Origin of the sequence: Streptomyces triticirhizae (assembly GCF_003696235.1) — a bacterium.
Lineage (GTDB): Bacteria > Actinomycetota > Actinomycetes > Streptomycetales > Streptomycetaceae > Streptomyces > Streptomyces triticirhizae.
Genome location: NZ_RFFJ01000011.1, coordinates 1 through 56235, shown reverse-complemented (window position 1 = coordinate 56235; position 56235 = coordinate 1). Strand labels below are relative to the sequence as shown.

Below are 56235 nucleotides of genomic sequence, written 5' to 3'. Positions count from 1 at the left end.
GCGTGGGCCAGCTGCCGGCGCAGCGACTCCAGGGCGCGCCCGATCCTGGCCGGCTCGCCGAAGCGCGGCACACGCACCGGCTCCCGGGTGTCGCCGCCGGCCAACCGCGTGGCGGCCACGCCGAGTTGGGCGACCGGACGGGTCAGGGAACGGCGGAGCAGCCAGCCGGCGGGCAGCGCGATCAGCAGCAGCGCGCCGGCCAGCAGGGCGGCCGAAGCCCGGTGGCCCGGCGCGGCAGGGCCAGGGACGGGGGCTTGGACGTCCGTGACGACGGTCAGGCCGAGCCCGGCCGCGTCGGCGCCGGAACGGTCGTCGGGCGCGCGGCCGGCGAGGGTCGCGTAGCCGGCGACGGTGACCAGCCCGTCGCGGGGCTCGCCGACCAGGCTGCCGCCGGCGCCGCCGTCCGCCACGGCCGCCGAGGCCAGCTCGGCGGCCTCAGCCGAGCCGGGGTCGCGGCCGGTGGCGGCCACCACCCGGCCGGTCTGGTCGACGAGTTGGACGCGGCGGTCGGCCTCGGGGCCGACGGCGGGCGCGGCGACCGGGGAGAGCGCGGCCAGCAGCCCAGGCCGTTCGGGCGTGCCGACGTGGGCCAGCGCCAACAGCCGGATCTCGCCGTTCCGCGCGCGCACCAGGCGCGGCGGGATCTCGCCGCCCGCCGGGCCCTCGGGCGGTTCGAACGCGGGCAGCGGCTCGCCGTGCGCGACGGCGGGGCGGCCGGAACTGGCCTCGTCCGGCGAGGCGTAGTGGGCGAGCCCGAGCCAGCCCCGGTGGCCGGGCGCGAGCGCGGCGAGGGCGTCGGCCGTGGGCGGCGGCTCGCCGAGGGTGGCGGCGACCCGCCGCAGGTCGGCGACCGACTCGTCGAGGGTGGCGCGGGTGGCGGCCGCCGCGTCCTGGGCCACGCCGTGCTGCGCCTCGCGCTCGGCGCCGGTGACGGGGCCTTCGGGGGAGGCGGGGACGAGCAGCGCGGTGTGGGCGGCGACCACGACCAGCAGCGCGAGCAGCACCAGCAGCGGTGGCCGAAAACCGCCCAGCAGCGGCATGTCGGCGCGCCAGGCGGCGCGGTGGGGACGGTGCTCCGGGCGGCGCGGGGATAACGGCGCGCGCGTTTCGGCGGGCACCGTGGTGGGGGGATTCACGGTGTGGAGGTCCTCTTCGGTGACAGCCGCAGGTGTGGGGGAAGAAGCGGCGACTCTGTTGTCCCAGAAATTGATGAAAAACTCTGGATAGAAGCGTCGAGAAACTGTGCAGGTCTGGTTCGTACCTGCGGCCCCGGTTATGCGGAGCGGGCGCAGCGCACCGAGGCGGATAAACCGTCCCCGGAGGTCCGTTACCCAACTCCTGTACCGGTACGGCGCTACGGGCCGGTCCCGATCCGCGTCCCGGACCGGAATTCGACATGTCGCGGGCGGCGACCGGCGATAGGCTTTGACCTTTCACCCGCCGGGCCGCGGATCGCCAACTCGCCGGTAGGGTCTCGGGGCGGCCGGGAAAGCGCTTGATATCCCGTTCTCTCGCATTGGGGCATTCGGGCTTTCGGGCATTGGCGGGAAGAACTCTCCACACTCTTCCGACATTCCGGCGGCAACCTTCCGGCGGGCGGCGGTCGGGGCCTTGGCCGCCGCCCGCCGGAGGGGTCCTGGCGCGGGTTTCAGAGCCGGAGGATGACCAGCGCGGTGTCGTCCTCGGTGCCCTGGGGCGGCAGCAGCTCGACCAGCAGGGAGTCGGCGAGCGCCTCGGCGGGCTTGGTGCGGTGGCGCTCCAGCGAGGTCGCCAGCCGGGCCAGCCCCTGGTCGATGTCCTCGTCGCGCCGCTCGATCAGGCCGTCGGTGTAGAGCACCAGCACGTCGCCCGACGCGAAGGGAACGGACGCCTCGGCCGGCTCCGCGTGCGTCGGGAGCACGGCCAGCGGCGGGCTGGTGGCCTCGTCGAGGAAGTCCACCCGGCCGGTGCCGCGCGCCAGTGCCGGCGGCAGGTGGCCCGCGCTGGAGTAGACCAGGACGTGGGCCTCCCAGTCGACGAACAGCTTGACCACCGTGGCGGTCTGGGCTCCCGGCACCGAGCGGGCGTAGAGGTCGAGGATGCTCAGGGCCTGCTTCGGGCTCTCCGAGACCCGGGCCACCGCGCTCAGCGCGCTGCGCAGCTGGCCCATCACGCCGGCCGCCTCCAGGCCGTGGCCGACGACGTCGCCCACGGCGAGGGTGATCCGGTCCCCGTCCAGGTCGATGATGTCGTACCAGTCGCCGCAGACGTTCATCGTGGCGCTGGCCGGCCGGTAGCGCACCGCCGCGTCGCGCGGCACCCTCAGGTCGGGCTCGGGAAGCATCGAACGTTGCAGGCTCAGGCCGACCTGGCGCTCCCTGGCGTGCGCCTCCCGGAGTCGCTCGTTGGCGCTCTGCAACTCCCCGGCCCTGGTGAGGAGATCGGACTCCAGGCGGCGGGCGCGGTCCTCGGCCTCCGGGGCGAGGGGCTCTCCCCTGGCCTTGACCAGCTCGGTGACCTCCTCGACCCGGTGCAGGATCAGCCGCACCCGGCCGTCCTCGTCCGGGACGGGGGCGTTGACGATGCTCCAGTACCGCTCGGTGAACTCGCCCGGCTTCTCGGCCGACTCCACGTCGTAGCGCTGGATGGCCATCGGGTCCCGTTCCCCGCTGGCCGCGACCCGCTCCAGCGAGTGCCTCAGGTTGCGGGTGCCGCTGGCCTGCTCGTCCTCCGGGTTGTCGGGGAACACCTCCCAGAAGTGGCGGCCCAGCAGGTCCTCCCACTGCCGCCCGGCGACCTTGAGATAGGCCGCGTTGGCCTCCACGTAGCGCAGTTCGGGAGTCAGGAGGGCGACCGCCGAGGGGTACGCCCGATAGACCGCCGCGTAGTCGATCGTCGACTCCGTCATCTGGTCCACACCTCCCGTCCCGTGGGACCCGGTTTCCGTGGCGCCACCCTAGGGCGAGGGCGGTCGGCCGGCCGACCGCGCCGGTCCCGATCGCGGGCAGGTCACACGGACGGAGTCGGGGCGGGCGCCCGGGTGGAGTGTGACTCAGATCACATCGCGGGGCCGCGCGCTTTCCTCCGTCCAGGTAGTCATAAGGGGTGAGCGGATGAGGGACAACGCGGACGAAAGGCGTGACCATGACCAACGCACCCAAGGGCCCGGCCAGTTACTTCCCGAGCATCGAGAAGACCTACGGACAGCCGATAGCGCACTGGCAGGAGCTGATCAGCGCCTCGCCGCTGACCCGGCACGGGGAGTTGGTCTCCTGGCTGAAGACGGAGCACGGCCTGGGCCACGGCCACGCCAACGCGCTGGTCGCCCACGCCCGCGCGGAGGGGCGGAAGTAGCGCCATGGTGCCTGCGGCCTTCCACGTCCGGCGGCGGTTCGCGGCGGCCGGCCGGGGACTTCGGCGGCTCATCGGTTCCCGTCCGGCCCGCCGCTGGTGGCGGGCCGGACGGGATCACGGGGTCACCCCTCGCGGGGCGTCAGCCCTGCGGGATGGCGTTGAGCGTGTACCATGCCTCGGTGCTCCACAGCGTCTCGCCGTCGGCGGAGCTGAAGGGGCGCGGGGACTGGACGTGGACGACCCGGTCGGGCTGGAGCCCGTCGATGACCAGCGTCACCTCCGTGCCGTCCTCCGAGAGTTCGGCCGAGGTGACCTGGAGGGTCTCCTGGTCCAGCTTGGGCCCGCCGTAGTCGGACGTCGGCTCGTAGCGCCACTGCTCGACCTGGTAGGCCCCGGCCAGCGCGTCGGCCGTCTCCTGGGAGAGCGGCTCGGTGTAGCTGAGCACGAAGCCGTTGGACGTGGCGCGCATCTCGTGGATGTCGAAGACGCTGTTCCCATTGGGCGTCAGCTTCTGGAGTCCGTAGTTGAGCTTGCCCTCCTGGCCCCAGTTGCCGCCGGCGCCCAGGCCACCGATGTACAGGGCGCCGTCCGGACCCAGGCTGACCCGGGTGACGCCGACCTCAAGGCCCTGGGTGTGCCGGAAGAGCGCGCCCTGGTAGGCGCCGTCGACCTGCTCCAGATAGGCCCGCTGGAGGCCGCCGTAGGTGACGTCGGCGATCAGCATCTGGCCGGCGTACGGGCCCTCGTTCAGCGTGAGCGGGGTGCTGGGCGAGTTGCCTATCTCGTTCTGCGGCATCCAGAGCACCGGCTTGGTGACCTCGTTCTCGTCGAACGGGCCGGGCGGGTTCATGTAGTGGTTGAAGAAGCGGTCCTGCTCGATGTGGAGCAGCTTCGACGAGGGCAGCCAGCCGCCCTGGTTGTCGGTGACGAAGATCTCGCCCTCCGGGCCCCAGCCGATGCCGTGCGGGGTGCGCAGGCCGCCGGCGATGTACTCGACCTCGCCGGTCTCCTGGCTGACCCTGATCGTGGTGCCCCGGTTGGGCGCGGGCTGCGGGTCGGTGGTGTTGCCGCCGAGGTCGATGGCGACCGACAGGTTGAGGTAGAAGTAGCCGTCCTCATAGAGCAGTCCGAAGGCGAACTCGTGGAAGTTGCCGCCGTAGGGCCACTCGGCCACCGTCTCGTGGCTGTCGGCGACCTCGTCCCCGTTGTCGTCCACCAGCCTGGTGAGCTGGTGCTTCTCGGAGACATAGAGGGAGCCGTCCACCCACTTGATGCCCATGGGCTCGTTGAGGCCCTCGGCGATCTTGGTGTAGGTGACCTGGTCGGGCGAGGTGGTGCCGGTGACGTTGTCCAGGATGTACGCCTCGCCGGCGACGTTGTCGGTGCCACCCCAGGTGGTGATGGCGAGCCGGTCGTCCGGCAGCCAGTCCATGGCGGAGACCTGGGGCTCGAAGCCCTCGGGTCGCAGGTCGGTCAGGTCGTAGCCGGGGAAGACGGAGTCCAACGGCAGCCCGTCGCCCGGAGAGTCGAGGCCGCCCTCGCACTCCTTCTGTCCGGGCGCGGTGACGCGCACGACGTCCGCGTCGGTGGACAGCACCTCGTTGGGCACGGTGGTGAAGCCCTCGGCGCCCGGTGGCTGCCACTGGAGCGTGAGCTGTTGCTCGGCGGCGTGGTCGAAGTAGTCGATGTGCAGGGCGTGATAGCCGGAGGTGAGGTGGACGCTGCCGTCCTTGGGCTCGGCCGAGTGCAGGCCGTCGTGGTCGATGACCAGCTGGTCGTCGATCAGCAGTCGGGAGCCGTCGTCGCTGATGAGGCGGAAGTTGTAGTCCCCCTCCTCGGGAATGCTGATGTTGGCGATGACCTGGGAGAGGAAGAAGTCGTCCAGCCCGAAGTCATCGGTGGACTGCCAGTCGATGACCGGCATCAGCTTGTCCACGTTGGGGGTCTGACCCGACTTCAGGGTGCAGATCTCCTCCAGCGGTAGCCCCACATCGAAGCTGCGCAGGGTGACCCCCGGCTCCTGTGGCGGGACGTCCGCCGCGATGCTCGGCGCCGCGAGACCGCCGAGCAGAAGCGCGGGGAGCAGCACGCCCACCGCGCGTCTGCGCCTGCTCCGTACCTTCCGTCGATTCACTTGTCCTCCTGCCGTGACGGGTGCTGTGGGGAGGTCACGAGCGCTGTCATGTACTCGCGACTAACCCATCTCGCGGGCAAGGTAGGGACTTTGATCGGTCCTGTCCATAACTTTCGCCTCTCCGAGGACAACTTCGTCCGTTTCCGGGAAAGACGGGGGTGTGCGGGCACGCAGGCGTTCGGGGCGGGCACGGGGTGCCCGGGGCGGGCACGGGGTGGGGCGGGCGTCGATATCGTTTCCTCAGCCGCGTTCAGGGAGTTTCGCCATGGCCGACCATCTCGTCGTCACCACCACCCTCGACAGCCGCGAGGCCGCCGAGGCCATCGGCCGGGCGGCCGTGGCCGCGCGGCTCGCCGCCTGCGCCCAGGTGGACGGGCCGATCACCAGCGTCTACCGGTGGCAGGGCGAGGTCACCTCGGATCAGGAGTGGCGGCTGGTCCTCAAGACCACGGCCGCCCGCTATCCGGAACTCGAAGCCCTGGTCAGGGAGTCGCACGGCTATGAGGTGCCGCAGATCGTGGCCACCGAGATCGCCCGTGGCGGCGCGGACTATCTACGGTGGCTGGAGACGGAGACCACCGACGGCTGACGGCCGGCCGCCGCTCCCGGCCTCACCCGTTCCCGTTCCGTTTCGGTTGGGAAGGTGCACACCGTCGCCGGCCTGGCCGTGCGGGTCACCGCCGCCTCAGAGCAACAAGAGCTGGTGGAGCGCCTGTTGGCGCGGATGGCCGAGATACCGGCCGAGGAGCTGACGGCTGGGCGCGGGGTGCGGTACGGCGGGGCGCGGTTCCGGCTGGACTCCGCGGGCGCGCGCCGGCCCGAGGTGGGCGCTCCGCACGCCGGATGCGACCGGCGCGCGGTGGGCGAGGAGCGCTGGGAGGCCAGGCTTGGCACCACCCTTCGGCTACCGCAAGCCCGGGAACGATGCCTCGCCCTGGCCCTCCACCACGACGAACTCCCCGGCCGGCACCGGACTTCACCGAGACCGTGCGCATCGAGCCGGGCGCGGAACGGGCGGCTGCCGTGGTGCTGGAGCGGCGCGCGCCCGGCCCCGGCGACTCCGGCTGGCTGCTGAGGCGAGGGACCGCCGAAGGCGACGCGGAGGATGGCGCGGCCGGGAGCGCCGACCCGCTCCCGGAGGCGGCATGGCCCACGTGCCCGGTGGCGGAGCTGTGGCGCACGCGCCCCGGCGCGCTGGCCATGCTCGCGCTCCCCGTGGGCTTCCGCGTCACATGGGACGTCGACGACGTCGACGCCATCGTCGCGCCCGACGGCTCGGCACGGGCCGGGGCTCACCTCCCGCTGCGCGAGGGCGGCCTGCTGTCGACGGCCGCGTCGGGCGGCGCCTCGTCGAGCGGCTTGTAGAAGAAGGCGCAGTCCCGCAGCACCCCGCCGGACTCGGCGGCGTACTCCGGCACCGTGCCGTAGTGGGACCAGCCGGTGGCCCGGTAGAGCCGTTCGGCCGGGGTGCCGGCCTCGGTGTCCAGGAGCAACAGCCGCAACCCGGCCGCCCGCGCGGCCCGTTCGGCCGTGGCGAGCAGGGCGCGGCCCAGGCCCCTGCCCTGGGCGTCGGGCCGCACCATCAGCTTCACCACCTCGGCCCGGTGCCGGCCGGCGGGCATGGGCGCTCGGGAGAGCCCGACGGTGCCGAGCACCGTTCCGCCCTCGGCCGCCACCCAGACGGTCAGCTCCCCCTCGGCGACGGCGGCCCGCCGGCCGCGCCACCACCGCTCGGCGGCCGCCGGTTCCAGCGGGCGCAGAAAGCCGAGCGAGACGCTGCCGGCGACCAACTCCACCAGCAACCGCGCCAGTTCGGGCACGACCTCGTCGAAGTCCGCCACGCCCAGCCGGCGGATGGCCACCCCGGCCACCCCGTGCGCGCCGGATGCCCCGTGCGCCCCGTGCGCGCTCTGCGCGCCGCTCGCGATGCTCACACGGTGGGCGGTCATGGCAGCACCACCACCAGCGCGTAGCGCACGGGTTCGGGCCCGGGGCAGCGGAAGCGGGACGTGCCCCAGAGCCGGAAGCGCAGGCAGGCGCCGGCGGCCACCCGGTGCTCGCGCCCGTTGACGGCGATCTCCAGCGCGCCCTCGCGCACCCAGATGTGCTGCTCGACGCCGGGCACCGGCGGCCCGTCGTAGGCGATGTCGGCGCCCGGGGCCAGTTCGACCTCGACCAGCTCGGCCCGCAGCCCCGGGTGCGGCGGGGAGACCGAGCGGCGGACCAGGCCGGCCTCCTCGTCGCGCCAGACCAACTGCCGTTCGACGTCGACCAGTTCGGGCGGCTCGGCCTCGACCTCGGCGAGCAGCCGGGACATGGTCCGCTCGTAGGCCGCGCAGAGCCGGTTCAGCAGGGTGGCCGTGGGGCTGATCTCGGCCCGCTCCAGCCGGGAGAGGGTCGACCGGCTGACGCCCGTGCGGCGCGCCAACTCCTCCAGCGACCAGCCCCGTTCGACCCGCAACGCGGCCAGCCGGCCGGCCAGCCTGGCGTCCATCTCCCGCTCGGCGACGTCTCCCACGCCCTCGTTTCCCATATTCGGGATGCTATCCCATATTCGGGAGCCGCCCGCCACGAGGGTCCGTGCCGGGTCAGGGCAGGGTCAGCACCCGGGGGCCGTCGTTGGTGATCGCGACCGTGTGCTCGACGTGCGCTCCCCGGCTGCCGTCCACGGTGCGCAGCGTCCAGCCGTCGTCGTCCACGCGGTAGGCGTTCCGGCCGCCGGCCATCAGCATCGGCTCGATGGCCAGGGTCAGGCCGTGGCGCAGCGGATAACCCCGGCCGGGGCGGCCCCGGTTGGGCACGGACGGGTCCTCGTGCATCAGCCGCCCGATGCCATGCCCGCCGAAGTCGGTCGGCATCCCCGCCCCCACGGAGGCGGCCACCGCGCCGACGGCGTGGCCGATGTCGCCGAGCCGGTTCCCGGGGACGGCCGCCGCGATGCCGGCGGCCAGGGCCCGCTCGGCCGCCGCCACCAGCGCGAGGTCGGCCGCGCGGGGCGTGCCGACGGCGAAGGTGATCGCCGCGTCGCCGGTCCAGCCGGCCAACTCGGCGCCGCAGTCGACGCCGAGCAGGTCGCCGTCCCGCAGACGGTAGTCGGTGGGGATGCCGTGGACGAGGGCGTCGTTGACGGAGGCGCAGATGACGCCGGGGAACGGCACCGGCGCGAAGGAGGGTTGGTAGCCCAGGAAGGGGGAGCGCGCGCCGGCGCGCTTCAGCACGCGCGCCGCCACCTCGTCCAACTCCCGCAGCGAGACGCCCACCTCCGCCGCCTCCCGCACGGCCGCCAGCGCGCGCCCGACCACCCGCCCGGCCTCGCGCATCGCCTCCAGCGCCGCATCGCTCTTGATCTCCACCATGGGTCCCACCCGTTCGCCTCGCGCCAATTCTTATACCGGTATTTGTATCACGGTCGCGGGCGGGTGTGGGTCGCGGGGGGCTACCATCGCGACATGGTGCGGACTCCCCTGACCCCCTGGGAACGGCAGCGCGGCGAACGGCTCGGCGCGCTGCTGCGCCGGGCGCGCGGCGAGCGCAGCATGGTGGAGATCGCGGCGGCGGCCGGCGTCTCCGCCGAGACGCTGCGCAAGATCGAGACGGGCCGCGCCCCGACCCCGGCGTTCTTCACCATCGCGGCCCTGGCCACGGCGGTTGGCCTCTCCCTGGACCAACTCGCCGCCGAGGCGGCCGACTTCGCCCCCGACGAGGCGGCCTCGCTGGCCGCCGAGGCCACCGCCCGCTCGGCGTAGGCCACGCGCTCGCCGGAGCGAAGGCCGCCATGGATGCGGAGAGGCTCTCCGCCCACCGGCGCCCCTCGCCCTGGGGCGCGACCGGAACACTGGCGGCGCAACGCGAGCGCCGCCTCAAGCGGAGAGCGTCTCCATCGGGCGAGGCCCCTCTCATCAGAGCCAACCCCCGGGCCGCCGACACGGAGAACCTCTCCGACACCCCACCGCCCTCGCCCAAGACGCCGGGCCCCTCACCCACTCACCGCCCCCAAGCGGAGAGGCTCACCGCCGCTCAGCCAGGCGGAGCGCCCTTCCGTTACCCGCACCGCACCGCACCGCACCGCACCGCTGCCCGCGCGAGCGGAGAGCCTCTCCGCCTCGCGCTCAACCGGAGAAACCCTCCGAACGGAGAAACCCTCCGAACGGAGAAGCGCTCCGAACCTCTCAACGGAGAGGCACCCCAAGCGGATTGCCTCTCCGCCCGAGGAACGACCGCCGCCCGGTCACGCGCCGGCCCGCGGGCCGCGCCCGTCCGCCCGGGTCAGTTCGCCGGCCAGGCGCCATGTGCGGCGGCGGGCCGCCTCGCCGCCCATCGAGGTCTGGGTGAGGACCACCTCGGTCGCGCCCGCGTTGCGGTAGCGGCGCACCTCGGCGGCGACCGTCTCCTCGTCGCCGACGACCGCGACCTCGGCCGCCCGTTCCGCGCCGCTCAGTTCGAGGACCCGGCGGTAGGAGGGGATCGACTCGTAGAACGCCAGCTCCCGCGCCGCCACCTCGCGCACCCGGGCCACCTCGGCGGTGACCACGGCCGGCACCAGCGCGACCACCCGGGGCGCGGGCCGCCCGGCCGCCTCGGCCGCCGCCGTGAGCGCCGGCACGACATGCTCGCCGAGCGCCCGGGGCCCGGCGAGGAACGGCAGGGTGCCGTCGGCGAGTTCGCCCGTCACCCGCAGCGCCTGGGGACCCATCGCCGCCACCAGCAGCGGCGGAACGCGTTCCGCGCCCGGCAGGGCGACCGGCAACGGCGGTGCGGCGCTGAGCAGTTCGCCCCGGAAGTCCGCCGTGCCCTCGGTCAGCAGCGCGCGCAGCACGGTCAGAAACTCGGCGAGCAACGCGACGGGCCGCTCATAGGTGATCCCGAACGTTCCCTCCACAAACGGCTTGGCGCCCAGCGCCAGCCCCAGTTGGAAGCGCCCGCCGGCCGCCGCCTGGGCGGTCAGCGCCTGCCCGGCCACCAGCACCGGGTGGCGCCCGAAGATCGGGATCGCCGAGGTGCCGACGGTCAGCCCGGGCACCGCGTGCCCGATCACGGCCGCCAACGCGGCGGCGTCATAGTCGAGTCGTTGCCCCAGCCAGGCCGAGGCCACGCCCGTCTCCCGGGCCTCGCGCGCCTGCGCGACGGCCCCCTCCACGAAGTTCGGCGCCCCGGCGCCCGACAGCACCACCCCAACGTCCATACCACGGGCAACGGCCGCCCCCGCCCGGCCTATTCCCGGTACCGGCCCGCCCCGGGCGGCGCCCCGCCGCAGGACGCCCCCCGAGGGTCACCGGGTCACGCCGGCGCGCCGGTCATGCCGTCGCGGCCGCGAGCACCTCGGCGATGGTCACCCGGGCCCGGTCCCTGGCCGAGGCGATCGCGGCGTGCACCATGGCGAGGCTCAGCAGGTTGTCGTGGCACTCCCCCATCGGCACCCGCCCGGTGCGCAGCGCGGTGACGAACTCGGTCAGCGCGCCCGCTATCCCGCTCCCCGCCGGGGCGTTGGCGGCCGCTTCGGGAGCGTTCCCCGGGTCCGCCAGCTCCACACGCGGCGCGTTCTCGCCGTCCCAGGTCGCGCTGCCGCGCTCGCCGCTGAGCCGCCAGTCGCTGTTCCACGAGGTCTCCAGCCCGTCGCTGCACCAGCTGCCGGTGTAGACGTACCGCGTGTCGCCGGCCATCTCGAAGATGGCGGTGGCGGCGGCGTCGCCCCGGTACCAGCTCCACGCCGGGTTGTACTCGTCGCAGTAGACCGCGACGGGGTCGGCGCCCAGGACGAAGCGGGCGGCGTCGAAGCTGTGGATCGCCATGTCGAGCACCAGCGGGTGCTCCATGGCGTCCCGGAAGCCGCCGAAGCGGGGCGCCTTGAAGAACTCCTGCACGAGGATGCCGAGCCGGCCCAGCCGCTCCGCCTCGGCGCGCAGCGCGTGCAGGTGCCGGTCGTAGCGGCGGCTCTGGCTGACCATGAACAGCTCGCCCGCCTCCTCGGCCGCCCGCACCAGGGCCCGCGCCTCGCCGAGCGTGGCCGCCATCGGCTTCTCGCCCAGCACGGGCAGGCCCCGACCCAACGCCTCCAGGGTGACGGGCAGATGGGCGGCGGGCACGGTCACGTCGAGCACCGCGTCGGCGCCCTCGCCGTCGGCGAGTTCGCCGAGCGAGGCGGCGACCGGCACCTCGCCCAGGCCCGGCACGGCGGCGAGCGAGCGGCGCGCCTGGGCGACGTCGAGGTCCGCCACCCCGGCCAGGGTGACCTCGGGCTCGGCGGCGATCGCGCGCAGCCAGGCGCGCCCCATGCCGCCGGCGCCGACGAGCAGCAGGCGAACGGGCCGGTCGGCGGGCAGCGTGCGGAAGGTGACCGGGGCGGCTTCGGCCCCCGCCGCAGGGGGCTGGCCGGCGCTCATCGGCCGGCCTCGAACCAGCCGGCGGTGGGGCGCTCGTGGATCTGCGGCGCGCGCCGCTCGCGCTCCGGCTGCGCCGCCCAGCGCACGCCGTTGGCCAACACCCGGCGCACGTCCGGGTGGTGGTAGACGGGGTACTCCTGGTCGCCGGGGCTGAAGTAGAAGATCCGGCCGTGGCCCCTGGTGAAGGTGCAGCCGGAGCGGAAGACCTCGCCGCCGCTGAAGGAGCTGATGAAGATCAGCTCCTCGGGCGTCGGGATGTCGAAGTGCTCCCCGTACATCTCCTGTTGGGGGATGTCGATGGGGCTGGGAACGCCCTCGGCGATCGGGTGGGTGGGGGCGACCGTCCAGACCAGTTCGCGGTCCTGGCCGTTGCGCCAGTCCAGGGTGCAGGTGGTGCCCAGCAGGCTGGTGAAGATCTTGGAGAAGTGGCCCGAGTGCAGGACCAACAGGCCCATCCCGGCGAGCACATGGCGCTGGACGCGGCGCACCACCGCGTCGTCCACCCGGTCGTGTGCCGCGTGCCCCCACCAGGTCAGCACGTCGGTGTCGGCCAGCACCTCCTCGGTGAGGCCGTGTTCGGGCTGGTCGAGGGTGGCGGTGCGGATGTGGGCGTCGGCGAGGTGTTCGCCGATGCCGGCGGCTATCGCGCCGTGGATGCCCTCGGGGTAGCGTTCGGCGACGGCTGGCTCGGTCGTCTCGTGGACGTTCTCGTTCCACACCGTGACGCGCAGCGGGCGGCCAGACGTCGCACGGGTCGATCCGGTCATCTCTCGTTCCCCTTATGACAATCAACTCTTAGGGCATGGACGTTATGAACCCTCCCATGACCGACAACGACCGGCTTCGCCCACCCCCGGGAGGGGCGGGCGGGTCGGTCGGTGGCGACCGCGCACCGGCCCCCGTCAACGCGACGGGGGCCGGCGGGAGTTGGTCTGTCGCTACCCCTGGACCAGCCCCTCGGGGAAGGGCTGGTGATCCTCGTAGGCCGCGACGTACTGCCGCGTCCATCGGTAGTAGAGGTCGCCGTGACTGCCGGGCTGGCTCGGGTCCATCGGCTCGATGTCCCGGCTGAGCGAGGCGTCGTAGGCGTCGACGAAGCGGGCGTTGCCCTGTTCGTCCTCGAAGCGCTGCGCTATCCACTCGTTCCACCAGGTCAGCATCGTGACTCGGGGCCGCACCGAGAAGGCGTGGCGCCACTGCTCCCGCATGGTGCGCCCGCCGCGCCGGGCGATCGCGGACGGGTCCGTCATATACGACTTCTGGAGCGCGGCGCACACCGCGACCTGCTCGGGCACGCCGCCGTCCATGCCGACGTTCTGCGGGTACTCCTGGAGGAACGACCACTCGCGCTCGGCCAGTTGCTGTTGCAGCCCCCACATCTTCCGGAGCGTGAAGCGCTCGGCGAGCACGTCGGGCAGGGTGTCGGTGGTCAGCAGCAGCGGCTTGCCCTGGTACTGGACGAAGAGATCCTGCCACTCGCCCGAGGCGTAGAAGCGGTCGTGGGTCGCCAGCCCGGAGGCGGCCGGGTCCGCCGCGTCCGCCCGCGTGCTCACCCAGGGAACGACGAACGGCGTCGCCTCGCCCGAGTCGCGGTGGGCACGCATCGCCTCCAGCAGGACGCGGGTGGGCTGGTAGTAGCTGTCCTCGCTGTCCGCGTCAGGCTGGCCGTTGATGTTGGTGGCGTCGATGGCGATGAAGTCGATCCGCGCCTCGGCCAGTTGCCGGAAGTGGTGCCGCAGCACCCCGGCGTCGTCGCCCCGGTAGTAGCCGCGCTCCGGGCGGCCCCAGTAGTGGAAGGCGTGCAACGGCCCCCACTGCGGGGGCTGCCCGGTGCTGTTGGCGGCGTGCAGGATCTCGGTGTTGTCGTGGATCGGCCTGCCGGGGCCGACGGCCAGGTTGTGCCAGACCGAGTAGCAGATCCCGACGGCGTCGGGGGTGTTGTCCAGGTCGAGGGGGCCGGCGGCGCGCGGGCGCTCGACCTGGAGCGGTTCTCCGTTTCCGCGCCCGGTGGCCTCGGAACCGGAGGCGTTCGCCGCTATGGCGAGGGCGCCGCCGCCGAGAACGGCCCCGGCCGCCGCGCCGATGACGCCCCGGCGGCTCGGGCCTCGGCGCCGGGCGCCGCCCGTGGGGGTGGCGGCGCCGTCGGCGGGTTCGGCGTGCTCGGACGCGAACTGTTCGTCGTGTGGCATGAGGATGCCCTTCTTCGGACTGTGGGGGGTCATGCCGTGCGCTGTTCTGTTTGGTGCTGTGCGTTCGGCCGGCACGCTACTGGAGGCCGCTCGGGCTGTCACGGGTGCGTCAACGGGTCCCCCCACCCCGCGCGTCCCCGCCGGCGGGGACGCGCGCCACGGCCCGGCCGTCGGGGGCCGGTCAGCCCGACGCCCCGCGCTCCACGCAGAACTCGTTGCCCTCCGGGTCGGCCAGCACCACCCAGCCCCGGCCCTCGGGCCCGGTGTGGTCGGCGACCAGGCGCGCCCCCAACTCCCGGGCGCGGGCGACCTCCTCGGCGCGCGTCCGGCCGGTCGGGCGCAGGTCGAGGTGGAGCCGGTTCTTGGCCGCCTTGCCCTCCTCGACCCGCACGAAGAGCAGCCCGGGACCGCCGTCGGGCGCCTCGACCAGCACCTCGTCGTCCCCGGGGGCATCGATGTCCGAGATGGGCCGGCCCAACAACGCGCCCCAGAACCGGGCCAGTTCATAGGGCTCGCCGGAGCAGTCGAAGGTGAGGTGACGGATGGTGGGGTGCACGGTGCCTCTTCCGGGTCGCGGACTCAGTCCCGGACCGGATCGTCGGCCGGCGCCGCACCGTCGAACGATTACCGCCGAAGCGCGCGCGGGCCCGGGCGGCGCGCGGGCGGCGTTCACCGTCGGGGGCGGTGGGCGAAGACCCAACGGTTGCCGGCGAGCGCGTCGTTGGGCTCGGGCCGGGGGCCGCGCCCGTGGCGGCTGGTGAAGGTGAACGGCGTGTGCACCGTGGGCACCCAGCCCCTGGCGGCGAGGTCGCCGGCGGAGTCGGGGCGGGGACCGCCGGCGAAGAGGGCGAGCAGGTCGACCCCGGTGCGCCCGAGGGTGTGGGTGTAGACGGCTCCTGACCTGACCCGGGCCGACTCGACCAGCTTGATCTCGTAGAGCAGCGCGCTGCCCGGGGCGCTCAACCGGTCGACGGTGTCGATGAGTCGACGTTCCGTCGCCGCCGGCAGATAGAGCAGCAGCCCCTCGGCCAGCCAGGCCGTGGGCCGGGCCGGGTCGAACCCCGCGTCCGTGAGCGCCGTCGCCCAACTCCCGGTGAGGTCGGCGGCGAGGGCGTGCCGGGCCGCCCTGGGCTCGGCGGCCGGGGCGGACGGCGGGAGGTCGGCCAGCACCCGTTCCTTGAACGTCAGCACCGGCCGTCGGTCGATCTCGAAGACCGCCAGGCCGTCCGGCCAGACCAGCCGGTAGGCCCGGGTGTCGAGACCGGCCCCCAGCAGCACCAGTTGGCGGATGCCGGAGCGGGCGGCGGCCAGCAGGAAGTCGTCCACCACCCGGGTGCGCAGCCCGAAGTAGCGCCCGAGCCGCCCCCACAGCGGGTCCGCCTCCCCGTCCGGCACCTGCCAGGGCCGCAACGGCCAGTCGGCGCAGGCCGGTTCGGCGCGCACGAAGTGCTCGGCGTAGGGGTCGCTGGCCAGCGCGTCGACCCGGTGGGTCTCGATGGCCCGGGCGGCGGCCACCAGCAGCGCGGTTCTGGCCACGCCCCTGGCGACGCCCGAGGGCGCCACCCCGGTCACTCCTCCTCCGCCGCCGCGCGCCAGGACGGGTCGCGGTGCTCGACGATCCGCGCCCCATAGAACCGGGCCATGAAACGCAACACCTCCGAATACGGCAGGTGCAGGCTGGTGGTGCAGTCGCTGAGCACGGTGATGTCGAACCCCTTCTGGAACGCGGTGCGCGCCGTGGAGTCCACGCACACGTCGGCGAAGAGCCCGGCCATGACCAGCCGGCGCACCCCGCGCGCCCGCAGATGGGCCTCGAACCCCTCGGCCAGGAAGGCGTCGAAGCAGGCCCGCTTGGTGAAGACCCGCTCCCCCGCGCCCGGCGCCACCCCGGTGAACTCCGCCCCCCAGCCGCCCTCCACGCAGCTGGCCGGCCTGCCCTGGGCCAGGTCCCTGCGACGCCAACTCGGGCCCTGGTGCGCCGGATCGCCGAGGAAGCGGACGAAGAGCACCTCCGTTCCGGCGGCCCTGGCCAACGTGACCGCCCGGGCCGCGTTCTCGACCACGGCGCTCAGCGGCGTCGGATCGTCGACGCGACGCTCGGCCGCCACCGAGCCGGCGCAGAAGTCGTTCTGGAGGTCGACCAGCGCCAGCGCCGTTCCCCCGGTCACCGCCCCGGCACCGGGGCGGCCGGGTCCCCGGGCGTCGTGGGCCCGGGCACCGGGTGCGGGCGGAGCGTGTCGAGCAGGGCGTCCACCACCTCCGTCGTGGAGTGGCGCCCGCCCACGTCGGGGGTGCCGACGCCCCGGCCGGCGAGCTGGTCGAGGGCGTCCTCCACGGCGCGCGCCGCGCCCGAACAGCCGGCGTGCCGCTCGGCGATCGCGGCGGCCGCGCGGATGGTGGCCACCGGGTTGACGCTGTCGGTGCCCTCGATGTCGTCGGCCGAGCCGTGCACGGTCTGGTACTCGACCAGGCCCGCGACGTCCGGGTGGAGGTGCGCGTTCTCCGTGAAGTGGTTCTCCTGGCGCCCGGCGCCGAAGCGGTCCAGCAGGACCACGTGCATGATGTCGGCCCACTCGTTGCCGGCGACGATCACGCCGCGCGCCGGGAGGCCGTGGGCGATCAGGTTGCGGTTGACGGTGTCGGGCTGGAACAGCTCGACCGCCACCCCGTGCCGCGCCGACGCCTCGGCGGCCCAGTCCTCCAACGCCCCGTCCAGCAGGTGGTACTTGTAGGCCAGGGTGATCCGCTCCACGGGGCTCTCCGGCCACAGGGCGCGGGCGCGGTGCAGGGCGAAGGCGACGATCGCGTCCGTGGTGTGCCGGCTGAACGTCGTGGCGCGGTGCAGCACGCCCGGCTCGTGCTGGTTCTCGCCGGTGTAGAAGCCCTGTGCCTCGTCCCTGACCAGCAGCAGCGTGGCGTCGCCCGCGCTCAGGGTGTCGACCTTGACCGCGCTCAGTCGCTGACGGACCAGGTACAGCGACTGGGCGTTGATGGCGGTGCGGAAGACGGCCCCGGTGCCGGCGGCGGCCTGCCGCCGACAGAAGTCCTCGTAGTGCGCCGCGTCCTGGCGCGTCAGCTCCCGCATCCGCTCGACACCGCCGCCCTCCCTCCGCAGTGAGGCGTAGGAGTGGTAGGTCCTGGGGGAACGCACGATCCGCACGCGCCTGCCGTGGAGTTGGGCGAGCCGGTCGAGCACGCGTCGGAAGACCGCGGCGACCTCCTCGCCCGTGCCCCGGCCCACCGCGAGGCCGACCACCGCCGTGTGGGTCACCGCCGTCTCCCTTCGTCTCGCCCGGTCACTTCTGATCTTTCTCGGGTGAACGCGGTCCCCCACGCTCAGGCCGTGGCCTTGCCCACCAGGTGGTCGCCGGGGATGCCGGCCTTGTCCGGGGCGTAGTAGTCGCGGATGCCCTCCTCCCAGGCGGCGGCCTCGATGCGGTCCTCGGCCGAGGGGCCGAAGGCGTCGAAGAGGGCGTCGATGTTGGCGCGTTCGAAGCCGATGGCGCTCATCAGCGCCACAAAGGTGGGACGGTCGACCAGCCCCACGCCGTCCGGGTCGCCCAGGGCCGCCAGTGCGCGGGCGAACTCGGCGATGGTGGCGTCGAACCGCCGGGGGTCGAGCACCACCGAGGTGTACTCGTCGAAGTCGATGCGGCCGTCGCCGTCGGCGTCCAACTCGGCGGCCAGGGTGGTCCAGTAGCGTTCGAACGCGGCCCGCAGCGCGTCCTTCTCGGCCTCGCCCGAGCGGGGCGCGGCGGCCACCACCCGGGTGGCCATCAACTCGAAGTCCACCGGCTCCAACACCCCGTTGCCGTCGGCGTCGAGCAGGGTGAAGACGACCCGGACCCGGTTGACCGCTTCTTCGCGCATGAACGTCCCTTCTCATCGATCCTGCCGGCCCGCGCGGCGGCGGGCCGGCGTGGAAGCGGAGGGCGCGACGGCCGCGCACCCCACGCCGCGCCGGGCCACGAGGCCCGGGCGGTGCCCCAACTATTCGCCGACGGGCGGTGGTTGGGCGAGCGGAAGCGGAACGACTCATCCGAACGGGGGAATCGGGCCGCCACGGGGCATGAAGCCGGCCCGCGCGGGCCGGCCGGGTCGGTGGGCGACGGGTCGGCCGGGTCGGTGGGCGGACGTCACCGACCATCCGGACACGGCCGGCCCGTCACCGCACCCGCCCCGGCCCTCCCGTCGCCGCTCCCCCGCCGCCCAGGACCGGCCCACCGGGGCTCGAACGGCACCTTCGGCGGCGGGAGTTCGGCGCGGTCGGGGAGGTGGGCGCCGGGGCGGGCGACGGTGAGGGCGGCGGCCCCGGCGGCGTGTGCGGCGACGGCGGCCAGGGTGGGCGCCGTCAGGGTGGGGAGCGCGGCGCGGTCGAGTGCGCCGGCGTGCGCCAGCGCGTCCAGCGTGGCGCAGAGGAAGGAGTCGCCGGCGCCCACCGTGTCGACGACCGCCGGCGCGTGCGCGGGGCCCGCGCTGACGCGGGCGGCGCGGGTGGCGGCCAACGCGCCCCGGGCCCCCCGGGTGAGGAGCACCAGCGGCACGCCCGCCGCGAGCCAGCGGTCGACGACCCGCTCGGCGGTCTCCCCGGGGAAGAGCCAGGCCAGGTCCTCCTCGCTGGCCTTGACCACGTCGCTGAGCGCCACCCGCCGCTCCACGGCGACCACCGAGTCCGCGCGCCCGCCGAGGAGTTGGGGCCGGACGTTGAGGTCGTAGCTGACGGTGGCGCCGGCCCGCAGCCGGCCCAGCAGGTCGAGCACGGCGCTCGCGCCCGGCTCCCGGGTGGCGGCGATGGAGCCGATGTGCAGATGGGTCGGCGGCGGGTCGGGCGGCGGGCCCGACGGCAGGGTCCAGTCGATGTCGAAGGCGTAGCTCGCCTGCCCCTCGGCGTCCAGGGTCACCGTGGCCGAGGGGGTGCGCACCCGCGCGCCCGCGCTGGCGCTTGCGACCCGCACGCCGGCGCCCGTGAGATGGGCGCGGATGAGCCGGCCCAGCTCGTCGTCCCCGAGCTGGGTGCGCAGCGTGACCCGGTGGCCGAGCCGGGCCAGGCCGTAGGCGACGTTGGCCGGGCTGCCGCCCGGGTGCACCACCTCCGGCCGGCCCGCCGCGCGCACGATGTCCGCCACACACTCCCCGACGACCAGGAACTCGGCTCGGGCGGTGGGCCGTCGCTCAGGCGAAGTCACGGATCACCACCCCGCCGAACGTCGCCGGGCCGCCGACGGTGAAGAGCGCCAGTCCGGTGGCCTCGGGCGCGGGGAACGCGAGCTGGGAGTGGACGTGGCGCCCGTCGTCGACGAACAGCTCGACCGAGGCGCGGTCGACCAGCACCCGCAGGGTCACCTCGCGACGCGCCGGGTCGAACGGGCTCCTGCTCTCCGTCCAGGTGCCGGAGGCGTCCGGGTGGGGCACGCCGCCCCGGTTGAGGAAGGCGTAGTCCCCGTGCACCCCGGCGTCCACGTGCGAGGCGCCGTCCGCCGACCTGCGCAGCTGGAGGCCGAGCGTGGTCAGCCGCTCCCAGCGGACGGTGGTCGTCACCTCGTAGGCCACCCCGGCGAAGTCCAGCGGGAGTTCGCCGTCCACCGCCAGGTCGCCCAGCTCGTGGACGTGGGTCGCGCGGGCGGCCAGGGTGTCGACCGGGCGGGAGAACAGGGCCCAGCCGCCGTCGGCGTCCCGGCCCAGGGTGATCTCCCTGACGACGGAGTCGGTGCCGTTGAACCCGTCGTGCTCCAGGGTCGGGGTGGCGTTGGCGTAGTCCCAGTTGTTGAGCCAGCCCAGCGCGTAGCGGGTGGTGGGATCGACCTGGCCGCCGCCGAGGTCGGCGTGCTTCTCCCAGGTCACGGCCGCGTACCAGTCGAAGCCGTGGTCCAGCCAGCGGGGCTCGTCGGTCTCGGCGGTGAAGGTCGTGCCGTCGAACGAACCGACCCAGTAGGCGTAGGTGTTGGGCAGCCCGACCGGCTTGCCGTTGGCGCTGACGCCCAGCACCCAGCGGGCCTCGCCGTCGGCGGTCTCGATGCGGAACAGGTCGGGGCACTCAAGGACGCCGAGGCCGGTGCGGACGAAGCCGCCCACGTACTCCCAGCTCCTCAGGTCGGCCGAGGTGTAGAAGCCCACCTTGTCGTTCTCGGCGAGGAGTTGGACCCAGCGACCGCGCTCGGCGTCCCAGAGCAGCTTGGGGTCGCGGAAGTCCCGGACGCCCGGGTTGGCCAGCACGGGGTCGGTGCCGTGCGGGGCGAACGAGCGACCGCCGTCGGTGGAGTACCACAGGTACTGGGCCTGGGTGTTGGCGCCCTCGACCGGCTCCATGGTGACCAGCGCGACCACGGCTCCGGCGCCGAAGCCGGCGGTGTTCTCGTGGTCGACCACGGCCGACCCGGACCAGACGTCGCCGTTGGGGGTGGTGTCCTTGGGGATGGCGACGCCCTGGTCGGCGAAGGTGACCAGGTCCGTCGAGGTGGCCAGCCGCCAGGCGGTGCCCTCGGCGCCGGCGCGGTAGTCGGCGTTGTAGAGGTACCAGTAGTGGTAGGCGCCGTCGATCAGCAGCGGGCGTTGCGGGTCGTTCTTCCACTCGTCGGGGACGGTGTGGTGGTAGACGCCACGGTAGGTGACGGCGCTCGGGGCGGTGGCACGCGCGGGGGTGCGCGCCGGAGTGCGTTCCCCGGCGAGGGCGGGCAGCGCCGGCAGCGCGCCCAACGCCGCGCCGGCGCCCGCCAGTCCGAGGAGGGTGCGGCGCCGGACGGCTGACCGGGGAACGGCGCGCCGGCCGGCGGAGCGGTCGGGGGAGGCGTGCGGCGCGTCGGGGTCGTGGCGGTGGGGGGTCATCGGGATCGTCCTCTCCCTGGGTGCCTGGTCACGTACGGGGTCGCGGGCCGGTCACCGGCCGCTGGCCGCGAGGCGGTGGCGGCTCGACGGGTTCCGGCCTGAGCGCCGACCCTCGGTGGCTCAGACCGTATCCCTAACTCGTTAAAGGTCAAGCCCCCGCGCGCCGTTCGCCCGCGCCGCCAGCCCGGCGGAAACCTCCCCGTTCACACCCCTTGACAAGGCGGCGACACACTTCCCATGATGGCCGGCACCTCATCACCTAACAGGAGTTAGGCCAGGGACCCTGGACGACGGTTCCCCAACTCCCTCTCGACAGACCCGCGTTCGACACCTCCATCGCCCCCGACACCACAAGGGACCCCGCATGAGCACCTTCGGCCGCCGAGATCGGTCCGGCCCCTCGCGGCGCGCGCTGCTGCGCTACGGCGCCTCCGGCGCGGCGGCGGCCGGCCTGGTCGCCAGCTGGGAGCGGCTGACCGGCGCCGACATCCCGGGCCGCGACGACGACGCGCTGACCGTGGCCACCCTCGGCTCCTCGGTCGACCCGGCGGCCCAACGCGCGCTGCGCGACGGCTTCCAGGAGCTGCACCCCGAGATCCAGGTCCGGCTGATCGCGGTGCAGGCCACCGACTGGCCGGACTTCTTCGCCAAGATCCTCACCCAGATCGCCGCCGGCACCGCCCCCGACGTGGTCTATGTGGCGACCGAGGGCGTGCAGCTCTTCGCCGAGAACCTGGGTGTCGCGCTGGACGACCGGGTGCGGCGGGACGCGGACGAGCTGCGCGAGTACTTCGCCGACGTGCACCCCTCGCTGGTGGAGTCGATGATGTACGAGGGGAGCCTCTACCAGCTGCCGGTCGAGTTCAACGCGGCCGACATGTACCTCAACACCTCGGTGCTCCGGTCCGCCGGGCTCGCAACGCCCCCGCCGCACTGGGAGCGGGACGACTTCACCGCCCTGCTCACCGAGTTGCGGGCGGCGGGCGGGAGCGGCTTCACGCCCTACTACTGGACCAACCGGCTGTGGGGCGGGGTGGTGCCCTGGCTCTTCGTCAACGACACCAACATCCTGGCGGAGTCCAGGGCGCCGGGCGGCGCGTGGCTGTGGGACGCGTTCTACCCGGGCGAGGCGGCGGCCGGGCGCGGCGGCGGCTACCGCTGGACCACGCCGCAGGCGACCTCGGACCGGGTGGTGGAGGTCTACGAGTACCTCACCGAGCTGATCCAGCGCGGCCTGTGCTCGCGCCCGGAGGGCGGCAGCGGCAACAACCTGGTCGGGGTCTTCTCCACCGGCCGGGTCGGCGTCACCCCGGCGGGCGGCTTCTGGGCCGGCGGGCTGCACGAGGCGGGGATGGACCGCGACGGCTACGACGTGACGTTCTTCCCCCGGTGGCGTGGGCAGCGGCACCAGTTCGGCGGGGCCGGCTACGCGCTGCTGCGCACCTCGAACAAGCCTGATGAGGCTTGGGAGTTCATCAAGTACTCGGTGCGCGGGGAGGTGATGGAGGCGCTCTTCCAGGGCAACCAGACGACGCCGGCGCGCCGTTCGATGCTGAACGCGGAGCGCTACCGGACCACGGGTCCCGCCGGGTGGCGCACGTTCTACGACACCCTCGACGCCTTCCCGGACACGGGGCCGATCCCGGCGCCGCCGCAGGTGACCGAGGTGGAGCTGGCGTTGACCAAGCACACCGGAACCGCGCTGGGCTCGCCCGGCGCGGTGCGGCCCGCGCTGCGGGCGATGCAGAACGACCTGGAGGCGGCCATGGAGCGTGCGTGGTGAGCGAGTTGCGAACGCGCGGGCGCGCACAACGGCGCGCGGCCCGACTGATGGCCGCCGTCTTCCTGGCGCCGACGGTCGTCGGGGTGGTGGTCTTCACGGTGGTGCCCATCGTGGGCTCGGTCCTGTTGAGCCTCTTCCACTGGAACGTGATCGACTCCCCGCGCTGGGCCGGCACCGCCAACTACCGGCAGGTCTTCACCGACTCCACGGTGCTGGTGTCGTTCACCAACACCCTGCTGTTCATGGTGTTGGCGGTGGGCCTCCAGCTCGGCCTGGCCCTCGCGCTGGCGCTGGCCCTGGACGGGAGGCTGCCGCAGTGGCTGCGGGCGGCGTTCCGTTCGGCGTTCTTCTTCCCGCTGGTGCTGTCGGCCGCCTCGATCTCGGTCGTGATGAAGTACCTCTTCAACCAGGACTTCGGGGTGGTCAACTGGGCGCTGGGCCACGTCGGCGTCTCCCCGGTGCCCTGGCTGACCCACGAGCGGTGGGCGATGGTCGCGGTGGTGCTGGTCTACGTCTGGCAGCAGTTCGGCTTCTCGCTGCTGCTCTTCGTCGGCGGGCTCAACAACATCCCGCGCGAGATGCACGAGGCGGCGGCGGTCGACGGCTCGACGGGCTGGCGCAAGCACCTGCACATCACGTTGCCGCTGCTCAGCCCGACGCTGCTGGTCGCGTCCGTGGTCGGCGTCATCAACGCGCTCCAGGTCTTCGAGCAGCCCTATGTGCTGACCGACGGCGGCCCGGGCGACGCCACCAGGACGGTCGTGATGGTGATCTACCAGAGCGCCTTCGAGCAGCTGCGCTTCGGGGAGGCGTCGGCGGTCGGGGTGTTGCTGTTCGCGCTGATCCTCGCCGTGACCGCCCTCCAGTTCCGCCTGAGCCGGCGCCTCGTCCACTACCAGTGAGCACCGACCGGTGAATCCACCCACCAGCCGCGTACGTCCCGTGCGCACCATCATGAGCCGGGGGTCTGACAGATGACCACGACCGTTGCCGAACCCGCCGTTCCCGCCGTGCCCGAGGAGCGGTCCTCGCGCCCTCCCGCGCGCCGCGCGCGCCGCCGCCCACGCGCCGGCCTGGTGGGCCGGGTCGTCGGGCTGACCGTGGTGGCGCTGCTGACGCTGGGGCCGGTGCTGTGGACGGTCTCCACCTCGCTCCGCGCGCCGGCCGAGTCCTTCGACCTGCCGCCCCGACCCGTCCCGCTCGACGCCACCGGGGAGGCGTACGGGCAGGTCTTCGAGCAACTCGACGTGTGGCTGCTGGCGTTCAACAGCACGCTGGTGACCGCGCTGGTGGCCGGCGGCCAGATGGTGACGGCGGCGCTGGCCGGCTACGCCTTCGCCCGGCTCGACTTCCGCTTCAAGGGGCCGCTGTTCGGGCTGGTGTTGGCGACCATGATGGTGCCGGTGCAGGTGACCATCGTGCCGGTCTTCCTGCTGCTCAAGGAGATGTCGCTCACCGACACCCTGCTGGGCCTGATCGTGCCGGCCTGGCCGACCGCGTTCGGCACCTTCCTGATGCGCCAGTACTTCCTGGGGATGCCGCGCGACCTGGGCGAGGCGGCGATGCTCGACGGCGCGGGGCCCTGGCGGATCTTCCGCTCGGTCTACGCGCCGCTGGCCACGCCCGGCCTCGCGATCATCGGGGTGCTGGCCTTCAACTACCACTGGAACGAGTTCTTCCGCCCGCTGATCCTGGAGACCAGCACGGAGAACTTCACCCTGCCGCTGGGGCTGGTCTCCCTCCAGGGCAACCTCGGCACGGGCAGCGTCTCCGTGGTGCTGGCCGGCGTGGTGCTCTCGATGATCCCCGCGGTGCTCGTCTTCGTCGTCGGTCAACGCCCTCTGCGCGAGGGCATCACTTCCGCAGGAGTCAACAGGTGACCCGTCCGCACGATCCGCGCCACCACCTCAGGCCGCCCGCCGGCTGGGCCAACGACCCGAACGGGCCGTTCCGTTGGCGCGGTCGCCACCACCTCTTCTACCAGCACAACCCGGACGGGCCCTGGCACGGGAACATCCACTGGGGGCACGCCTCCAGCGCCGACCTGCTCGACTGGGAGCACCATCCGGTGGCGCTGGCCCCGACGCCGGGCGGGCCGGACGCGGCCGGCTGCTGGTCGGGGTGCGTGGTGGACGACGAGGGGGTGCCGACGGCCGTCTACACCGGCGTGGACGAGCGGCACACGGGCCTGGGCACGATCCTGCTGGCGCGGGCCGCCGAGCCGGACGACCCGCTGCTGCGGGAGTGGAAGCCGTCGCCGCTCCCGGTGCTCGCCGGACCGCCGGAGGGGCTGGACGTGGTGATGTTCCGCGACCCGTTCGTCTTCCGGCACGGCGGGCGGCGCTGGGCGCTGGTGGGCGCCGGGCACGCGGACGGCACGCCCTCGGTGCTGCTGTACGACTGTCAGCGGCTGACGGACTGGCGCTTCGCCGGCGTGCTGCTGGACGGGCGGTCCCCGGGCGCCGGTTCCCTCGCTTCCTCCGGTTCCTCTGCTTCCTTTGGTTCCTCCGGCTCCGGGCCGGCGACCGGGTGGGAGTGCCCGCAGCTCTTCGCGGCGGGCGACGGCGAACGGTGGGTGCTGGTGCTGTCGCTGTGGAACGGCGACCCGCAGTCGGTGGTCTGGCTCTCGGGCACACTGCGGGAGGTGGCGGGGCCGACGGGGCCGGGGCTGGCGTTCCTCCCCGAGGCCGGGGGGCCGGTGGACGGCGGGCGGGACTGCTACGCCCCGGCGGTGCGGGCCGACGCCGACCGGACCCTGCTGTGGGGCTGGTCCTGGGAGGCGCGGGGCGAGAGCGCGGTGGCTGAGGCGGGCTGGGCCGGTCTGTTGACCCTGCCGCGCGAGGTCGGCGTCCACGGGGACGGGACGTTGCGCGTCGTTCCGGCGCGGGAGGTGGAGGCGCTGCGGGCCGGCGAACCGCTGGTCGTCGGGGCGGGCCGGGAGCCGCTGGGCCCGGTGCCGCTGCCGGACGCCTACGAGGTGTCGGTCACGGCCGAACACGCGTCGGTGCGCGTGGAGTTGGCCAGGGACGAACGCGGCGGGGCGTTGGCCCTGCTGCTCGATCCGGGCGCGGGGACCGTCGAGCTGCGCCGCGCCGACTGGCCCAGGGAACGCGGAGGCCGGCCGGCGGACGCGGGTCCGCTGACCCTGTCCGTGCCGCCGGCCGCCTCGTTGACGGTGCGGGTGTGGCGGGACGGCTCGGTGCTGGAGCTGTTCGCGGGCGAGGGGCGCGCGGTGGCGACGGAACGGGTCTATCACCGCCCGGGCGACCGACCGGCGCTGCGGGTTCGGGCGGCGGGTCCCGGCGCCGCCTTCTCGGCGACGGCGTGGGCGCTTCGGGACGCTTCCCCGGCGGTGATCACGGGGGCCAACCGGGGCTGATCAACGCTCCGTTGTCAGTGCGGCATGTCACCATACGCGCATGGATACAAGACGCACTGTGATCGACCCCGGATTGGCCTGGCTCGACGCCTTCTGTGAGCCGGGCTTCCGCGTGACCTTCGCTCACCGGCTGGCCCCCAGGGAGCTGTTGACACGGATGGGCGCCGACCCGGCGACGTTCCGGCGGCGGGACGCGGCGGCGGCCGAGCAGGCGCAGGCGCGGTTGGCCTGGGGGCTCTCGGTGGCGCGGGCCGGGCTCCACGAGGGCTGGGCCTACGCGGTGGAGAGCGCCGGCGTCCACGGCTCCGGGCGGGAGACGCTGCGTCGGGTCTCGTGCGGGACGCGGGCGTTGGTGCTGTCGCGCGCCGCCGACGGCGGCTGGGCGTTCGCCTTCGCCGAGGGGGGCGAGGTGGTGGCGACGCGGGAGTCGGTGTCGGCGGGGCGTGACGCGGGGGCGCTCGGGGACTGGCCGTGGCGGGTGGGGCTGTTGGACGACGAGCCCGTCGCGGGTCAGTGGGCCGGCGCGGGCGCGCGGCTGTTGGCGCTGGCGGAGGGCGCGCTGGGCGCGCGGCTGCCACGGGAGCAGGTGGAGTGGGGCTGGCTGGTCTCGGCCGAGGTGGGGGCCGTCTCCCCGCCGGCGCCGCCGGTGGGCATCGGCCCCGGTGTCTCAGCGCCGGGGCGCGGTCGGCCGCAGGGCGTGGCGGCGGGGCCGGGGCTCGGCGGGCCCCGGCCCGAGGGGGCGGTGTCGTGACCGGGTCGGTGGCGGGCGTGTGGGCCCGGGGCGTGAGGCGTGTGTGGGCGTGGGGCCGCCGGTGGTGGGCCGGCCCGAGGTCAGTCGGGGGCCGGTCCCACGGAGCCCCGGGTGACGACCGGGCAGGGCAGCGCCGTTGTCTCGACGCGTGGCGGGGTGCCGGCCTCGACGGCGTCCAGGAGCAGCCCCGTGGCCACCTCCCCCATTGCCTCGTGGGGCAGGGCCACGGTGGTCAGCGGCGGATCGAGGAAGGCCGCCATGTGCTCCTGGTCGTCGTAGCCGACCAGCGACAGGTCGCCCGGCACGGACAGGCTGAGCCGGGCGGCGGCGAGCAACACCCCTGCCGCGACGCGGTCGTTGTAGCAGACGATGCCGGTGGGGCGGCGGGCCGCCGGCACCCCCTGGAGGAGTTGGAGCGCGGCCCGGTAGCCGCCGGCGATCTCGCCGCCGGTGCGGACGATGGTCTCGGGGGCGGCCCGGAGGCCGACGGTGCGCAGCGCGTCGCGGTAGCCGCGCAGCCGTTCGCCGGAGGCGATGTCGTCGAGGCCGCCGGCCAGGGCCAGTCGGCGGTGCCCGGCGTCGATCAGCAGCCGGGCGGCGGCCCGGCCGCCGGCCCGTTCGGCGGGGATCACGGCCGGCAGGGAGCCGTCCGCCGGCAGGCAGTTGGCCAGCACGGTGTGACACTGGTCCAGCCCGGCGGGCAGCCGCGCCCTGCGCAGCGACATCGCGGCGTAGATGATCCCGTCCACCCGGCGGTCCAGCAGTTCGGCGACGGCGGCGTCCTCGCGTTCCGGGGAGCCGGCCGAGTCCACGGTGAGCACGAGGTGTTGGCGTTCCCAGGCGGTGCGCATCGCGCCGCGCAGCAGCGCCCCGGCGAAGGGGGTGGAGGCGATGTGGTCGGTGACCATCCCGATCACGGCGGTGCGGCGCCGCCGCAGCCCCCGGGCGACGGGGTTGGGCCGGTAGTTCAACCGCTCGGCCGCGTCCCTGATGCGTGCCTGGGTCTCGGCGGAGAGGTTGCCCTCGGCCCGTCCGTTGAAGACGAAGGACACCGCCGTGTGGGAGACCCCGGCGAGCCTGGCCACGTCCCGCGAGGTCGGCCTGCGCCGCCCCGCGCCCTCACCACTGCCAGCCACCCCGGCATGGTATCCCGACCCGCGGCATCGGCCTTCGGACCGGCCTCGGGGCCAACGGCCCGGCCGGTCCGGCTCTCAGGCCGCCCGCCGGAGTTCGCGCAGCGCCCGTTTCTCCCGGCTGTCACGCCAGCCGGCGAGGCAGGGCGGCACCACGGAGAGCGCCAGGGCCAGCGGCATCGCCACCGTGAGCCATCCCGGCACAGAGGTGGTCTGGGTCTCCCGCCACTGCACCCACGCCATCGGCAGCAGGGCGACGCCGACCAGCGCGTTGGTGGTCAGCAGCGCCCTGGCCATCGCCCGGGCCGAAGCGGCGCTGGCGGGGCGGTTGTTGCCCACGGCCATGGCCTGGGCCCAGCGGTCCTTCGGCGCCGGCATCGCGTCCAGCGGGGTGGCCCGCAGCAGCCCCCACACGCAGCCGGTCAGCAGCGCGGTCAGCCCCGCGTAGACGAACACCGGGAGGAAGGCCAGTCCCACGCTCCGGTCGCCCCAGGCGTCCACCCCGCCCGGGCCGACGTGTTGGGGGATGCGCTCGGGCAGCTCCGGGTAGCGCACGATCCCCCAGAGCGCCATCCCGACCAACAACACCACGCTCGGCGCCGCCCACCACCAGAGCGCGCCCGCCCCCGTCCGTCCGCCGCGTTCCCTCGTGCCCATGTCCTGCCCCTACCCGAGCGCCTGTCCGCCACCCCTCCCGCGCCGACGGGCGGCCCCGGGCGCCCGGGAGCAGCCGGACACGCACCGGTGGGCGACCGTGCTGGCCTTCCGCCTGGCCCGGGCCGACCGCCCCGCCGCTCCCGGCCGTTCGCCGTTCCCGCCCGGGGGCTGGGCCCTGCGGGCGGGAACGGCGGGCGAGACGGGGCGAGGGAGCGGGCGTCAGAGGGTGCGTTCCAGCCGTTCGGCCAGCAGTTTGGCGAACCTGGCGGGGTCGGCCAGTTGGCTGCCCTCCGCCAACAGGGCCATCCCGTAGAGCAGTTCGGCGGTCTCGCCGAGGCCCGGGTCGTCGGCGTCGGTGGCGTGGGCCTTCCGCAGGCCGGTGACCAGCCCGTGCTCCGGGTTCAGCTCCAGGATGCGCTTGCTCTGCGGCACCTCCTGGCCCATGGCGCGGTAGAGGTTCTGGAGCGCGGGCGTCACATCGCCGGCGTCCGTGACCACACAGGCCGGGGAGACGGTGAGCCGGGAGGTGAGCCGCACCTCCTTCACCTCGTCCCTGAGGCGCTCGCCGAGCCAGGTCAGCAGCTCGGCGAACTCGGCGCGCTGCCGCTCCTTCTCCGCCTTCGCCTCCTCGCCCTGCTCCTCCTCGGCGTCCAGTTCGGCCTCGCCCTGGGCGATCGAGCGCAGCTGCTTCCCCTCGAACTCGGGCACGGCCCCGACCCACACCTCGTCGACGGGGTCGGTCAGGATCAGCACCTCAAGGCCCTTGGCCTGGAAGGCCTCCAGGTGCGGCGAGTTCTCCACGGCGGTCCTGGACTCGCCGGTCATGTAGTAGATGTGCTTCTGGCCCTCCTTCATCCGCTCGACATACCGCGCGAGCGTGGTCAGTCGCTCCTTGTCGTGGGTGGAGACGAAGGAGCAGATCCTGAGGATCGCGTCGCGGTTGTCGGGGTCGTTGAGCAGGCCCTCCTTGACGACGCGCCCGAACTCCCGCCAGAAGGTGGTGTAGTTCTCCTCCCGGTTCGCCATCATCTCCTTGATGGTGGAGAGCACCTTCTTCACCAGCCGGCGGCGCATCAGCTGGATCTGGCGGTCCTGCTGGAGGATCTCCCGGGAGACGTTGAGCGACAGGTCCTGGGCGTCCACCACGCCCTTGACGAAGCGCAGGTACTCGGGGACGAGCGCCTCGCAGTCGTCCATGATGAAGACGCGCTTCACATAGAGCTGCACCCCGCGCTTGTTGGCCTGCGAGAACAGGTCGTGTGGCGCGTGCGCGGGCAGGAACAGCAGCGACTGGTACTCGAAGGTGCCCTCGGCCCGCAGCTGGATCGTCTCCAGCGGGTCGGTCCAGTCGTGGCTGATGTGCTTGTACAGCTCGTGGTACTCCTCGTCGCTGACCTCGCTGCGCGACCTGGCCCACAGGGCCTTCATGGAGTTGAGCGTCTCGGGCTCCGGGGCCTTCTCGCCGCCCTCGGCGTCCTCGGCGTCCTCCGTCTCCGACGCCTTCTCGGCCTTGGGCGCCTCGGTGACCATCCGGATGGGCCAGGTGATGAAGTCGGAGTACCGCTTGACGATCTCCCTGACCTTCCAGGGCGAGGTGTAGTCGAAGAGCTGGTCCTCGGCGTCCTCCGGCTTGAGCCGCAGGGTGACGGCGGTGCCTTGGGGCGCGTCCTCGACGGTCTCGACGGTGTAGCCGCCCTCGCCCGTGGAGGACCAGCGGGTGCCCTGGCTCTCCCCCGCCTTGCGGGTGACCAGACTGACCTCGTCGGCGACCATGAAGCTGGAGTAGAAGCCGACGCCGAACTGTCCGATCAGCCCCTCGGCCGCGGTCTCGTCCTTGGCCTCCTTCAGCCGCGCCAGCAGCTCGGCCGTGCCCGACTTGGCGATGGTGCCGATGAGTTGGACCACCTCGTCCCGCGACATCCCGATGCCGTTGTCCCGCACGGTGAGGGTGCGAGCCTCCCGGTCGGGCTCGATCTCGATGTGGAGATCGTCCACCTCGGCGTTGAGCGAGTCGTCGCGCAGCGACTCGATGCGGAGCTTGTCCAGCGCGTCGGAGGCGTTGGAGATCAGCTCGCGCAGGAAAACGTCCTTGTTCGAGTAGATCGAGTGGATCATCATCTGGAGGAGCTGGCGCGCCTCTACCTGGAACTCGAACGTCTCGGTCGGCATGGTCGTGGATTCCTCACGTCTGTCGCACGGTTGTGGAAGCCTGGCGCCCCCCGCGTCAGGTGCCGGCGGGGGCCACCGTCAGTGATGTTAGGCGAGGTCACCGCCGTCCATCGGGCCTTCCCTACGGGTCGGGGCGGTGCCGGCGCCGTCAGCGGTCGCGGACCGCCGCGAGGTACGCGCCGATCGCGTCGCGGTTGCGGGTCAACAGCTCGATGCGACGGGTCATCGCGTCGCGCTCGCGCTCCAGCAGGGCGAGCATCTCCGGGGTGGCGTCGGTGAAGTGGATGTCCCGTGGCCGGTTCAGGCAGGGCAGGATCTCCCGGATGATCCGGGTGGGCAGCCCCGCGTCGAGCAGTCCACGGATCTGCTGGACGCGGTCGACGAACTCCTCCCCGTAGGCGCGGTAGCCGTTGGCGCAGCGCTGGGGGGTGATCAGGCCCTGCTCCTCGTAGTACCGCAGCAGCCGCCGGGAGGTCCCGGTGCGCTCCGCCAACTCCCCTATCCGCATGGGTTCTCCCGCATGTGACGCGGCTCACCGCCGTCGGGCTTTACCTTCACACGAGTGTGAGGGTTCGACGATGGGCCGGGCAAGCCGCCGCAGACGCAGACCACGAAGGGACGGCTCCCGTGTCCGACATCTCCCCCGCCGCCGAACCTCGCGCCGCCGAGCCCCGGGCCGCCGACCCCGCGCCCCCGGAGCCCGAGGGGCCCGAGGGCCACGGCCACCAGCGACTCTACGACTACAGCCCCATCGTCGAGCGGCCGCCGCTGCGCTGGCCCGGCGGGGCCAGGGTGGCGTTCCATGTGGCGCTGAACGTGGAGCACTACCGCGTGGACCGCCCCGCCACCAGCATCTTCCCCGACACCGCGCCCCTGGTGCCCGACCCGCTCAACTACGGCTGGCGCGACTACGGTCCGCGCGTCGGCTTCTGGCGGGTGCTGGAGATCCTGGACCGGCACGGGGTGCGGGCCAGCGTGATGCTCAACTCCGAGGCGGGCCAGCGCTATCCCGCGATCGTGCGGGCCGGCCGGGAGCGCGACTGGGCCTGGGTGGCGCACGGCAGGAACAACTCGACGTTCCAGGCCGGCATGGAGCGCGAGGAGGAGCGCCGCTATCTCGCCGGGGTGGTGGCGGACATCGAACGGGCCACCGGTCGGCGGCCGCGTGGCTGGCTGGGGCCGGCGCTGACCGAGACGTTCCACACCCCGGAGCTGCTGGCCGAACTGGGCCTGGATTACCTGCTCGACTGGACCAACGACGACCAGCCGTACCCGCTGCGGGTGCCGGGGATGTGGGGCGTCCCGTACTCGGTCGAGCTGAACGACATCACCCTCTTCGTCGGCGGCCGGGTCAGCGGCCCGGAGTTCGTGCGGATCGTCCGCGACCAACTGGAGCGGCTGCTCGCCGAGTCGGCGGGCGGCGGCCGGGTGTTTCCGCTGGCGCTGCACCCGTTCGTGATCGGCCAGGCGTTCCGCTCGCGCTATCTCGACGAGGCGCTCGCCCTCGTCGCCGGCCATCCGGACGTCTGGCTGACGACAAGCGACGAGATCGCCGCCCATGTTCAGGGGGCGCCGGCGTCTCCGGCGGCCGCCTGACCGGTTTGGCGCGCGCCCCGCGCCCCGGCTGACCAGGGCCGGAGGCCCTGTCCGGCCAGGGTCTCCGGCCCCCACGGACCGAACCCTTCACGGCTCCACGACCGTTCGATCTCCACACCCTCCCCGAACGACCATAAGTTAGGTTAGCCTCCCCTAACTATCCCCTGTGGTCCGCGAGAGAGCCGAGGGCCCCGTGACCGTCCACATCCACCGCGACAGCTGGGGCATCCCCTCGCTCAGCGCGGACAGCGCCCGAGAACTGGCCTACGCCCAGGGCCGGTTGGCCGCCCAGGACCGTGCCTGGCAACTGGAGATGGAACACCGCAGGCTGCGCGGAACGTGCGCCGCCGTCCTGGGTCCGCCCGCCCTGGACTGGGACGTGCTGGTGCGCCGCGCCCAACTCGCCCAGACCGCACGCCGTTGCCTGCTCGCCCTCGACGACGCCACCCGCGACTGGGTCACCGCCTACACCGACGGGGTCAACTCCGCGCTGCCCGAAGCGGCGCGCCGCGCGCCGGAGTTCGTCGCCACCGGGACGCCCCCCGGCCGCTGGCAGCCCTGGGTCCCGCTGGGCGTCTGGCTCGCCACCCACCTGTTCTTCGCCGGCCTGCCCGCCAAGCTCTGGCGCGCCGAGGTCACCCGCCGCCTGGGCCCCGAGGCCGTCGCCTGGTTCACCGCCGGCACCCCGGGCACCGCCGGCAGCAACGGCTGGCTGCTCACCGGCGACCGCACCGCGACCGGCGCCGCGCTCCTCGCCGGCGACCCCCACCGCTACGCCGAGGACCCGGGCTGCTACCAGCAGATACGCCTGGTCTGCCCGGAGTTCGACGTGCTCGGCCTCGCCGTCCCCGGCGTCCCCGGCCTGCCGCACTTCGGCCACGCGGGCACCGTCGCCTGGGCCATCACCCACGCCATGGCCGACTACCAGGACCTCTACCGGGAACGGCTCCGCCGCACCGACGACGGCGCCGAGGCGCTCGGCCCCAACGGCTGGGAGCCCGCACTCCACGGCCTGGAGACGGTGACCGTGGCCGGCGCGGCGCCCGTGACCATCGACGTGTGGGAGACCGAGCGCGGCCCGGTGCTCTTCGGCGGCCCCGAGGACGCCGAGGCGTTCAGCCTGCGCCATGTTCCCCGCGTCACCGCCCGGTTGGGCTTCGCCACGTTGCCCAGGCTGCTGCGGGCCAGAACGGTGGCCGATGTGGACGCGGCCTGCGAGGACTGGGTGGAACCGGTCAATGTGCTGCTGGCCGCCGACACCGAGGGCGGCACGCTGCACCGGGTCGCCGGCCGCGTTCCCGTCCGCGACCCCGAGAACCGGCTGCGCCCGGTGCCCGCCTGGGACGCCCGCCACGCCTGGCGCCCCGACGCCTACGAGCCCGCGCCGCGCGCCGAGGTCGCCGGGGGCCTCGCGGTGATGGCCAACGAGCGTGGGCTCGCCGCCCCGCTGGGCGTCGAGTTCCTGCCGGGCCACCAACACCGACGCATCACCGAGCTGTTGCGGCCACGACGGGACTGGACGGCCGACGAGACGGCCCGAGTGCACGGCGACACCCTCTCCGGCGGCGCCCCCGCCATGCTCGACCGGCTGGCCGACCTCGACGGGCTGAGCCCGGCGGCCGAGGCCCTGGCCGGGCGGCTGCTCGCCTGGGACCGGCGGATGGACGCCGACTCCCACGACGCCGCCGCCTACGCCGCGTTGCGCGCCACCTGCGCGCGCCGGCTCGCCGCGCACCCCACGTTCGCGCCCCTGGCGACCCTGAGCACCGAACCGCTCGGCACCCGTCCCGAAGCCCCCGGTCCCTCCTCCGGCCGGCCCGGGCCGCGCTGCCCCGCGCCGCTGCGGCCCTGGCTGGAGCTGGGGCCCCGGATCGCGTTCGCCCTGGAGACCCTGCTCACCCCGGGCGTGGTGCCCGACCTCGACCCCGCCGCCCTCGTCCGCGAGGCGCTGGAGGCGGTCGCCAACGAGGGGGCGGACCACGGAACGTGGGGCGAACGCCACCGCCTCGCCCTGTGGCGCCCGCTGCCCTCGACGAACGGTCCGGCCCTGGACGTGCCGCTGGCCGGTGACCACGACTGCGTGTTGGCCACCGGCAGCGTCCCCGGGGTCACCGACACCAGCGCCCGCTGCCCGGTCGCCCGCTACGTCTGGGACCTGGGCGACCGCACGCGCAGCCGCTGGATCGTTCCACTCGGCGCGCACGGCACCGCCGACCACCCCCACCACCACGACCAGACGCCGCTCTGGGCCGCAGGCCGCCTCCTCCCCGTCGAGACGGAGCCGGCGCGCCTCACCCACGAGGCGAGCCTCGCCGTCGGCCGGGACACCGCCGTTCCCCGAACTCCCGCCTACGAACGCGACGTTCCCGGCTTCGGCACGGTGCGCCTCGTCCCCGTCGATCCCGTCGCCGACCTGGCGCTGCTGCACGGCTGGGTGACGGAGGAACGCGCCGCGTTCTGGGGCATGGTCGGCGCCGAGCCGATCGAGGTGCTGGAGATCTACGAGTACCTCGACGCGCTGCCCAGCCACCACTCCTACCTGGTGCACCGCGACGGCGTGCCGGTCGGCCTCTTCCAGACCTACGACCCGGCGGCCGACGAGGTGGGCGCCCACTACCCGGTGGCCCCCGGCGACCTGGGCGTCCACCTGCTGCTGGCCCCGCCCAGGGGCCCGCTGCGCCGGGGCTTCACGGGCGGGCTGATCCCGTGCCTGATCGAGTTCGTCTTCGCCGATCCGCGCGTGCGGCGCATCGTGGCCGAGCCCGACCTGGGCAACGGCCCGGCGGTCGAACGCGCCCTGCGCACCGGCCTCCTCCTCGGCCCGGTCATCGAACTCCCCGACAAACGCGCCCGGTTGGCCTTCCTCACCCGCGAGGCCGCACGGGAACGAGCCCCGGCCGCATGGGAACGAGCACCGGCGGCACGGGAACCGGGCGCGGCCGCACGGGAACGGGGATCGGCGCGCGGGTGAGCGACGGCGGCGGCCGGGGAGACGTCAGAGGCTGGTGAGCAGTTCGTCCAGCGGAGCGGGCACCCGGTCCTGGTCGAGCGCCTCGACCAGGACCCGGCCATAGCGGATCTTGCGACCCGACTTCGTGCCGATGAAGCGCCGCAGCCGCTGCCCGGCGTCGCGATCCCGCTGCGCCGGCTGGCGGAGAAAGATCTGGAGTGCCCGCAGTTCGCCCTCCTCCCTGACCAACTCCTCGACACGCGTCACGCCCAGCGCCCGGATCAGCTCGTCCTCCAGGTCCGCCGCGCAGACGAAGAACGACTGCCGCGCCCCGTCGACCGGCCCCAGGGCGCGGGCGTAGTAGGGGCGTTCCGCCTCGTCGCACAGCCCCAGCAGGCGGAGGCCCAGACCGGGTGCGCCGAGCAGGCCGGCGAACCGTCCGACGCTCATCGCCCCGCCCATCGACAGCAGGCAGATCCCCTCGTCCGCCAGGTTCCGACCCCGGCGTTCGGCCAAAGCGCCGACCGCCTCGACATCGCTCGGGCCCTCGACCAGGACGACCGCCCGCACGGGCAGCCGCGCGGCCAGCTCGTGCACCGGCTCGCCGGGGCCGCCGGCCACCCATGCGACGACCGCTTCCCGGAACGCGTCCATATCAGCCATGGGACGAGTCTCCGCCCCGCCCGGCCGAGCCGGTAGGGAATTACCGTCCGCGCGGCGCCGAACGACGAGCCTGACCGCGCGCGGCGCGCGGTGGCGCCGCGCCCGCCGGGGGCATCCTCACTCCGGGGGGCCGCCCCGGAACACCGCACGCCGAGGCGCGCCCTGGACTGGCGCTCTAGTGGCCACCCTCACTCTGGTGAACTGATACGACCAACACGCTCCCCGCACCGCACCGAGCCCCGAGCCCGCCCGATCCGCTCCCCGACTCCCCGCCACCCGCCCCGACCGACCCCGACCGACCCCGACCGACCCCGACCGAGAGGAACCCTCTTGTCCGCCGATCACTCCGTCGTGCTGTCCGTCGAGCCGTTCGTCTCGCTCTCCGTCACACCCCCTCGCGCCACCGCACCCGCACCCGCGTCCTCGAGGGGGAACACCCTCACCGCGAGGGCCCGGGCGACGCGGGCGGGAGGTGCCCGATGACCGCCGGCGAACAGCTCGACGCGCGGCACCTGACCGGCGAGGCGTTCAAGTCGGTCTTCCGTCGGCACCCGGCAGGGGTGGCCGTGATCGCCATGTCGCACGAGGGGCGGCCGGTCGGCTTCACCGCCACCTCGGTCATCTCCGTCTCGGCCGAACCGCCGCTGCTCGCCTTCTCGTTGGCGGCCACCTCCTCGTCCGCCCCGGCGATCGCCGCCGTCGACACCCTGACCGTGAGCCTGCTCGCCGACCACCAGGACGACGTCTCGGCCCGCTTCGCCACCCGGGGCGTTGACCGCTTCGCGGCCGGCGGCTGGTTCACGCTGCCCACCGGGGAGCCCGTGATCGAGGGCGCGCACTCCTGGATTCGCGCCCGCGTGCTGGAGCGCACGCCGGTGGGCGGCAGCTTTCTGATATCGCTGCTCGCGCTCCAAGCGGAAGTGCGCCCCGATGCCAGTCCCCTGGTCTTCGTCGATCGCACCTATCACCGACTCGGCCCCGAAACCGCCATCTGACAAACCACGGGAACATCGAGAACCACGGGGAGGATCGGTTTAGTCCACACGGTGCGCGCCATTCTCCACATCAATTCTGCTGTGGAGGAACGTTTTCCACGGGGCCATTCCCATCGTCGTGTAAAACATGGCCAGCGCGCGCGACTTCGCCTTGACATGAGCGCCACCCGGGGATTAGTTTACCGGTTAAGTAAGCGCTTGCTTATCAGTGGCTTTCCCCGCCCCAGCCCCGGGACGAGAAAAGTAAAGCAACAACCGAGATCTTTCGGAGAATGATCGGAACGCGGCCCACCCAGGGGCGCGTTCCCCCGAGGGACCTCGCCCCAGCGGAGCCCAACGCCGGTCGCGTCCGACCAGCCCCCGGACCGGCCGGGGTCCGGCTCTTCCCCGCGCGTCCGCACGTTCCGTCCGGGCGCGCGGGGCCCTTTCCCGGGTTCGTGTGGAGCTTCAGGCCGGCGGGCGCGATCCGACGAAGAGGGTGCGTTCGGCCCCGCCCTGTTCGGTGACGGTGGTCGCCGCGAACCCGGCCTCCGCCAAGAGCCGTTGCCACTCCGCCACCGGAAAGAGGCCGGTGTGGTGCGCCTCGTGCACCAGCCGCACCGAGCCGTCGGCGGCCCGCAGGGTGAAGCTGTAGTCGGTGCGCACGGTCGTCGCGCCCGGCGCGGGCGGCAGGCTCCACTCCAGATACCGCACGCCGCTGCCGTCGGGGGCGTCGCTCCCGCCGCAGTCCGTGACCGGCTCATAGGTGTCGGCGACATGGTCGGGAAAGAAGACCGCGACCCCGCCGGGCCGCAGATGCGCCCAGGCCGTGCGGAACGTCGCCGCCAGGTCCTCGGCCGTGGTCATGTAGTCGATGGCGTCGTGCACCAGCACCGCGTCGAACGCCCGCCCGAGCCGCAACTCCCGCATGTCGCCCGCCAGATGCTCGACGTCCGGGTTGACCGCGCGGGAGACGGACAACATCGCGGGCGAGAGGTCGACCAGCGTCAGGGTGAAGCCGTCCCGCAGATGGCGCGCCAGATGGCCGCCGCCGCTGCCCAGCTCCAGCACCTCGCGCACCGGGCGGGCGGCGAGCGCGAACAGCTCGGCGGCGGTCGCCGCGTCCTCCTCGTAGACCTCGACCGGCGAGATCAGCGGCCACCAGGGGGCCAGTTCGCCATAGAGCCGGAGGGTCGTCCCGCTCGCGGTCGTCATCGCTGCTCCCACCGCCGGCCGTCGCTTCGTCCTGGTCGGATGCCGTCGCCGGCATCCGACCAGGATCGTAGCCCGGAGGCCCAAACCACCGGGGCCCGGGGACCGGGGGACGCCTCCGGTCCCCGGGCTGTCGGGGTGGAACGGGGTGGAACGGGGGGAACGGGGTGGAACGGGGGCGAACGGGCCGGTCGGGGCCCGGAGTTCGGCACCGGCCTCGGCTCACCGCGCCCGACCGGGCTTCCCCGGCCGGGCCACGGCGCCCGTTCCGGCCCGCGTCACCCGTCCCGGCTAGGAGAGAAAGCCGGCGAGGTCCGAGCCGACGGCTCGCACCAGGGACACGGCCTGGGTGGAGACGCTGGCCACGGCCGAGGTCCTGGCCTCGGTCGCGTGCCCGGCGTGGCTGGCGTGGCTGGCGTGGCTGACCTCGGCGGCGTCCGCCTCGTACGCTGCCGCGACCTCCTCCGCGCTCAGGGTCTCGTCGCCGAAGGTGACCTGGCCGTTGCCGCCGTCGAAGACGACATCGGAGCAGGAGTAGAAGTTCTCCTGGCTGTCGGAGCGAATCCAGTGCACGAAGATGATGTGCTGGCCGGAACGGTTCGGCAGCTGGACGTTCCAGTAGTAGTGCCCGCCGTCGGTGCCGACGCCACCGCGCTGGGGCGGGTTGGTCACGGAGCTGATCTGCTCCAGGTCACCCCAGCCCAGGGGCTGGTTCGGCGACCAGCCGCTCTTGGTGATGTAGACGTTGAACTGCCCCGGGTGGTGCGCCCAGTTGCTGTGCTGCAACTCGATGTTGGCCCCGGAGGACAGGTGCGTGGTGGGCCAGTCGCTGCGCACGGCGTTGTACGCCGAGAAGTCGAACGGGCCACGGTTGCCGCCGCTGCACAGCGTGCCGTCGGGGATGTAACCGGTCGTCCGGCCGCCGCCGTTGGAGTCCAGCACCGCGAACCAGTTGTACAGCGGGCCGGTGCCGCTCTGCTGGACGGCCGCCGCGCAGGCCGGGTTGGACGGCATCTGGGTGCCGCTGTTCTCCTGGAGGTCCAGGTAGCACAGGTAGGTCCGGGCTCCGGGGAGGGTGGTGGAGCCGTGGGCCGAGGCCGGGGAGGGAAGGGAGGCGATCAGAAGAGCGAACAGCCCCGCTCCCAGCACGCTGAGAAAGCGGAACTTCGCGGTCGCCCTGGGTCTCCGACCGGTCGATTCGTTGGACACGGGTACTCCTTAGATGAAGAGTCGTCTCCCGAGAAGGGCAACCGGGGGCACCAACTCCACCCGGATTCCGGGGTCGAGCCGGTGCACCGACGGCCCGTCGTCGGTGTTGCTGCCGCGCATGGGAGCGCTCCCGTAGCGGAAGGTAGCCCGGCTTCCAGCCGTCCGTAAGCTCCGCTTCCGGCCGTTGCCACCGCGAAAGCGATGCTTTTCGGCCAGTTTCAGTCCTGGCCTGGCGAACGGCCCGTGGCCTCACCGACCAGACGCCGGTCCACGCCCTCGAAGTGCGCCACCACCCGCTCGCCGTCGGGCGTCACCCACAGGTGACAGACGAGCGGCGGGCGTCGCACGATCACCAGCGCGAGCGACGCTGCCCGGTACGCGACCAACGCCCCGACCAGCCGCTCCAGTTGCGGCGCGGCGGCGGCGCGGCGGCGGGTCGCGCCGCGCAGGCGCCGCCGATAGACACGCAGCCAGTGGCCGGTACTGGCCACGTGGCCCGTGAGGCTCGCGTCCGGCCCCGCCCGCAGCGACACCACCCACGGGCGGACCGCGACTCCGCGCGCCCCGCCGTACGCCGCCAACGCGTCGGCCACCCGCCCCGCCGCGAACACGACCCGTTCACCCACCCGACTCCACCCCCGAGCCCGTGGCCGGAACCCCCCACCCATAAAAATGCTCCAGCGTCCGGGGACGCAGGGTCAGGCCGGCCGCGAACTGGTCGATCGCCTCCGCCAGCCCCGTCACGGGCGTGTCGCTGCCCCAACGCGAGGTGAGGCGCAGCACGCTCCGTGAGCCCCCCTGGGCGGTGAAGTAGGAGACCACGCAGGTCAGTTGGACGAACACGTCCGGGAAGGGCTCGTACTCGACCTCCTCGTACAGCCGGCACGCGGGCCCCGCCGGCAGCTCCAGAAGCGTGGTCTCCGCCACCAGGGTGTCCAGCCGGCCGGGACGTCCCATGATCTGGTTGATCTCGCGCAGGGAACCGCGGCTCTTGCCGAAGGGGGCCCACACGGTATGCACGCTTGGCACCACCACCCCCAGGAATCGGGGGCGCTCATGAGGAACGCACACTGCGGAGGGCCCCGCACGGGGGACTCCATGGCCCCATGGGTCCGCCACACGAAGGGGGCGACCGCCTTCGTGTAACGGCGGTTCCGCCATCCACCCCGGGCGGCGACCTGTCGCGTCACGACCCTCACACCGTCGGGGTCGTGCGTGTCCAGGCCGATCCAGTCGTCCGTGGGACAGGTCAGGACCGGCACCACGCTCGCCATCAGCTTCCTCCCTCACGATCCGAGGCGCCAGCCGATCCGACCCGTCTGGCGGTGAAGCTCTCCGCGATGCGGTCCCGGCCCCCGTCGGGCCTCGTCGCCTCGGTCCAGCGCAGGGAGTCGGCGATGGCGTCGAACATGTCGGCCAGAGGATCGACCAGTTCGGGGATCGGTGTGCTGAACGTCAGCACGAGCCATCCGCCGGAGTTGGGGATGGGGAGGTGGAAGTCAACGAGGGTGTTGGGCCGTTCGGGACGTTGTCCCAGCTCCCGGGTGTCGTCCGAGGTCTCCTGCCGTCGGCAGCGCACCGCCTCGCCGGCGGGGAGCGTGACCACGGAGACGTCTGCCGTGGGGCCCTGCCTCTCCCGGACGGCGTTGGCCATCCACTCCACGGGCATCCTGGGCCGCCCGTTCGTCGCCTGCGGGAACGGTCTGGGCGACCGGGGCCCGCACCGAGCGTTCGCGCCGCGCCTCGTCGCGCAGGGGAACGCGGAACCAGTCCTTGGGAGTGATCAGTTGGTAGTGCGACGGCGCGGCCGGTGGGCGCGTCATCCCCGCCGTCGTCCCCCCGGCACGCCCCCGGCCGCCGCATTCATGCCCTCTGTCCTCATGTGGCCCCCCACATCGCATCCGTCACACCGTGCGCGATGCGAACCTACCCCCCGTCGTCACGCAGAGCAACAACTCAGGCGGAATGAGTGACATGAGGCCGAAAGTCGTCACCCGGTGACCGGTCCCCACCCCGGAGAGTCACCGGAACGACCGGCTTTTCAAGCTCCACCTATAGGATTAGGGTTTGCACCTATAACCTTTAGGCACGTGAGACCCGTCGGAGGAAGAGAGGGCTGGCCGTGGGGCGTGTGGGGCTGAGCGCGGAGCGGTTGACCAGGGCGGGGGCGGAGTTGGCCGACGAGGTCGGGTTCGAGGCGGTGACGGCCTCGGCGCTGGCGCGCCGGTTCGGGGTGAAGGTCGCCAGTCTCTACTCGCATGTGCGGAGTTCCCAGGACCTCAGGACCAGGATCGCGCTGTTCGCGCTGGAGGAGATGGCGGACCGCGCGGGCGAGGCCGTGGCCGGGCGGTCGGGGCGGGACGCGTTGGCGGCGTTGGCCAACGTCTACCGCGACTACGCCCGCGAACACCCGGGACGCTACGCCGCCGCCCAGCTGCGGCTCGACCCCGCGACGGCCGCCGCCAGCGCGGGCGTTCGGCACGCGCGGCTGACCCGCGCCATCCTGCGCGGCTACGACCTGGACGAACCCGACCAGACCCATGCGGTCCGGCTGCTGGGCAGCGTCTTCCACGGCTACGTCAGCCTGGAGTTGGGGGGCGGTTTCAGCCATAGCGCGCCCGACACCGACACGACGTGGGCCAGGACCCTCGACGCGCTCGACGCGCTCCTCCGCAACTGGCCCGCGCCCCCGCCCACCACCTGACGGCCCTGCCGCGCCCGGCGCCCCTCGGCACCGCCGTCCTTTCCGTTCCGTTCCGCAGACGAGAGCAAGCACCGCCCATGACCACACCGCTGACCACCACGTCCGTCCCCGACCTCGCCCCCCTGCTGCGCGGGGCGCTCGAACTGGAGCGCACGGCGCACGGCGTGCTGCCGCACCGGCTGCCCGCGCGGGCGCGCGCCCAGTGCGGTGACCCGCAGCTGGCGATGGTCGAGTCCCAACCCGCCGGCGTGCGGCTGGCGTTCCACACCGCCGCCACGGTCGTCGAACTCGACACCCTTCCCACCAAGCGCCGCTACCCCGGCACCCCGCCGCGCCCCGACGGCGTCTACGAGCTGCTGGTCGACGGCCGCCTCGCCGCCCGCGCCACGGCCGCCGGCGGTCACACCCTCGTCCTCGACCTCGCGACCGGCGCGACCGAGCACCGGCCCGGCGCCCCCGTCACGCTCCGCTTCGCGGAGCTCCCGGCGCGGCCGAAACGCGTCGAGATCTGGCTTCCGCACAACGAGACGACGGAGCTGGTCGCGCTGCGCGCCGACGCGCCCCTGGCGCCGGCCGACGACGGCGACCGGCCGGTGTGGCTGCACCACGGGAGTTCGATCAGCCAGGGGTCCAACGCGACCCGGCCCACCGGCACCTGGCCGGCGGTGGCCGCCGCTCTCGGCGGCGTGGAGCTGGTCAACGTGGGCCTGGGCGGCGGCGCGCTGCTCGACCCGTTCACCGCCCGCGCGCTCCGCGACGCCCCCGCCGATCGCATCAGCGTCAAGATCGGAATCAACGTGGTCAACGCCGATCTGATGCGGCTACGCGCCTTTGGCCCTGCGGTCCATGGCTTTCTCGACACGATCAGGGACGGTCATCCAACGACGCCCCTGCTGGTGGTCTCGCCGCTGTACTGCCCGATCCACGAGGAGACGCCGGGGCCGTGCGCGTTCGACACGGAGGCGCTGGCCGCCGGCCGTCTCACGTTCCGCGCGACCGGTGACCCGGCCGAGACCGCCGCCGGCAAGCTCACCCTGGCCGTGATCAGGAACGAACTCGCCCGCATCGTCGCGGAGCGCGCCGCCACCGACCCGCACCTCCACCATCTCGACGGCCGCACCCTCTACGGCGAGGCCGACGCCGCCGAACTCCCCCTCCCCGACAACCTCCACCCCGACCCCGCCACCCACCACCGCATCGGCGAACGCTTCGCCCGCCACGCCTTCGCCCACGACGGACCGCTCGCGGTCGACGGGAGGGTTCGCAACCCCTGTTGAGAACGTCGGAAGCGGCTACAGAAGCCCGTTGTGCTTGGCCCAGTCGAGGAACCGCCCTCTCGCGCAGGGGTACCGCGCACCGGATTCGAGGAGCGCGTCGACCAGGGTGGCGGCGACATACTCCGTCGTGTGCCCCTCACTGACTCGCTGTGGCTATGACGCGCAGCGAGCCCCAGACGCCCGGGGGAGGAAGCAGGAAGTTCTCGGCGAACCGGTCGATGAGTCGCTCACGCTCATCCCGACCCGCCGCCACCCCGGCGTCGCTGTGGTGGGCGTCCGCTCGAACCGTTCCAGGGATGCCAGGTGGCGGGCGCGGGTGCGGCGGATGAGGGGGTGGTGGGGAGAGCGCCGGGCAGCTTCGCGCACGCTCGTTCCTCCTCCCCCGTAGCCGGTCCCGGTCCGGTCGCCGGGCCGGGCCGGGCCAGGCCGGGCAATCACGGTCTCATCCAACCAAGTTCGGTGCGGATGTCACAGACGGCCGTCGTTCTCCGTCGTCCGGAAGGGCCGGGGCGGTAAGAGGGGTACGCGGTCGTGGTCGTCGAGTGGGGCCGCGTTCCGGCCGTTGTTGTTCTCCATTGCCTACGGGATGACCGGTTCTGTCAGGGACGCCGAGGACATCGTGCAGGACGCGCTGGTGGGGCTGGTGTGGGCCCGGCGGCGGGGGACGGCGGTCGAGGAGCCGAAGGCGTATCTGGCGCGGGCGGTCACGCGGTTGAGCATCAACCATCCGCGGTCGGCGCGGGTGCGGCGGGAGACCTATGTCGGGGCGTGGCTGCCGGAGCCGGTGGTGGCGCCGCTGGCGGGCGCCGCCGCGCAGCGGGGTCCGGCGGAGCACGCGGACCTGGCGCGGGGGCGGCGGCCGGCGCTCTTCAGAGAGGTGGTGCCGGGCGACTGACCGGGTCCGGCGGCGGGGCCGCCGCCAGCCGGCGCGCCTCGGCGAGGGCGGCGGCGTCGAGTGCGTCGACGGGTACGTCGAAGTCCTCGGCGTAGCCGTAGTCGGCGGCGAGGTGGACCAGCCGCCGGTCCAGGGCCGAGTCACGGGCGGCGAGGTCCACGGCGCGGAAGACGAACGCGGCCGGGGCCAGTTCGCCGCGCACGGTCATCGCGGCCAGGGCGGCGAGCGCGGCGGCCTCGGTCGCCGGGCCGGGTTCCGGCCGGTCCAGGCCGAGCTGGGTCGCGACCTCGGGGATGAGGAGGGGCACCTCATAGGGCGCTTCCCGGCGGGCGACGCCGGCCAACTCCCGGAGCGCGGGAGCGTCCAGGCCGGCGAGCAGGGCGGCGACGGCGGCGTCCACCAGGTCCTCGGAGGACAGCTCGCCGACGCCCCAGAGCGCCATCCGGTCGGCGAGGAGGCGCAACGGGGGGTCGGGCGGGGGCGGCGCGGGCTGGGCGGTCATGGGCCCATCGTGGCGGAACGGGGTCGGCCCGGCCAGCCGTTGGGCCCGGAACGTCCCGGGCCCCCTGGCGGCCGGGGGCGCGTTTTGGCACGCGCGTTCCGTATCGGGTGCGGCGGGGGCGTGGCCGCAGGTGGCGGGGGCGGGTAGGCTCGCGGGCCGGTTCCGGTGGCGGGGGTGGGAGGGAATCATGGTGGCGGACACGGGGAGCGAGAACGGGCAGCGCCTGCCGGGCCTGCGGCTGGACGAGCTGCTGGAGGAACTCCAGCTCCGCATCGACGCGATGCGCGGCACCAGGGATCGGGTGCACGGCCTGCTGGAGGCGGTGCTCGCGGTCGGCCGCGAGCTGGACCTGCCGCAGGTGCTGCGGCGGGTGGTGGAGGCGGCGACGGTGCTGGTCGACGCCGAGTACGGGGCGTTGGGCGTGATCGGCCCCGACGAGCGGCTGAGCGCGTTCCTGACCGTCGGCGTGGACGCCGAACAGGCCGCCGCCATCGGCCCGTTGCCGTCCGGGCACGGCATCCTGGGCGAGCTGATCCGGCACCCGGAGCCGCTGCGGCTCCCCGACCTGGCGGCGCACCCGGCCTCGCACGGCTTCCCGGCGAACCATCCGCCGATGCGCTCGTTCCTCGGGGTGCCGATCCGGGTGCGGGACGAGGTCTTCGGAAACCTCTATCTGACCGAGAAGCGCGGCGGGCAGGACTTCGACGCCGAGGACGAGTCGGTGCTGGCGACGTTGGCGGTCGCGGCCGGGGTGGCGATCGAGAACGCGCGGCTGTACGAGGAGTCGCGGAACCGACAGCGGTGGCTGGAGGCCAACGCGGAGGTGGTGGGCAGCCTGCTGTCCGGCGCGGAGGAGCGCGAGGTGTTGGAGTTGCTGGTGGCGCACGCCCGGCGGATTCTGGACGCCGATCTGGGGGTGTTGTGCGTGCCGGCGCCCGAGGAGGAGGCGGGGGTGCGGATCAGCGTCGCCGACGGTCCCGGCGCCGCCGAGGCGCGGCGCGCGGCCGGGCGGGGGTTGGCGGCCGCGGTGGGCCGGGCCATGGCGGAGGGCGGGCCGGTGGTCGAGGCGGACCTCGACGGCGGGGAGGGAACGGCCGAAGGGGACGGCGCCGACGGGGGCGGAACGGGCGACGGGGGCGGAACGGGAGTGGCCGGTTTGGGGCCGGCGCTCGCGGTTCCGATGCGCACCGGTGAACACGCCTGGGGCGCGCTGCTGTTGGCGCGCGCCCGGGGGCGCGCGAAGTTCGGCGCGGACGAGACCGAGCCGTTGCTGGCGTTCGCCGGACAGGCGGCCCTGGCCATGGAGCTGGCCGAACGACGGCGCTCCGCCGAGCAGGTGGCGCTTCTTGAGGACCGCGACCGGATCGCCCGCGACCTGCACGACCTGGCGATCCAACGGCTCTTCGCGACGGGGATGACACTCCAGAGCGCGGTGCGGTTCGTGGCGCATCCGCAGGCCGAGGAGCGGCTGTTGCGGGCGGTGGACGACCTTGATGAGACGATCCGGATCATACGTTCCACGATCTTCGGGCTGCGGGCGCACGAGACGGGTCCTGGCGCGCGGGGCCTGCGGGCGCGGCTGACGCGGATCGTGGAGGAGACGGTGCCCTCGTTGGGGTTCCGGCCCTCGCTGCGGATGGAGGGCCTCGTCGACACGGATGTGCCGGGCGAGGTGGCCGAACACGCGGTGCCGGTGCTGAGGGAGGCGCTGTCCAACGTGGCCCGGCACGCGCGGGCCGGCGCGGTCGAGGTCGCGGTCGTGGTGCGGGACCGGGCGTTGACGCTGACGGTGGCGGACAACGGGGTCGGCCTGAGCGACCCGGGCCACCACGGCGGGCTGCGCAACCTCGCCGAACGGGCCGAGCGGCTGGGCGGCGCGCTGACCGTGGAACGCCGGGAGACGGGCGGCACCCGGCTGCGCTGGCGGGTGCCGCTGCCCGTGGGGTGAGGCGCGGGGACCGGGTCAACGGGCGGGCGCCACCAGGGTGTTGTCGCCGGTGCGGCCGGCGAGGTAGTCGGCGACGTTGCCGGCCGTGGTGGCGACGATCTCGCCGACCGCGTCGCGCGTGAAGTACGCCTGGTGCGAGCTGACCAGCACGTTGCGGAAGGTCATCAGCCGGGCCAGCACATCGTCGGTCATCACGTCGAGCGAGCGGTCGAAGAAAAAGATTCCGGCCTCCTCCTCATAGACGTCGAGGCCGACCCCGTCGAGCCGGCCGGCGCGCAGCGTCTCCACCAGGGCCTGGGCGTCGATCAGGCCGCCCCGGCTGGTGTTGACCAGGATCGCGTCGTCCTTCATCCGCGCCAGCGCGGCGCGGTCCACCACGTGGTGGGTCTCGGGCAGCAGCGGCAGATGCAGGCTGATCAGGTCGGACTCGGCGAAGACCCGTTCCGGCGGGACATACTCCATGCCGAGCCGCTCGCAGGCGGGGTTGGGCGCGATGTCGTAGCCGAGCAGCCGCATCCCGAAGCCGGCGGCGATCCGGGCGAACGCCTCGCCGATCCGGCCGGTGCCCAGCACGCCGGCGGTGCGGCCGTGCAGGTCGCGGCCCATCAGCCCGTTGAGCCGGAAGTCGAACTCGCGGGTGCGGGTCACGGCCCGCACCACCCGGCGGTTGACGGCCAGGGCCAGCGCCCAGGCGAACTCGGCGACCGAGTGCGGCGAGTAGCCGGAGACCCGGGCGACGCCAAGACCCAGCTCGCGGGCGGCGTCGAGGTCGATGTTGTTGTAGCCGGTGGAACGTTGGGTGATCATGCGGGTGCCGCCCTCGGCGAGGCGGCGCAGCACCTCGGCGTCGAGGACGTCGTTGACGCCGGTGCAGATCACCTCGTGGCCGGCGGCGGTGGAGGCGGTGTCGCGGTCCAGGACCAGTTCCAGGCAGCGCAGCCGGTGCGGGGCGGGGAACGCGGCGGTCAGCAGCGGGCGTTCGTCGGCGGTGACGCCGTAGGCGACGATCTCCGTGGCGGCGGGCGGCTGGGCTTCGGGCTGTCGGGCTTCGGGCGGTGCCGGTTCCCTGTGGTCGTTCATGGTGGTCTCCGTCACGGGTGTCGGGGGTCTCCGGCTGGTCAGGGCTGCCGTTCCACAACCTGCCAGGTCGAGCGGCGCGGGCTGGGGACGCCGGCCGGGCCGTAGCCGATTCGGACCACCAGTTGAACGAAGCCGGCGGTGTCGGACGCGGCCGGGTCGACCAGGGCGGCCCGGAGGTCCGGCCACTCCAGCGCCTGGTGGAGCGGCGCGAGCCGCAGCGCGCGGGCGGTGGCGGTCAGCCAGACCCGCTCCAACGCCTGCCCCGCGCGCAGCCAGTCCACCCGGCGGTCGTGCCGGGTGGTGAGCAGCGCGATCAGCGGACGTTCCTCGAACGCGGCGGTGGGGCGCGGCTGTCGGGCGTCCGGGCCCGCGAAGTCCCGTGTCGGGACACGCCCGTTGGCGTCGCCCGGGCCGAGCGCGTCGGGCGGCACGCCGTCGCCCGTTCCCCGGCGGACCCAGGAGGCGGTCTCGGCGCGGCGCGCCCGGTCGCGGGCGTCGCGGCGTTCGGCCTCGGCGGTCAGCCGCAGCACCCGGGCGGTGCCGACGGCGTCGGGCACGACGAGGGTGGCGCCCTCCGCGTCGGCGGCGCGGGCGAGTTCGGCGACCCTGGGCGCGGCGGGGCGGCGGGTGAACGGCAGCCGGCTGGTGTGGCGGCGCCAGAGCGCGGCGTGCAGGTCGGGGTCGGGCAGCGCGGGCCCGTCGCGGCCGGCGCTCAGCGCGATCGTCGCCATCGCGCGGGGCTCGCGCGGCTCGGGCAGCAGGGTGACCTCGGTGCGCCAGCCGAGGTGGGCGGCGGCGGTCCGCACGTTGAACAGGGCGGCGCCGACGGAGAGATGGAGGGCGCGGCCGAGCGGGTCGATGCGGGACAGGCCCCGCTCGGGCGCGGCCCTCAGGTGCAGCGTGGCGGTGGCCGGGTCGAGCCGGAACCGCCAGGGTTGCGCGTTGTGCGGGGAGGGCGCGGCGGAGGCCGCCTCCACCAGGGTGGTGAGGGTGGCGGCGGTCAGGGCGTGGGTGGTGACCATGGCGGTCCTCCTCGGTGCCGGTGGGTCTCACCCCCGATCGTGGTCCGCGCGCCGGGCACCCGGGAGGGGCCGTTGGTCCCGACCGGCTGGGCCGCACGGACCCGAAGTGTGGCGCCGCGCCGGCCGGTCAGCCCTTGAGGCCGGTGAGGGTGATGCCCTCCAGAATGTGCCGCTGGGCGAAGAAGAACAGCAGGATGATCGGGGCGATCACGACGGTGGAGGCCGCCATCAGATAGCCCCACTGCGCGGTGTAGGAGCCCTGGAAGCCGGCCAGGCCGAGGGCCAGGGTGAAGCGGTCGGTGTCGGCGAGGTAGATCAGCGGGTTGAGGAAGTCGTTCCAGACCGCGATGAAGGTGAAGATGCCGACCACGATGAGCACCGGCTTCGACAGCGGCAGCACGATCCGCCAGAAGACCGTGAACGGGCTGGCGCCGTCGACGTAGGCGGCGTCGTCCAACTCCCGGGGGATGCCGAGGAAGAACTGCCGCATCAGGAAGATCGCGCCCATCTGTCCCGCGCCGAACCAGGCCGGCAGGGTCAGTGGCACCCAGGTCCCGACCAGGCCCAGGTGCTGCCAGCCGACGAAGGTCGGCACCAGCGTCACCGCGTACGGGAGCATCAACGAGCTGAGCAGCACGGCGAAGACGACGTCGCGGCCGCGCCAGCGCAGTCGGGCGAAGGTGAACGCGGAGAGCGCGCCGACCAGCAGCACGCCGGGCACCACCACGGCCTCGATGGCGAGCGTGTTGAGGAAGTAGCGGCCGAAGGGGCGCGCGGTCAGCGCGTCGGAGAAGTTGTGCCAGGCGAACGGCGCCGGCACCCACTCCGGGGGCGCGGCAAAGATCTGCCCGTCCTCCATCAGCGCGCTGCGCACCAGCCACAGGAAGGGGAAGAGCGTGACCAGGGCGCCGGCGCAGAGCGTGAGGTGGAGCAGGGCGCGCGCCGGCCGGAGGCGCGGCCGCCGGGTGGTCCCGGTGCCGGTCGTCGTGGTCATCGGCCGTCCCCCGTCTCGTAGTAGACCCAGCGCCTGGCCGAGCGGAACACCAGGGCGGTCACGGCGACCATCACCACGAACAGCACCCAGGCCAGCGCGGAGGCGTAGCCGAGGCGGCCCTCGGTGAACGCGGTGCGGTAGAGGTAGAAGTTGTAGAAGAGGGTCGCGTTGTCCGGGCCGCCCTGGGTCATCACATAGGCCTCGTTGAACACCTGGAACGTCGCGATCAGGCCCATCACCAGGTTGTAGAAGATGGTCGGCGTCATCATCGGCAGCGTGACGTAGCGGAACCGCGCCCAGGGGCCGCCGCCGTCCATCTCGATCGCCTCGTAGAGGTGGCGCGGCACGCCCTGGAGGCCGGCGAGGAAGATGACGGCCGCGTTGCCGAAGCCCCAGGCGGCCATGATCGCCAGCGAGGGCAGGGCGGTGTCGGCGTCGTAGATCCACCGCGAGGTGGGCAGCCCGGCGCCGCGCAGCAGCTGGTTGAGCAGGCCGAACTCCGGGTTGTAGACCCAGGTCCACAGCACCGCGCTGGCCACGCTCGGCACCAGCACCGGCAGGTAGTAGAGGACCCGGAACAGGCCGCGCCCGCGCACGTCGCGGTTGAGGAGCATGGCCACGCCGAACCCGACGGCCAGGGTGAGCGGCACGGCCATCAGCGTGTAGGAGAGGGTGACCCGCAGGGAGGTGCCGAAGAGGGCGTCGTCGCCGAACATCTGGCGGTAGTTGTCGAGGCCGACCCAGTTGACCTCGCCGCCGATGGTCCAGTCGGTGAGGCTGATCACGAACGAGGCCAGCATCGGCCCGATGGTGAACACCAGGAAGCCCAGCACCACGGGCAGCGCGAGCAGCACGCCCCAGCGCTGTTCCATGCGCGCCAGTCCGCCGGTGGGGCGGCGCGTGCGGCGCGGGCGCGGCGTCGAGACGGTGCTCATCAGGTCCCCCGCACATCGGGGTAGACGCCGGTGAGGTAGGAGTCGACCCGGTCGGCGACGCCCCGCAGGTGGCGGGCGACGGCGTCCCTGCCACGCACCTCGCCGAGCCAGATCGGGTCGAGGCCCGGGGTGAGCCGGGAGTTGACCAGCCCGCCCTCCCGCACCCGGTACACCGGCTCCTGCACCGCGTGGTGCAGCAGCGGTTCGACGAAGCTGTCGACGAAGCCGGCCGGGTGGATCTCGGTGTCGCACCAACTGGCCAGCAGCCGTGGGTCGGTGTAGTAGGAACGGCGCAGCGGCATCCACAGGCCGTCCGCGTAGAGGGTGCAGCGTTCCGGGTCGGCCATCTCCAGATAGAACTCGACGGCCTGCTCCGGGTGGAGACTTCGGTTGAAGACGCAGGTGGCGCCCGAGGTGACGCAGGTCAGGGCCTCGTCCTGGAAGCGGGGCATGACGCCCACGCCATAGGGGAAGTCGGCGGCGGCCAGGTCGAGCAGGTGCCAGTACCCGTCGAGGCCCATCGCGATCTTGCCGGAGCGCATCATCAGGGCCAGGCCGTTGTTGAACGTGGCCAGTTGGGTGGGGCTGGGCGCGACGCGGTGCTCGTGGATGAGGTCGGCGACCGCGCTGATGACCTCGACGGCCGCGTCGGAGTCGATGACGCAGCGGGTGCCGTCCTCGTCGAACGCGTCGGCGTCGTTGGAGCGCAGCAGCGCGTAGAGCGCGGGCGAGAACCACCAGGCGGGCGCCATCAGGCCGTACTGCTCGACGCGTTCGGCGTCGAAGCCGCGCTCCGAGGGGCGGCGGCCCTCGACGTCGAAGGTGAGGCGTTCGGCGGTGGCCACCAGCTCGTCCCAGGTCCAGGCGTCCTCGGTGCGGGTGGGTGGCAGGGGCGCGCCGGCCGTCTCGAACAGGTCGGCGTTGTACCAGGTCACCATCGTCTCGATGGCGGTCTGGAAGACGGCGCCCTCGTCGTCCCAGTAGTGGATGGTCTGGGGCAGGAAGTCGTCCAGCGCCTCGAAGCGGTCGCGGTAGTCGAGGAAGTTGACCAGGTAGCCGCCCTCGCCCAGGCGCATCGCCATGTCCTGGGGCGCGTAGGCGATGTCCGGCTCCTGGCGGGCGGCGACGAGGGTGTGCATCTTGGTCGCGTAGCCGTTGTAGCTGACCAGTTCGGTGTCGATGGCCAGCCGGTCGGGGCGCTCGGAGTAGCGGCGGCTCACCTCGTTGACGCTGGCCTCCTCCTGGGTGCTGCCCCAGAACATGAAGCTCAGCCGGTCATCACGGCTCGCGGGCACGAAGCCGCAGGAGGCCAGGGGCGCGGCGAGCGCCGCCGCGCCCAGGCCGCGCAGCAGGGCGCGGCGGCCGGGGCCGGCTCGGCCGGGCGGCGGGTGGGTCGGGTTGCCGAGGGGTGGGAGCGGCACCACGGTGTACCTCGCTCACGGTCGGTCTGGTCTCGGGGAGTCGGGGGCGGTCGGGGCGGGGCGGGAACGGCGGGGCGTTCGGGGCGGGTTGGCGGGGTGCCTAGGCGTCGGCGGGCAGCCAGACGCGCATCGCCGAGACCTCGCGGTTGGCCCAGGCGTGGTAGGGGATCGCGGTGAGCGTCAGGGGCTCGCCGCCGGGTGCGCCGGGCGCGTCGTCGAGGGAGCGGTAGGGCCACCAGGGGGCGGCGTCGTCCGGCTCGGGCCGGGGGCGGGGGCGCGCGGTGAGGGTGAGGCCGGTGACGCCGCCGGGCAGGTCGTCGCGCTCGGCGCGGCCGATCCCGGCGGCGGTGTCCACCACGAGGTCGTCCAGGCCGAGGCCGGCCGGGAGCTTCGGCTGGTCGATCGCCTCCACGCAGTAGACCAGCGGGCCCCGTTCGACGGCCACACAGCCGCGCGCGGCGTCGACCCTGGGGTCGGCCAGGGTGAAGCGGGGCGCGAGGTCGAGGGTCAGCTCGACGGTGTCGCCGGCCGCCCAGGTCCTGGTCAGCCGCAGCCAGCCGTCCCGGTGCTCGAACGAACCGGTCGGCGCGGACGCCCCGTTGACGGCCAGCCGCCAGCCGGTGGCCGACCAGTGGGGAACGCGCAGCGCCAGGGTCCACGCGGAGCCGCCGGTCTCCTCGACGGTCAGCGCGATGCGCCCGTCCCACGGGTAGTCGGTGGTCACCCGCAGCGCGGCCCGGGCGCCGGCCACGGGGGCGGCGAGGGTGCCGGCGGCGTACTGGTGGACGTGGAGGGTGCCGCCGTCGGTGGAGGTGGCGGCGAGGTAGCCGGGCAGGGAGGCGAGGAGCCGCATGATGTTGGGCGGGCAGCAGGCACAGGAGAACCAGGGCGTGCGGTGCGGGCGCGCGCCCTCCTGGTCGGCGTGGCCGTCCCTGACGTGCAGCGGGTTGTCGTAGAGGTAGGTGTCGCCCCGGAGCGAGACGCCGCAGAGCACCGCGTTGTAGAGGGTGCGCTCGGCCAGGTCGGAGTAGCGGGCCTCGCCGGTGAGCAGCGCCATCCGCCAGCCGAACTGGACGGCGGCGATGGCGGCGCAGGTCTCGGCGTAGGCGCGCTCGTTGGGCAGCTCGTAGGGGTGGCCGAAGCCCTCGTCGGAGTGGTGGGCGCCGATGCCGCCGGTGAGGTAGCTCTGCCGGGCGGCCATGTCCCGCCACAGCCGCTCGGCGGTGGCGCGGAGTTCGGGTTCGCCGGTCTCGGCGGCCAGGTCGGCGACGCCGGCCAGCAGGTAGAGCTGCCGCACGGAGTGTCCGGTGACGGCGGGAGCCTCGCGGACGGGCAGATGGTCCTGGCAGTAGCCGGCGCGGCCGGGGCCCTTGGTGGAACGGGAGGGGAAGACGCCGCCGTAGCGGCCGACGAAGTAGCCGGCCAGCTCGGTGTAGCGGGCGTCGCCGGTCTCGCGGGCGAGTTCGACGAGGGCGGTCTCGATCTCGGGGTGGCCGTCGACGCTGTCCACCGGCTTGCCCGAGCCCTCGGGTCCGAAGGTCTCGACGAGGTGGTCGGCGAATCGCACGGCGACGTCGAGGAGTTCGCGTTCGCCGGTGGCGCGGTGGTGGGCGACGGCGGCCTGGATGAGGTGGCCGGCGGTGTACAGCTCGTGGCCCCAGCGCAGCTCGGTGAAGTGCTCGGCCTCGGGCTTGGCGACCTGGTAGTAGGAGTTGAGGTAGCCCGAGGGCTGCTGCGCGGCCGCCAGCAGGCCCGCGATCTCCCGGACGCGCTCGGCGAGTTCGGCGGCCTGCCCGGGGTCGGTGGTCGGGTCGCCCAGCTGCCAGCCGGCGGCCTCCAGCCACTTGTGGACGTCGGTGTCCATGAACGGCACCCCGCCCTCGTAGCCGCTGGTCTCGCCGTCGGCGGCGCGGCGCAGGTTGCGGAGGTTGCCGGCCTCGGTCAGCCGGTCGGGGCCCTGGGCGATGCTGACCCGGGCGTTGACGTCGCGCCGTTCGGCCCAGAACCCGGCCGTGATGGTGGCGTTGACCGTGGGCGACTGGGCGGCGTGGGCCTCGGCGGTGGGCCGGACGGGCGTGGGGGTCGCGGGACGGGTGGACGGGCGGGCGGGCATCTGCGGCTCCGGCGGGACGGGGCGGACGGTGGGGTCACGGGTGTTGTCGCGCGGCGGTCGGGGGATGTGCCGGGAAGGCAACGTTCAGGAAACCCATTGCCTGGGCCGGGACTCTAGGAGCGCCACCCTCGTTGGTCAACGGTTGTGCACGCGATCGATCAAAGTCACGCACGCCCATGGTGAGTTCGGATGCGCCGTGCCATCATGGCCCGGCGCGCGCCGGCCACCGCGGAGACAACGGTGCGGGCAGCACGAGGAAACGCGTTTCACGCGAGGGGAGTCGCATGTCGGAGACGCCGCGTCGGAGCGAGGAACGACGCGCCGCGACACTCAGCGATGTGGCGGCCCTGGCCGGGGTCTCCCCCGGCACCGCCTCCAAGGCGCTCAACGGGCGGGGGAACCTGCGCCCCGAGACCAGGGAACGGGTGACCGAAGCGGCCAGGAAGCTGGGCTTCCACCCCAACGAGGCGGCCCGCAGCCTGCTGTCGGGCCGCACCTACACCGTCGGGCTGATCACCACCGACAGCGTGGGCCGGTTCAGCCTGCCGGTGCTGCTGGGGGCCGAGGACGCCCTGGGGGCCGGCCGGATCTCGGTGTTCCTCTGCGACACCAGGGGCGACGCCATCCGCGAACAGCACTATGTGAGCACCCTGTTGTCCCGCCGCATCGACGGGCTGATCGTCGCCGGGCGGCGCACCGACGCCCGCCCACCGCTGGCGTTGCCCGCCCCGGTGCCGGTGGTCTACGCGTTCGGCCCCTCGACCGACGCGGGCGACGCCTCGGTGGTGCCCGACGACGCGGGCGGGGCGCGGCTGGCGATCGAGCACCTGCTGGCCACGGGCCGGCGGCGGATCGCCCACATCACGGGGCCGAGGCACCACGCGGCGGCGACCGTGCGGGCCGAGCACGCCTCCCGGGCGCTGGCCGAGGCCGGGCGCGAACCGGCCGGCGGGCGGGCGCTGTTCGGGGAGTGGTCGGAGGCGTGGGGGCGGCAGGGCGTGCACGCCGCGCTGCGCGCCGACCCCGAGGTGGACGCGGTCTTCTGCGGCAGCGACCAGATCGCCCGGGGCGCGGCGGACGCGCTGCGGGAGTCGGGGTACCGGGTGCCGGAGGACATCGCGCTGGCCGGCTACGACAACTGGGAGGTCATGGCTGCGGCTACCCGCCCGCCGCTGACCACCGTGGACATGAACCTGACCGAGGTGGGGCGCACGGCCGCGCTGCGGCTGATGGAGGCGATCGACGGACGCCCTTCGCGCGGCGTGGAGTTCGTGCCCAGCCGGCTGGTGGTCCGCGAGTCGACGGGGACCAGCCCGACGACGCCGACGACGCCGACCGGGGGCGATGTCCCGTCGGCGTCGTCGGGCGGGGGCACCGCCGGTGGGAGGCGGTCGACCGACCGAACGTGAACCCGAACGCGGTGGGCCGTCGCGAGGGCGCCCGCCGCCCGAGGAGGTGCCATGCACCAGGAGAACCCGTTCGTTCGAGGGCTGACCCGACTGGCCGACCTGGTGGTCGTGGGGCTGCTGTGGACGGTGGCCGCGCTGCCGCTGCTGACGCTGCCGGCGGCCACGACCGGGCTGTGCGCGGTGGCGGACGGCTGGGCCGTGGGCGGGTCGCCGCCGGTGTGGCGGACGTTCGTCGACGGGTTCCGCCGCCGGTTCGCCCGAGGGCTCGCCGTGGGCGGGGTGTTGGGCCTGGGGGCGGTGCTGGTGGCGACGGACGTCGCGTTCGGGCTGCGTGCCGAGGGCGCGCCGCTCCGGGGCGCGGTGTTGATCTGCGGGGTCGCGCTCGCGGCTGCGGTGGCGCTGGCGGGGGCGTTCGCGTTCCCGCTGCTGGCGTTGACCACGGACCCGGCGCTGCCCCTGCTGCGCAACGCCACGCTCCTGGCGTGCGCCAACCCGCTCTGTGCGCTGGGGGTCTGGGCGACGGTGGCGGCGGGCGCCGGGGCGAGCCTGGCGGTGCCGCCGCTGCTGCCGCTGGCGGCGGCGGGCGGCGCGGTGGCGGCCG

51 protein-coding genes and 1 pseudogene (1 of these 52 only partly in view) are annotated in these 56235 nt (G+C 73.8%); 18 read left to right on the top strand and 34 right to left on the bottom strand.

Annotated features, from left to right (window positions below):
• Both EBN88_RS04280 and EBN88_RS04275 read right to left on the bottom strand, forming a co-directional pair.
• Positions 1-1136 carry the 5' portion of a HAMP domain-containing protein gene (locus tag EBN88_RS04280; RefSeq protein WP_147472639.1) on the bottom strand. The gene continues 1042 nt to the left of window position 1, outside the view, so only the first 1136 of its 2178 coding nucleotides appear in the window; its start codon is at positions 1134-1136; the stop codon falls past the left edge of the window.
• A gap of 512 nt (positions 1137-1648) precedes the next feature.
• On the bottom strand, positions 1649-2887 hold the full coding sequence (locus EBN88_RS04275; RefSeq protein WP_122182443.1) for a PP2C family protein-serine/threonine phosphatase: 1239 nt from the start codon (positions 2885-2887) through the stop codon (positions 1649-1651).
• Positions 2888-3123: 236 nt separating this feature from the next.
• Between EBN88_RS04275 and EBN88_RS04270 the strand changes: the two genes are divergently transcribed.
• Positions 3124-3333, top strand: coding sequence for a DUF4287 domain-containing protein (locus tag EBN88_RS04270; protein WP_122182431.1), 210 nt, complete (start codon positions 3124-3126; stop codon positions 3331-3333).
• Between the two features lie 148 nt (positions 3334-3481).
• On the opposite strand, the pseudogene EBN88_RS04265 reads toward EBN88_RS04270, so the two are convergent.
• A pseudogene (locus tag EBN88_RS04265) lies at positions 3482-5467 on the bottom strand (PA14 domain-containing protein); the annotation flags it as partial.
• A gap of 265 nt (positions 5468-5732) precedes the next feature.
• Here EBN88_RS04265 and cutA point away from each other — a divergent pair.
• Both cutA and EBN88_RS04255 read left to right on the top strand, forming a co-directional pair.
• Positions 5733-6056, top strand: a complete 324-nt coding sequence (gene cutA / locus EBN88_RS04260) for a divalent-cation tolerance protein CutA (protein ID WP_122182429.1) — start codon at positions 5733-5735, stop codon at positions 6054-6056.
• Positions 6057-6454: 398 nt separating this feature from the next.
• Positions 6455-6832, top strand: a complete 378-nt coding sequence (locus EBN88_RS04255) for a hypothetical protein (RefSeq protein ID WP_122182428.1) — start codon at positions 6455-6457, stop codon at positions 6830-6832.
• On the opposite strand, the gene EBN88_RS04250 is transcribed toward EBN88_RS04255, so the two are convergent.
• Genes EBN88_RS04250 through map form a run of 3 tightly spaced genes read right to left on the bottom strand, consistent with a single transcriptional unit; the run spans position 6760 to position 8823 of the window.
• The gene (locus tag EBN88_RS04250) at positions 6760-7416 is read right to left on the bottom strand and encodes a GNAT family N-acetyltransferase (protein ID WP_122182427.1); all 657 of its coding nucleotides are present in this window, start codon (positions 7414-7416) and stop codon (positions 6760-6762) included. The two genes, EBN88_RS04255 and EBN88_RS04250, sit on opposite strands and share 73 nt — an antisense overlap.
• Positions 7413-8000, bottom strand: coding sequence for a helix-turn-helix domain-containing protein (locus EBN88_RS04245; RefSeq protein WP_122182426.1), 588 nt, complete (start codon positions 7998-8000; stop codon positions 7413-7415). The genes EBN88_RS04250 and EBN88_RS04245 overlap by 4 nt, the downstream gene beginning before the upstream one ends.
• Positions 8001-8055: 55 nt before the next feature.
• Positions 8056-8823, bottom strand: a complete 768-nt coding sequence (gene map, locus EBN88_RS04240) for a type I methionyl aminopeptidase (protein WP_122182425.1) — start codon at positions 8821-8823, stop codon at positions 8056-8058.
• Positions 8824-8916: 93 nt separating this feature from the next.
• Between map and EBN88_RS04235 the strand changes: the two genes are divergently transcribed.
• Positions 8917-9213 carry a helix-turn-helix domain-containing protein gene (locus EBN88_RS04235; protein ID WP_122182442.1) on the top strand — a complete coding sequence of 99 codons (297 nt, stop codon included), beginning with the start codon at positions 8917-8919 and terminating at the stop codon, positions 9211-9213.
• Positions 9214-9695: 482 nt separating this feature from the next.
• Here the strand turns inward: EBN88_RS04235 and EBN88_RS04230 are convergent, their stop codons facing one another.
• From EBN88_RS04230 to EBN88_RS04180, 11 genes are all read right to left on the bottom strand, one after another.
• On the bottom strand, positions 9696-10649 hold the full coding sequence (locus tag EBN88_RS04230; protein WP_122182424.1) for a TIGR03564 family F420-dependent LLM class oxidoreductase: 954 nt from the start codon (positions 10647-10649) through the stop codon (positions 9696-9698).
• Positions 10650-10761: 112 nt separating this feature from the next.
• Positions 10762-11847, bottom strand: coding sequence for a Gfo/Idh/MocA family protein (locus EBN88_RS04225; protein ID WP_122182423.1), 1086 nt, complete (start codon positions 11845-11847; stop codon positions 10762-10764).
• Positions 11844-12614 carry a ThuA domain-containing protein gene (locus EBN88_RS04220; protein WP_122182422.1) on the bottom strand — a complete coding sequence of 257 codons (771 nt, stop codon included), beginning with the start codon at positions 12612-12614 and terminating at the stop codon, positions 11844-11846. The genes EBN88_RS04225 and EBN88_RS04220 overlap by 4 nt, the downstream gene beginning before the upstream one ends.
• 171 nt (positions 12615-12785) lie before the next feature.
• The gene (locus EBN88_RS04215) at positions 12786-14036 is read right to left on the bottom strand and encodes a glycoside hydrolase family 71/99 protein (RefSeq protein WP_147472638.1); all 1251 of its coding nucleotides are present in this window, start codon (positions 14034-14036) and stop codon (positions 12786-12788) included.
• A 181-nt stretch (positions 14037-14217) separates the two neighbouring features.
• Complete coding sequence (locus EBN88_RS04210) at positions 14218-14592, bottom strand: VOC family protein (RefSeq protein ID WP_122182420.1); 375 nt, start codon at positions 14590-14592, stop codon at positions 14218-14220.
• Between the two features lie 113 nt (positions 14593-14705).
• Positions 14706-15608: an SAM-dependent methyltransferase gene (locus EBN88_RS04205; RefSeq protein ID WP_199742248.1), complete on the bottom strand. Its 903-nt coding sequence runs from the start codon at positions 15606-15608 to the stop codon at positions 14706-14708.
• On the bottom strand, positions 15605-16204 hold the full coding sequence (locus EBN88_RS04200) for a cysteine hydrolase family protein (protein WP_122182419.1): 600 nt from the start codon (positions 16202-16204) through the stop codon (positions 15605-15607). The genes EBN88_RS04205 and EBN88_RS04200 overlap by 4 nt, the downstream gene beginning before the upstream one ends.
• The gene (locus tag EBN88_RS31550) at positions 16201-17307 is read right to left on the bottom strand and encodes an isocitrate/isopropylmalate family dehydrogenase (RefSeq protein WP_233580443.1); all 1107 of its coding nucleotides are present in this window, start codon (positions 17305-17307) and stop codon (positions 16201-16203) included. Before EBN88_RS31550 ends, EBN88_RS04200 begins: the two co-directional genes overlap by 4 nt.
• A 65-nt stretch (positions 17308-17372) precedes the next feature.
• Positions 17373-17906, bottom strand: coding sequence for an EF-hand domain-containing protein (locus tag EBN88_RS31545; RefSeq protein WP_122182418.1), 534 nt, complete (start codon positions 17904-17906; stop codon positions 17373-17375).
• Positions 17907-18172: 266 nt separating this feature from the next.
• Positions 18173-19222, bottom strand: coding sequence for a PfkB family carbohydrate kinase (locus tag EBN88_RS04185; protein WP_122182417.1), 1050 nt, complete (start codon positions 19220-19222; stop codon positions 18173-18175).
• Positions 19209-20858: a glycoside hydrolase family 32 protein gene (locus EBN88_RS04180; RefSeq protein WP_122182416.1), complete on the bottom strand. Its 1650-nt coding sequence runs from the start codon at positions 20856-20858 to the stop codon at positions 19209-19211. Before EBN88_RS04180 ends, EBN88_RS04185 begins: the two co-directional genes overlap by 14 nt.
• A gap of 364 nt (positions 20859-21222) precedes the next feature.
• Here EBN88_RS04180 and EBN88_RS04175 point away from each other — a divergent pair, with 364 nt between their 5' ends.
• From EBN88_RS04175 to EBN88_RS04155, 5 genes are all read left to right on the top strand, one after another.
• Positions 21223-22641, top strand: a complete 1419-nt coding sequence (locus EBN88_RS04175; RefSeq protein WP_122182415.1) for an extracellular solute-binding protein — start codon at positions 21223-21225, stop codon at positions 22639-22641.
• Between the two features lie 47 nt (positions 22642-22688).
• Positions 22689-23543: a carbohydrate ABC transporter permease gene (locus EBN88_RS04170; RefSeq protein WP_122182439.1), complete on the top strand. Its 855-nt coding sequence runs from the start codon at positions 22689-22691 to the stop codon at positions 23541-23543.
• Positions 23544-23615: 72 nt separating this feature from the next.
• A complete protein-coding gene (locus EBN88_RS04165) occupies positions 23616-24521 on the top strand; it encodes a carbohydrate ABC transporter permease (RefSeq protein WP_122182414.1) in 906 nt (301 codons plus the stop codon).
• Complete coding sequence (locus EBN88_RS04160; protein WP_122182413.1) at positions 24518-26020, top strand: glycoside hydrolase family 32 protein; 1503 nt, start codon at positions 24518-24520, stop codon at positions 26018-26020. The genes EBN88_RS04165 and EBN88_RS04160 overlap by 4 nt, the downstream gene beginning before the upstream one ends.
• Positions 26021-26078: 58 nt before the next feature.
• On the top strand, positions 26079-26771 hold the full coding sequence (locus EBN88_RS04155) for a DUF6461 domain-containing protein (protein ID WP_122182412.1): 693 nt from the start codon (positions 26079-26081) through the stop codon (positions 26769-26771).
• An 80-nt stretch (positions 26772-26851) separates the two neighbouring features.
• Here the strand turns inward: EBN88_RS04155 and EBN88_RS04150 are convergent, their stop codons facing one another.
• The 4 genes from EBN88_RS04150 to EBN88_RS04135 all read right to left on the bottom strand — a co-directional run bounded on the left by EBN88_RS04150 (position 26852) and on the right by EBN88_RS04135 (position 31238).
• Positions 26852-27907, bottom strand: coding sequence for a LacI family DNA-binding transcriptional regulator (locus EBN88_RS04150; protein WP_122182411.1), 1056 nt, complete (start codon positions 27905-27907; stop codon positions 26852-26854).
• Positions 27908-27982: 75 nt separating this feature from the next.
• Positions 27983-28561, bottom strand: a complete 579-nt coding sequence (locus tag EBN88_RS04145) for a DUF1648 domain-containing protein (protein ID WP_122182410.1) — start codon at positions 28559-28561, stop codon at positions 27983-27985.
• 219 nt (positions 28562-28780) lie between these two features.
• Positions 28781-30730, bottom strand: a complete 1950-nt coding sequence (gene htpG / locus EBN88_RS04140; RefSeq protein ID WP_122182409.1) for a molecular chaperone HtpG — start codon at positions 30728-30730, stop codon at positions 28781-28783.
• Between the two features lie 148 nt (positions 30731-30878).
• Entirely contained in the window at positions 30879-31238 is a 360-nt protein-coding gene (locus tag EBN88_RS04135) for a MerR family transcriptional regulator (protein WP_122182408.1), read from the bottom strand.
• A gap of 119 nt (positions 31239-31357) precedes the next feature.
• Here EBN88_RS04135 and EBN88_RS04130 point away from each other — a divergent pair, with 119 nt between their 5' ends.
• Positions 31358-32326 carry a polysaccharide deacetylase family protein gene (locus EBN88_RS04130; protein WP_233580442.1) on the top strand — a complete coding sequence of 323 codons (969 nt, stop codon included), beginning with the start codon at positions 31358-31360 and terminating at the stop codon, positions 32324-32326.
• A 193-nt stretch (positions 32327-32519) separates the two neighbouring features.
• A complete protein-coding gene (locus EBN88_RS04125; protein ID WP_122182407.1) occupies positions 32520-35297 on the top strand; it encodes a GNAT family N-acetyltransferase in 2778 nt (925 codons plus the stop codon).
• A 24-nt stretch (positions 35298-35321) separates the two neighbouring features.
• Here EBN88_RS04125 and EBN88_RS04120 read toward each other — a convergent pair whose 3' ends face one another.
• On the bottom strand, positions 35322-35939 hold the full coding sequence (locus EBN88_RS04120; protein ID WP_122182406.1) for a TOPRIM nucleotidyl transferase/hydrolase domain-containing protein: 618 nt from the start codon (positions 35937-35939) through the stop codon (positions 35322-35324).
• A 479-nt stretch (positions 35940-36418) separates the two neighbouring features.
• Between EBN88_RS04120 and EBN88_RS04115 the strand changes: the two genes are divergently transcribed.
• Positions 36419-36934 (top strand): flavin reductase family protein, encoded by a 516-nt coding sequence (locus tag EBN88_RS04115; protein WP_122182405.1) that lies wholly within the window; start codon positions 36419-36421, stop codon positions 36932-36934.
• A 447-nt stretch (positions 36935-37381) separates the two neighbouring features.
• Here EBN88_RS04115 and EBN88_RS04110 read toward each other — a convergent pair whose 3' ends face one another.
• The 5 genes from EBN88_RS04110 to EBN88_RS04090 all read right to left on the bottom strand — a co-directional run bounded on the left by EBN88_RS04110 (position 37382) and on the right by EBN88_RS04090 (position 40988).
• On the bottom strand, positions 37382-38128 hold the full coding sequence (locus tag EBN88_RS04110) for a class I SAM-dependent methyltransferase (protein ID WP_122182404.1): 747 nt from the start codon (positions 38126-38128) through the stop codon (positions 37382-37384).
• Between the two features lie 288 nt (positions 38129-38416).
• Positions 38417-39274, bottom strand: coding sequence for a lytic polysaccharide monooxygenase auxiliary activity family 9 protein (locus EBN88_RS04105; protein WP_233580446.1), 858 nt, complete (start codon positions 39272-39274; stop codon positions 38417-38419).
• 278 nt (positions 39275-39552) lie between these two features.
• Positions 39553-39960, bottom strand: coding sequence for a hypothetical protein (locus EBN88_RS04100; protein ID WP_122182403.1), 408 nt, complete (start codon positions 39958-39960; stop codon positions 39553-39555).
• Entirely contained in the window at positions 39953-40354 is a 402-nt protein-coding gene (locus tag EBN88_RS04095) for a hypothetical protein (RefSeq protein ID WP_147472637.1), read from the bottom strand. The genes EBN88_RS04100 and EBN88_RS04095 overlap by 8 nt, the downstream gene beginning before the upstream one ends.
• Before the next feature lie 253 nt (positions 40355-40607).
• Positions 40608-40988, bottom strand: coding sequence for a hypothetical protein (locus tag EBN88_RS04090; protein WP_147472636.1), 381 nt, complete (start codon positions 40986-40988; stop codon positions 40608-40610).
• Between the two features lie 468 nt (positions 40989-41456).
• Here EBN88_RS04090 and EBN88_RS04085 point away from each other — a divergent pair, with 468 nt between their 5' ends.
• From EBN88_RS04085 to EBN88_RS04075, 3 genes are all read left to right on the top strand, one after another.
• On the top strand, positions 41457-42038 hold the full coding sequence (locus EBN88_RS04085; RefSeq protein ID WP_122182400.1) for a TetR/AcrR family transcriptional regulator: 582 nt from the start codon (positions 41457-41459) through the stop codon (positions 42036-42038).
• Between the two features lie 77 nt (positions 42039-42115).
• The gene (locus EBN88_RS04080; protein ID WP_122182399.1) at positions 42116-43315 is read left to right on the top strand and encodes a GDSL-type esterase/lipase family protein; all 1200 of its coding nucleotides are present in this window, start codon (positions 42116-42118) and stop codon (positions 43313-43315) included.
• Positions 43316-43877: 562 nt separating this feature from the next.
• Positions 43878-44210, top strand: a complete 333-nt coding sequence (locus EBN88_RS04075; protein WP_267902532.1) for a sigma factor — start codon at positions 43878-43880, stop codon at positions 44208-44210.
• On the opposite strand, the gene EBN88_RS04070 is transcribed toward EBN88_RS04075, so the two are convergent.
• The gene (locus tag EBN88_RS04070; RefSeq protein ID WP_122182398.1) at positions 44185-44712 is read right to left on the bottom strand and encodes a hypothetical protein; all 528 of its coding nucleotides are present in this window, start codon (positions 44710-44712) and stop codon (positions 44185-44187) included. The genes EBN88_RS04075 and EBN88_RS04070 overlap by 26 nt on opposite strands.
• Before the next feature lie 187 nt (positions 44713-44899).
• Here EBN88_RS04070 and EBN88_RS04065 point away from each other — a divergent pair, with 187 nt between their 5' ends.
• On the top strand, positions 44900-46660 hold the full coding sequence (locus EBN88_RS04065) for a sensor histidine kinase (protein ID WP_122182397.1): 1761 nt from the start codon (positions 44900-44902) through the stop codon (positions 46658-46660).
• 15 nt (positions 46661-46675) lie between these two features.
• Here the strand turns inward: EBN88_RS04065 and EBN88_RS04060 are convergent, their stop codons facing one another.
• From EBN88_RS04060 to EBN88_RS04035, 6 genes are all read right to left on the bottom strand, one after another.
• Positions 46676-47740 carry a 2-hydroxyacid dehydrogenase gene (locus EBN88_RS04060; protein WP_122182435.1) on the bottom strand — a complete coding sequence of 355 codons (1065 nt, stop codon included), beginning with the start codon at positions 47738-47740 and terminating at the stop codon, positions 46676-46678.
• A 38-nt stretch (positions 47741-47778) separates the two neighbouring features.
• A complete protein-coding gene (locus tag EBN88_RS04055; protein WP_122182396.1) occupies positions 47779-48762 on the bottom strand; it encodes an Acg family FMN-binding oxidoreductase in 984 nt (327 codons plus the stop codon).
• A gap of 127 nt (positions 48763-48889) precedes the next feature.
• Positions 48890-49756 carry a carbohydrate ABC transporter permease gene (locus EBN88_RS04050; RefSeq protein WP_122182395.1) on the bottom strand — a complete coding sequence of 289 codons (867 nt, stop codon included), beginning with the start codon at positions 49754-49756 and terminating at the stop codon, positions 48890-48892.
• Positions 49753-50691, bottom strand: coding sequence for a carbohydrate ABC transporter permease (locus EBN88_RS04045; protein ID WP_122182394.1), 939 nt, complete (start codon positions 50689-50691; stop codon positions 49753-49755). The genes EBN88_RS04050 and EBN88_RS04045 overlap by 4 nt, the downstream gene beginning before the upstream one ends.
• Entirely contained in the window at positions 50691-52112 is a 1422-nt protein-coding gene (locus EBN88_RS04040; protein ID WP_147472635.1) for an extracellular solute-binding protein, read from the bottom strand. The genes EBN88_RS04045 and EBN88_RS04040 overlap by 1 nt, the downstream gene beginning before the upstream one ends.
• A gap of 100 nt (positions 52113-52212) precedes the next feature.
• Positions 52213-54225, bottom strand: a complete 2013-nt coding sequence (locus EBN88_RS04035) for a glycoside hydrolase family 127 protein (protein WP_122182392.1) — start codon at positions 54223-54225, stop codon at positions 52213-52215.
• A 284-nt stretch (positions 54226-54509) separates the two neighbouring features.
• On the opposite strand from EBN88_RS04035, the gene EBN88_RS04030 reads away from it, so the two are divergent.
• On the top strand, positions 54510-55634 hold the full coding sequence (locus EBN88_RS04030; protein ID WP_122182391.1) for a LacI family DNA-binding transcriptional regulator: 1125 nt from the start codon (positions 54510-54512) through the stop codon (positions 55632-55634).
• Between the two features lie 51 nt (positions 55635-55685).
• Positions 55686-56235: YesL family protein (locus tag EBN88_RS04025; protein WP_122182390.1), on the top strand; the 550-nt coding region annotated here is incomplete at its 3' end.

What these genes read in the sequence shown, in the direction of transcription:
- EBN88_RS04275 (WP_122182443.1), bottom strand. Translation starts at nt 2,887, where the DNA reads ATGACGGAGTCGACGATCGACTACGCGGCGGTCTATCGGGCGTACCCC.
- htpG (WP_122182409.1), bottom strand. Translation starts at nt 30,730, where the DNA reads ATGCCGACCGAGACGTTCGAGTTCCAGGTAGAGGCGCGCCAGCTCCTC.
- EBN88_RS04170 (WP_122182439.1), top strand. Translation starts at nt 22,689, where the DNA reads ATGGCCGCCGTCTTCCTGGCGCCGACGGTCGTCGGGGTGGTGGTCTTC.
- EBN88_RS04270 (WP_122182431.1), top strand. Translation starts at nt 3,124, where the DNA reads ATGACCAACGCACCCAAGGGCCCGGCCAGTTACTTCCCGAGCATCGAG.
- EBN88_RS04145 (WP_122182410.1), bottom strand. Translation starts at nt 28,561, where the DNA reads ATGGGCACGAGGGAACGCGGCGGACGGACGGGGGCGGGCGCGCTCTGG.
- EBN88_RS04175 (WP_122182415.1), top strand. Translation starts at nt 21,223, where the DNA reads ATGAGCACCTTCGGCCGCCGAGATCGGTCCGGCCCCTCGCGGCGCGCG.
- cutA (WP_122182429.1), top strand. Translation starts at nt 5,733, where the DNA reads ATGGCCGACCATCTCGTCGTCACCACCACCCTCGACAGCCGCGAGGCC.
- EBN88_RS04120 (WP_122182406.1), bottom strand. Translation starts at nt 35,939, where the DNA reads ATGGCTGATATGGACGCGTTCCGGGAAGCGGTCGTCGCATGGGTGGCC.
- EBN88_RS04030 (WP_122182391.1), top strand. Translation starts at nt 54,510, where the DNA reads ATGTCGGAGACGCCGCGTCGGAGCGAGGAACGACGCGCCGCGACACTC.
- EBN88_RS04215 (WP_147472638.1), bottom strand. Translation starts at nt 14,036, where the DNA reads ATGCCACACGACGAACAGTTCGCGTCCGAGCACGCCGAACCCGCCGAC.
- EBN88_RS04035 (WP_122182392.1), bottom strand. Translation starts at nt 54,225, where the DNA reads ATGCCCGCCCGCCCGTCCACCCGTCCCGCGACCCCCACGCCCGTCCGG.
- EBN88_RS04180 (WP_122182416.1), bottom strand. Translation starts at nt 20,858, where the DNA reads ATGACCCCCCACCGCCACGACCCCGACGCGCCGCACGCCTCCCCCGAC.
- EBN88_RS04060 (WP_122182435.1), bottom strand. Translation starts at nt 47,740, where the DNA reads ATGAACGACCACAGGGAACCGGCACCGCCCGAAGCCCGACAGCCCGAA.
- EBN88_RS04115 (WP_122182405.1), top strand. Translation starts at nt 36,419, where the DNA reads ATGACCGCCGGCGAACAGCTCGACGCGCGGCACCTGACCGGCGAGGCG.
- EBN88_RS04135 (WP_122182408.1), bottom strand. Translation starts at nt 31,238, where the DNA reads ATGCGGATAGGGGAGTTGGCGGAGCGCACCGGGACCTCCCGGCGGCTG.
- EBN88_RS04045 (WP_122182394.1), bottom strand. Translation starts at nt 50,691, where the DNA reads ATGAGCACCGTCTCGACGCCGCGCCCGCGCCGCACGCGCCGCCCCACC.
- EBN88_RS04230 (WP_122182424.1), bottom strand. Translation starts at nt 10,649, where the DNA reads ATGGACGTTGGGGTGGTGCTGTCGGGCGCCGGGGCGCCGAACTTCGTG.
- map (WP_122182425.1), bottom strand. Translation starts at nt 8,823, where the DNA reads ATGGTGGAGATCAAGAGCGATGCGGCGCTGGAGGCGATGCGCGAGGCC.
- EBN88_RS31545 (WP_122182418.1), bottom strand. Translation starts at nt 17,906, where the DNA reads ATGCGCGAAGAAGCGGTCAACCGGGTCCGGGTCGTCTTCACCCTGCTC.
- EBN88_RS04225 (WP_122182423.1), bottom strand. Translation starts at nt 11,847, where the DNA reads ATGAGCGCCGGCCAGCCCCCTGCGGCGGGGGCCGAAGCCGCCCCGGTC.
- EBN88_RS04245 (WP_122182426.1), bottom strand. Translation starts at nt 8,000, where the DNA reads ATGGGAAACGAGGGCGTGGGAGACGTCGCCGAGCGGGAGATGGACGCC.
- EBN88_RS04055 (WP_122182396.1), bottom strand. Translation starts at nt 48,762, where the DNA reads ATGGTCACCACCCACGCCCTGACCGCCGCCACCCTCACCACCCTGGTG.
- EBN88_RS04235 (WP_122182442.1), top strand. Translation starts at nt 8,917, where the DNA reads ATGGTGCGGACTCCCCTGACCCCCTGGGAACGGCAGCGCGGCGAACGG.
- EBN88_RS04165 (WP_122182414.1), top strand. Translation starts at nt 23,616, where the DNA reads ATGACCACGACCGTTGCCGAACCCGCCGTTCCCGCCGTGCCCGAGGAG.
- EBN88_RS04070 (WP_122182398.1), bottom strand. Translation starts at nt 44,712, where the DNA reads ATGACCGCCCAGCCCGCGCCGCCCCCGCCCGACCCCCCGTTGCGCCTC.
- EBN88_RS04090 (WP_147472636.1), bottom strand. Translation starts at nt 40,988, where the DNA reads ATGGCCAACGCCGTCCGGGAGAGGCAGGGCCCCACGGCAGACGTCTCC.
- EBN88_RS04220 (WP_122182422.1), bottom strand. Translation starts at nt 12,614, where the DNA reads ATGACCGGATCGACCCGTGCGACGTCTGGCCGCCCGCTGCGCGTCACG.
- EBN88_RS04250 (WP_122182427.1), bottom strand. Translation starts at nt 7,416, where the DNA reads ATGACCGCCCACCGTGTGAGCATCGCGAGCGGCGCGCAGAGCGCGCAC.
- EBN88_RS04080 (WP_122182399.1), top strand. Translation starts at nt 42,116, where the DNA reads ATGACCACACCGCTGACCACCACGTCCGTCCCCGACCTCGCCCCCCTG.
- EBN88_RS04110 (WP_122182404.1), bottom strand. Translation starts at nt 38,128, where the DNA reads ATGACGACCGCGAGCGGGACGACCCTCCGGCTCTATGGCGAACTGGCC.
- EBN88_RS04050 (WP_122182395.1), bottom strand. Translation starts at nt 49,756, where the DNA reads ATGACCACGACGACCGGCACCGGGACCACCCGGCGGCCGCGCCTCCGG.
- EBN88_RS04065 (WP_122182397.1), top strand. Translation starts at nt 44,900, where the DNA reads ATGGTGGCGGACACGGGGAGCGAGAACGGGCAGCGCCTGCCGGGCCTG.